Raw genomic sequence first — 57,671 nt, 5'->3', positions numbered from 1 at the left:
AAGTGCCTGGCGGCAGAATTCCTGGTTTGATTATACCGCGATGATTATAGCGCTTATTGGCGTGTCCATGCCGATCTTCTGGCTGGGGCTGATGGAGCAGATGTTATTCGCGCTGAAGCTGCACTGGCTGCCCTCTATAGGCAGGATGGATCAGCGGAATCCCGTGGAGAGTATTACCAATCTATATGTGATCGACACGATACTGGCAGGAGACTGGCGCCAGCTGTGGACGGTCATCAAGCATCTGATCCTGCCAAGCATAGCACTGGGCACCATTCCGATGGCGATTATTGCCCGGATGACCCGTTCGAGCATGCTGGAGGTCATGAACTCCGACTATATCCGTACGGCAAAGGCCAAAGGGTTGTCGCAATTCCTTGTCGTATATAAGCATGCACTTAAGAATGCGCTGATTCCCGTCCTGACCGTAGTAGGTCTGCAGACAGGTGCGCTTCTCGGCGGTGCGGTGCTGACAGAGACAATCTTTGCCTGGCCGGGCGTGGGAAGATATATATTTGAGGCGATCAGCTCACGCGACTATCCGGTAATCCAGACCGGTATCCTGATCATTGCTTTTATCTTCGTGTTCATTAATCTGCTGGTGGATCTGCTCTATGCCGTCATTGATCCGCGCATCAACTACAAGTGAGGGGTGAACCTATGGGACAGGCATCAATTCAAGTAACGCCCCCGGCTGTACCTGCTGACAAGGTTTCCGGGCCTTGGCGGGATGCGTGGAAGGCTTTCCGCAAGAATAAGACGGCGATGCTCGGCCTTGGCATCATTGTGTTTTTTGTGCTGATTGCCCTGCTGGCACCCTTCATCGCCCCTTACGGCTTCAAGGAGCAGGAGTTGGTCAACCGGCTCAAGGCGCCGTCCGCTGACCACTGGTTCGGTACAGATGATCTCGGCAGAGATATGTTCACCCGTATTCTATACGGTGCCCGGATCTCTCTCTGGGTGGGCTTCTTCTCGGTTATCGGCTCGATTGTTATCGGTACGTTTCTGGGGATTCTTGCGGGATTCTACGGCAAATGGATTGATATGCTGATCTCCCGCATGTTCGATATTCTGCTGGCCTTTCCGAGTATTCTGCTGGCCATTGCAATCGTAGCCATTCTCGGGCCTTCGCTGCAGAATGCGCTGTATGCCATCGCCATTGTTAATATCCCTACCTATGGCCGGCTGGTAAGGGCCAAGGTACTCTCTCTGAAATCGGAGGAGTACATTACGGCGGCCCGGGCGATCGGGATGACGAATAACCGCATTCTGCTGACCCATATTCTGCCGAACAGCTTAACGCCGATTATCGTGCAAGGGACACTTGGCATCGCCACCGCGATTATTGAGGCAGCTGCGCTTGGTTTCCTGGGACTCGGCGCACAGCCGCCCGATCCGGAATGGGGGAAGATGCTCTCGGATTCACGGCAGTTCATCCAGAAGGCACCCTGGACGGTTATTTTCCCGGGACTGTCCATCATGCTGACCGTACTTGGCTTCAACCTGGCAGGGGACGGCCTGCGCGACGTGCTTGACCCGCGGATGAAGAATTAACTTCTGTTCACTGATAGCCCTGCAGGCCTTTGGCTTGTAAGGGCTATTTTTTCTGAGTAGCTATACATAAAGCTGGCATTCTCACTTATTCATATCAATAATAACTAAATATAATCAAACATAATCAAAACGTATAGTAAAACCAAAAAAGATGTGCTAGAATAGCACCAAAATATATAAGATACATACACGGGAGGAATGGGAATGTTCAAGAAGTTGGGGTTAGTGTTAGTGGCGGGATTGGTAGCGGCGGGATTGTCTGCTGCACCTGGTGAACAGGCACAGGCAGCTAAGAAAACTGAAATTATTATATCTGCGGCAGCCAGCCTGCAGGACAGTCTCGACAAGATTGCCGTGACTTATGAGAAGCAGCATCCCGGTATTGATCTTATTTTCAACTACGGTGCTTCCGGTACGCTGCAAAAGCAGATTGAACAAGGCGCTCCGGCTGATCTGTTCTTCTCTGCAGGAGACAAACAGATGACTGCCCTGGTAGATGGCGGGCTCATTAGTGATAATACGGAACTGCTGAAGAATCAGCTGGTTCTCGTGGTGCCTTCTGATTCGAACACTTCCATTACTACAATCACCCAGCTTACCGATAAAGCCTTCAAGAAGGTGGCTGTCGGCCAGCCGGAATCCGTACCGGCCGGGCAATATGCGCAGCAGTCATTGAAGGCTAAGAAGGTATGGGATACGCTGCAGAGCAAGCTGGTCTTTGCCAAGGATGTCCGTCAGGTGCTGTCCTATGTGGAGACAGGAAATGCAGATGCCGGTTTCGTCTACAAGACCGATGCGCTTAGCTCGAAGAAAGTGAAGATTGCCCTGACAGTAGGTGCACATGTACACAAGGCGATTAATTATCCGGTCGGCATTGTTAAGGATTCCTCGCATCAGGCGGAAGCCAAGGCATTCTATGATTATGTGCAGACAACAGCGGCGGATACGGTATTTACAAGCTACGGCTTTCAATTAGCACAATAATAACTACTATATAAATGGGGTGAGAAGAGATGGAGATCAATTGGACCGATTTTTTCGCCCCGGTCTGGCTTTCGGTCAAGATTTCGGTGATTACCAGCATTATTGTGTTCCTGCTGGCTACGCTGGCCGCCAGAAAGATGGCAGGGCGGAGGTTCTTCGGACACAGCCTGGTTGAAACGGTCCTGCTGCTTCCGCTGGTTCTGCCGCCGACGGTTGTCGGCTTCGTCCTGCTGGTGATCCTCGGCCGGCGGAGCTGGATCGGCAGGCTGTATGAGCAGTTCACCGAGCATACCATTCTGTTTACCTGGGGCGCGGCAGTCATTGCCGCAGTAGTGGTTGCTTTCCCCTTGGTATACAGGACGGTCAAGGCGGGCTTCGAAGGGGTGGAGAAGGATCTTGAGGATGCCGCTCGGGCGCAGGGAGCCAGCGAGCTTCAGGTCCTGCGCTATGTAACCCTTCCGCTGGCCAGCCGTTCACTGGCCGCAGGTTATGTGCTCGGGTTTGCGCGGGGGCTGGGCGAATTCGGCGCTACGATTATGGTAGCGGGGAACATTCCCGGGCGCACCCAGACGGTGCCGACGGCGATCTATGTAGCGGTTGACGGAGGCAATATGACGCTGGCCTGGATGTGGGTATGCTCAATCATTGTCATCTCGGCCCTTATGCTGATGTTTGTTAACCGCCGTTCCTGACGGAGTGTCAGCTAAATTACCCCCGGTATCACCAGAAATTCTGGAGATACCGGGGGTTTATCATTGGGGCATTCCCATGCCCATTCTGCGGTAATCGGAAGGGGATACGCCTGCCTCTTTCTTGAAGATCCGGTTAAAGGACCGGTAATTCTCAAAACCGATAGATTCAGAAATTTCGAATGTCTTATGATCCGTGGTAAGCAGCAGCAGCTTTGCCTTTTCAATCCGCAGACGGGTCAGGTATTGAATGAAGCTTTCGCCTACTGCTTTTTTGAACATGGAGCTGAAATAAGGCACACTGTAATTAATCGAAGCTGCCAGCTCCTCCAGCTTATAGGGATAGCTGAGGTCTTCGCGCATATGCTGAATGATTCTTGTAATCGAAGCATCGATCTTGCGGCCACCCTCCTGAAGCTGCTGAAGCTTGCGGAAATAATCGCAGGTCGCCTCGTGTACGGAGTTGAAGGTTTGGCACAGCTCCATTTTTTTACGCAGGTCCGCTTCGAGATCCGCACCGCCCTCTGCTCCAATAACGTTATGGCTCATATCCAGGAAGACTCTCAAATATAAGGATTTGATCTGCTCCGGGTCCCAGGATTGCTCCATAGCCTGGCGGTATAAGGAGAGGCGCTCCTGCTCCAGTGCAGCCGTGTTCAAATGCGGCTCCAGCAGTGCTTTCTTGAGTACCTTGCTCCAGAACCGGCTGAGCGGCTCCGGAATCCGCTGGAAACGGGCGATTTGTTCCCAATCCTCAATAGCGATGCTCTCGCCAAAGCGGTAAAAGAAAGGATAGGGGGCAGAAGCCAGCCGTTTCAGTGCCTCAGGCCGGGCCTTCAGTCCCTGGCCGAAGCTGCACTGCAGGGCAATGCAGCTCATTTTGAGATTGGCGGCAAAGGAATCCAGCACCTGTTCCGGGAGATTGGGGCGCATAGCCTTTGACGTATCGGTGTATATGGCGAGAAAACGTCCCTTGTCGAGCGCGATGACTTTATGCGGGCCTATGCCGGCCAGCAGCTCCTTGAGTACGTTGACTCCGGCGAACTGCCACAGCTTCAGCTCTTCAAGCTGATCGATCGGGAAGCGAAGGGAATTCCTGTCCAGCTCCAGCAGCAATACCTTGAAGCTTTGCCCGTGAAGCGGGAGCTGGGAGTCCTCCAGACTGCGCAGCCATTTGGCTTCGGCCGCCGGATTCAGCAGCATATCCAGAAAGAGGCTCTGCTCAATCTCCACCTCACTGAGGCGGACCTGCTGTTCCAACTGGAGATGCTTTTCCCGGGTTTCATCAAGTGAGTTCACCTGGGAGGCCAGCTCCTCCATCGTCCGGGTCAACAGGCCGGGATCAGAAAGACAATCATCTTTAATGAGATAGGCTGCAGCCTTCAGATGAATGGCCTGCTGGGCATAATGGAAATCCTGGTGGCAGGTAAGGATGATGATCTGCGGCGGACGTTCTCCGCTTTTCTCAATTTCGCTTAGCATCTCAAGTCCATTCATGCCCGGCATGGTGATATCGGTTACGACAAGCTCCGGCTTGTGCTTCAGGAACAATTCCAGTCCGTCCCGGCCGTCTTCGGCTTCGCCGACCAGCGTGAACAAATCGGCACGCTCTTCAATGAAATGACGGAATACCGTTCTTGCCGGAATTTCGTCCTCCACGAGTACAACTCTATAGGGATTCATGAGGCTCCTCCTTTACAAGAACATTCTCAGACGGCAGCATAATACGGATCGTCAGCCCTTCACCCGGAGCACTGGAGAGCAGAATTTGCGCATCCCCTCCGAACAGCAGCTTCATCCGCAGCCATACATTCTGCAGCCCGATGTTCTCCGTGGACTCTTCATGGAGCAGATGGAGCTGCAGCTTCTTCAGTTCGGCTTCCGCAAGGCCAATCCCGTCGTCAGTAATCTCAAGGATGATATAGTTTTTACCGGTATCGGTGAAGACCCGTATACTGATATGCCCTTCCGGCGTTTTACGCGGAAGAATCCCATGGAACACAGAATTTTCGATCAGCGGCTGGAGGCTCAGCTTCGGAATCTGCATACTCTGCAGCGGCTCCTCGATGCTTGACTCCAGCCGGATTTGACATTTATACCGCATATTGAGCAGCCCCACATAATCCGCCAAATAATCAAGCTCCTGCCGAAGCTGCACGGACTGCTCGAAATTCTCCATAGAGTACCGCAGCAGCGCGACCAGCCGGCCCATCAGCGAATTGATCTTCTCATAATCCTTCATCATGGCGAACATCCGGATGGTATTTAAGGTATTGTACATGAAATGGGGATTGATCTGCGATTGCAGCGCTCGAATCTCCAGCTTGCGCTTCAGGTCCTCCGAATCATGCAAATCTGCCAGCAGATCCTGGATACGGACAGCCATCGTATTGAGCATCCTGCCCAGATCCCCGATTTCATTATTGGCAAAATGAGTGACCCGGGCCTCGAAATGCCCTTTCTTAAGCGCATCGACCTGCCGCTTCACGGCTTGCAGCGGCCGGTATAACTGATATCCGAACCCGACAACGCATAGTGCCCCCAGCACCGCAAGAATGACCAGAAAATAAGTTACGGTCCGCCGGATAATGTCTGCGCTGGCGGTAAGCTCCTTGGACGGAATTTCCGAGACCACGATCCAGTTGTCGTAGGTGGAGGTCTGTTTGACTGAGACAATGGAAGAGCCTGCCGCGAATTGATCGGGGCGGTTCAGCTCCTTCCAGTGCTTGAGAATACCCTGTACACGCCTAGTGTCCTCGGCTTTCTCAAGCTTGCTGGTTGTAGCGATCGTCAGCCCGTCTTCGGTCAACAGCGAAATGGAGCCTTCGCTCCCGAGCTGAATATTCTCGATCTGCCGCTGGTATTGGTTATTGCTCATGGAGATCAGCAGCACTCCCTTCAAGTCCTCATACAAATCGAAGGGAACCCGTGAGATATAATAGGTGGAAGAGTCCAGAATCGCAAGTTCCGGCAAAGAGTGCTTATCCAGAAAAATATTAGGTTTCCCCGAGGCCAAATACGTTTCAATCAGCGGCTGGTAAGGGGAATCCGCAAGGGCAGCCGGGGCCTCCGTAGAAGACAGCACTTCTCCTGTAATAGCTGAATAGACCTGCAGCCCCTCTACATTCCCGATAATTGCCGAGGCGCTGCTGAGCACGGAGATCAGATCCTTTTTGCGGACAACCTCTTCAAAATATTGGGCCGACGGTGAAACCAGCGCGCCTTGAATCGACGAAATACGTGAATATTGCTCGCTTAATTCCCTCAGCCGGGTCATGGTTAATTCAATCCGGTCTACGACCTGATTGACAAGCTGGGCATTCAGACGGTTCACCTGTTTCTCTACGGTTGTGGTGGATACGCTTACAGAGATAATAGACAATACAATCAGCGGAATTACGGAGATGGCGAACATGACGAGAATCATCTTGATATAGAAGCTCCGCCGCAAAAAGCTGAAAAATGGTGAACTCATAGGAACCCCTTCCGTTAACCGGTTTTAGACGCTGGATGCTGGATAGGCTATCCTATAAAGATTATAGTACATTGGAGAATAAGGAGAAACACAGATCCGGGGAAATCTTAAGAATGGTGACACTTTGGCTCGAATCCGGCATGTTCACTACCTGCGGTGTCTTCTATAATCCAAAGTGTAAGAACAATGTAAACGCACTCAATACAAGCGAATGGGGGATAACAATGAATTTTACAAGAAAGCTTGTACCGCTTATGGCATCAGCAGCATTGATGGTAACCACCCTGGCAGGCTGCTCCGGAGATAATAATCAGGCCGCAGGCAGCACAGCCTCACCGGATGGAAGCGCACAGACAGAGACTGGCGGCAAGCCGGCCAGCATCAAAGCGATGACGATCCTCTTCGGCAATCCGCCGGAGATGGGCAGCAATAAAGCGCTGGAGGATCTGGAGAAACGCGGCAACGTCGATCTGGATGTGACCTTCGTACCCTCCGAGGCATACACCGATAAGCTCTCCGTAGCCGTGTCGGCAGGCGATTCCTATGATCTGCTGCTCATGGATGGCGGAAAGGATGACAAGTTCAACAACCTGGTGAAGATGGGCGCGTTCCATGATCTGACGCCTTATCTGGAGAAGACACAGAATATCAGTCAGATCGATGATGTCGTCTGGGATGGAATCAGAATTGACGGCAAAGTATACGGAGTTCCCCGGCCGCGCGGCCTGTACGGCGGAGGGGAAGCCAATATCCTGATCCGTAAGGACTGGCTGGACAAATACAATCTGGCTGTGCCAAAAACGATGGATGAGCTGACGAATGCGCTTGCTGTATTCAAGGAGAATGATCCGGCGGGCGGAGGCAAAACCATTCCGTTTACGATCTATGGTTCAGACGGAGTCAATAGTCCCGGACCTTTCTCAGGTGTGCTTCCGATTCAGTTTGCCTTCGGCATTCCTAATGTGTGGAAGCTGGATGGCGGCAATGCCGTGCGGGATTTCCAGACTCCCGAATACAAGGCATTTCTGGAGTGGCTGAGAGATTCCTGGAGCAAAGGCCTGATTGACAAAGATGCGCCGGTGCTTAAGAACCAGGGCCAGGCACGGAGCAAGTTCCTGGCAGGCACAGCTGGTGCTTTTGTGGGGAATGTCAGCGATCTGGGAGAGGCCAATGTGGAGAAGCTGAAGCAGACAGATCCGAATGCTGAAATTGCCATTGTCGATGTGCTCGAAGGGGCAGACGGACACAAAGGTGCTGCTGTACTCGGCGGATACTACGGGCTGTGGGTCATTCCAAGCTCCGTACCGGAAGACAAGGTTCAGCAGATTGTTGATTTCCTTGATTTCACCGCCTCCGAGGAGAATATAGCGTTCTCCAAAGCGGGAGTTACCGGCATTCACTCCAGTGACTTCAAAGATGGTGTTGCTGTGCAGACTGAAGAGCAGAAGAAGCAATACGACCTGGATAAGCCGAGCCAATTCGTGCTGGAGAACCGGGTAGATCCATATGTATACGCCAGCTCCAAGGAGCCGGAGATTCTGGCGCAGCAAAAGGCGACGCTGGATGTTATCAGCAAGATCGGTGTTGAGAATCCATTCCTCAGCTACAACTCACAGTTCGCCAGCAAGAATCCGGACAGCTACAAAAAAATGAGCGCCGTGATGACGAAATATGTGCTGGGTGAAGGCACCTGGGAAGATGTGCAGAAGGAGATTGATACCTGGACTAATGGTGCAGGTATGCAGATAGCCAAGGAACTGCTGGATCAGTATAATGCAGCGCACTAAATAAGACACCCATAAATATAGACAGAGGCAAAGGAGGGGGCTTCCCCTTTCTTTTGCCCAAGGATAAGGAGGTTTAGCCTGTGCAGAGAACTTTGCGCCCTAAACGGTTTAATCAATTATGGCCTTTCTATTTACTGGCGGCACCGGGCATTCTCTATTTTCTGGTTTTTCATTATATCCCGATGTCGGGACTCATTCTGGCCTTCAAGGAGTACAGCCCGTTCAAAGGCATTACGGACAGCCCGTGGGTGGGGCTGGATAATTTCAGACAGTTCTTCGGAACCTCCGATTTCTATATTTTGCTGAAAAATACACTGCTGATCAGTCTGCTGAACCTGATCATTTATTTTCCCTTTACGATACTCCTGTCGTTACTCCTGAATGAAGTGCGGCTCAAAGTGTTCAAACGGGTATCGCAGACGATCGTCTATCTGCCTCATTTCCTGTCCTGGGTCGTCATTTACGGGATTACGATTTCGTTCTTCGGGCCTTCAGGCGTCATTAATCATTATCTCAGCCAGTGGTTTGACGGCAATGCCAATTTCCTGGTCAGCAATGAATGGTTCCGGCCGCTGGTCATCTTCCAGTCTATCTGGAAGGATGCAGGCTGGGGGACAATTATCTTCCTGGCGGCACTGGCAGGGATCAACCCGGAGCAGTACGAAGCGGCCAAAGTGGATGGAGCGAGCCGGCTGCAGAGCATCTGGCATATTACCCTCCCCGGCATCAAGAGTACGATTGTTATACTGCTGCTGCTCCGTCTGGGCTCCTCAATGGACTCCAACTTTATGCAGATCTTCCTGATGACCAACAGCCTCAACCTGGATGTCTCCAATGTGTTCGATCTGTTCGTCTACCATATCGGTCTGGAGCAATTCAATTACAGCTTCGCGATTACCGTAGGCATGTTCAAATCCGTTTCCAGTCTGATCCTTGTAGTCGGGGCCAATTATGCGGCAAAGCTGCTTGGCGAGGAAGGCATATTCTAGAACAAGAACAGGAGTGGAGACGTTATGAAGCTCAAGGCAACAGGGTTTGACACCATTATTGTAGTTATTATCTGCTTAATCAGTCTGCTGGTTATTCTGCCTTTTCTATACATTATCGCGGTATCCTTCAGTCCGCCCGGAGATTCAATGGCCGGGAATTTCTTCATCTGGCCCAAGCACTGGACGCTGGATGCTTACAGCTATCTGCTGAATGCGAATACGTTCCTGACCTCGGTCAAGAACTCCGTGATTATCACGGTAATGGGTACGCTGCTTAGCCTGTTTGTATCGATTACCCTGGCCTATGCCTTATCCAAGAAGTTTCTGCCCGGCCGCCGTATCATGCTGCTGATTATTTTCTTCACCATGATCTTTCACGGCGGTATGATTCCCAGTTATCTGGTGGTCAAAAATCTGGGTCTGATCGATTCCTACTGGGCAGTGGTGCTTCCGGCGGCTTCCAGCGCTTTTAATATCATGGTCATCCGCTCGTTCTTCCAGAGCCTGCCGGAAAGTCTGGATGAAGCGGCAAGAATTGACGGGGCGGGAGAGTTTAGAATTCTGTATTCGGTCGTGCTCCCGCTGTCCAAACCGATCATCGCCACGTTTACGCTGTTCTTCATGGTGCAGTTCTGGAATGAGTTCTTCTCTGCGGTCATCTATCTGAATGATACATCGCGCTGGCCGATTCAACCGCTCCTGCGGCAGATGGTGGCGATCAGCGCCTCCAATATTTCGGCAGAGGCTGCAGTTGACGCACAGCTTGCGGCCAACCTTGGACCCAATGTCCAGAATGCGGCGATATTGCTCGCCATGCTGCCTATTGTGATCGTGTATCCGTTCCTGCAGAAATATTTCGCCAAAGGAGCCATGCTCGGTTCGATTAAGGAATAGACGCGGATGAGATCCGTTAAACCAATAAAGGTGAGGGTTCAAATGACGATTGGATATAAAGACTTGCGCCATAATCCTATATATACGAAGCCGCAGCTATCGGATGAAAAATTCCTCGGCACCATGCTGGACTTGAGCAGACCTGAGCTTGCCGGTGTGGCCGCACAGCTGAAGACAGGTGATGTCCCGGCTGCACGGAATGCCTATCTGGAGGTCATTGCAGCTGGTAACAACGGGAGATATTACTTTGAAGTGAAGGATGTTCCCAAGCTTCAGGCGTCTGCCGCAAGCTACTACGGCCATGAGGAGGAAGCGCAGCAGACAATCGCTGAGGCAGACCGGATCGTGGAAGGGGATATCCCGCTATTTAAAGGGAAGAGAGTGGTCTTTCCGCGTGGAACCTATGACTGGAACAGCTGGCTGTATGACAGCTCTCAGTATCAGCTGCATCTGACCCGGTTCGTATATGTGAAGCATTTGTCCAGAGCTTATGCGCTGACCGGTGATGAGAAATACGCCAAATGCTTCAATGACATGATCAGCGACTTCATCGATGATAATAGGATGCCGGTCGATGATACATTCCGTTCTGAGCATTCGACCTGGGACCCGTTGTCTGTCGGGGTGCGGCTGTTCATGCTGCCGGAAGCCTTCATTATCTTCTTCAGCTCACCTGCGTTTGAACCTGCGGTTAAGCTGAAGCTGATCAAGTCCTTCCATGAGCACGGGCAGTATGTGCGCAAATATCATGCCGGCGGCGGCAACCATGTCTGCATGCAGCTGCGGGGGCTGATTCAGACGGCGCTGCTCCTGCCGGAGCTGAAGGATTCTGCGGAATGGCTGGAGTACGGGCTGCGTGAGCTGCCGGGATATATCCGCCAGAACGTATATGCGGATGGGGTACAGTTCGAAGGCAGTCCGAATTATCATCTGATCGTGATGCGCGATCTGTATGAACTGGTGGCACTGTTCCATAAGCTTGGAATCTCCGCCGGGGAGTATCGCGAAACCTTAGAGAAAATGTTCGCCGTGACGATGCATCTGCTGGCCCCCGACGGACAGCTGGTCAAATTCGGCGATACCGATGTGCAGGTGGTCAGCGAGCTGCGCAATGTCATGAGTCTGGGTGCTTATCTGTATCAGCGCGGCGATTTCAAAGCGCTGGGGCATGAGCGGCTGCCGTTCTCCCTGCTCTGGAGAGTAGGGCCGGAAGCTGTGCAGCAATATGAGCAGCTGAAGGCGAAGCAGCCTGCCGAAACGGCAGCCTGCTTCCCGATTGGAGGTTACATCACCTCCAGACAGGGCTGGAGCCGGGAAGACATGTACATGGCGATGCGTGCAGGTGTTGGAGTCGGCGGACATGCCCATTCGGATGCGCTGAGCCTGGTGCTCTACGCCGGAGGGCGCGAGCTGCTGGCGGATTCAGGCATGGGATTGTTCGAGTGGAACAAGGAACGTAAATATACGGTATCCACCCGGGCCCATAATACAGTAGTGGTGGATGGCCAGGACCAGCATGTCCGCAGCTTTCACTGGAATACGCCGACTACGGCAGCCTGCAGAATCTGGGATGTCCAGTCCAGTGCAGCCTATGACTACAGCTTCGCGAGCCATTACGGCTATACCCGTTACGATGATCCGGTCATCCATTCCCGCAAGGTGCTGTTCATCAAGAACAGCTACTGGCTGATTGTGGATTTGTTTGAAGCGAAGGAACAGCACCGTTATGAGCAGTACTTCCATCTGCCGACCGGCGGAGTGGGATATGACTGCCTCAGCGGGGAAGTATCCACTCAGCTGGAGGATGATGCTAATCTGCTGCTGATGCATCTGCCGGCCGGCTACGCTGAGGACCAGCTGGTGCTTGAACCGGGACTGATTTTCAAGCAGGGGGAGTATGCTGAGAGTCCGGTGGTGAAGCGTTCGCTAACTGTGACGGGGAAGATGGCAATCGTAACGCTTGCCGTTCCGTTCGGAACGGAGAAACCTAAGGTGACCATTGAGCCCCTGCCTGCACGCGTGAACGGGAAAGAGCTATCTGCGGCAGAAGCAACGGCCCTCCGTATTATAATGGGAGATCGAGTGGATGAAATCTGCTTATACCATAATAGTGTAGAGGTAGCGGGCTACCTCGATCACACCGGCAATATCATTGCCGAAGGGCTGCTGCCCCGCAAGAATGAACCGGAAGGCTTGGAGTTTGCCGGGGGTAGCTATAGCCGGGATGTTATTGTGATCACGGATTCCAAATCATAGTGCGCTGAAAGGAACAACGTCCTCCTGAACCGGGGTGGGCGTTGTTTTAGTTGTAAATATAAGAATTTACGGTTAAGTGCTCCCTCGAAAGGGAGAGCTTAAAGGAGTGGGAGGGATGAGAGAAGGAAGGGCACAATACCTTCACAGTAGCTCAATGTATTCGATATTTCGCATACATTGGGTCTGGTTACCATCAAAGTAGCACATTGTATTCTATATTTCGCATACATTGGGTCTGGTTACCTTCACAGTAGCACATTGTATTCGGTTTTTCGCATACAATTGGTCTGGATACCTTCCAGTAGCTCAATGTATTCGATATTTCGCATACAATTGGTCTCTATACCTTCACAGTAGCTCAATGTATTCGATATTTCGAATACAATTGGTCTGGACGAGCCAATCAAGAGCATAAATGCTCTTGATTCCGCCCGAAGTAGGCGAATTCCGCTCGAAGTGGGCTGGACAAGTACCTGGCCGCCTGCTGGAGAGAACGCAAGTGTGTATAAGATACGTTAGCCCGGCACAACGTTTCCCTTTCGATAAATAACGGCACTACGGTCCGCTAGGATCAAGTATTGAAAATGTTTGCGCCGAATCTCCTTGTTGCAACCGTTATCATGTTATAATTTTAGATATAATTTGAATGATAATGGAGGGACTCATGAGGAACTCTTTGGAACTGCTTGAGGATGTCGTGGATACACAGGCGCTGCAGATCATTCAGGACGATCTTGCTGCGGTGACGGATATGGCTGTGCTCACGGTCGATGCTGGGGGCAAGCCGGTGACCCGGCACAGCAAATGCACGGACTTTTGCAGAGCGATGAGATCGGCCACCCAGTCCTCCCGGTTATGTGAGAGCTGTGATTACCGCGGGGGATATGCCGCACAGAGTATGCAGCGTCCCTATGTCTATAAATGCCATATGGGTATAGTGGATATGGCGGTACCGCTGGTAGTCGGCAGCAAGTACCTTGGCTCCATTATGCTGGGGCAGATCTCTATTCCCGAACAGGATACCGGTAAGAAGCTTGATATGCTGAGCGCAACCAGCCGTCCAGATCAAAGGGAGCATGACAGCATGCTGGAGGAATATTATCGGAGCCTTCCGGAGATGTCTTATGAACGGATCGAATCCGTAGCCCGTCTGGTCACCCACATGAGCCATTATATAACCGGCAGGATAGGCGCCAGGAATCGGACCTATGTATTCGGCACTTCTGCAGCTGCTGCGGCTGTGAAGCTTACAGAAGAAGCAGCGCAGGAGCAGGAGGTTCGCCGGCAGCCAGAAGCAGCAGCACAGGTACATGAGGTTCCCCGGCAGCAGGTACAGGAGGCAGGCCAGCCGACTGACAGGAAGCAAGCTGCGGGCACAATAGGTGGCAGTCTCAGGCTGAAGCCGGCGCTGGAGCATATTCATGGGCATTTCCGGGAGCGGCTGAGACTGGCGGACATGGCCCAGTTATGCTGGATCAGCGCGGACTATTTCAGCAGACTGTTCAGGCAGGAGACGGGCAGCACCTTTTCTTCCTATATAAATAGCCTTAGGCTGGAGGAAGCGAAACGTAGTCTGGTGGAGGGTGAAGAATCTGTAGTGAGCATCGCGTATTCGCTGGGTTTTGAGGATAGCGGGTATTTCATCCGGACCTTCAAAAAAGCTACAGGAGAAACACCGGCGGTCTACCGCCTGAAGAGCCGTGCATAATCCGCGCTGCGCTGGGAGTTTATAGGATGAAATGACGGAATAGTTCTATACAGGATCGTGCAATGCCAAACAGCAGCAAAGCGTTTATACTGAATAGGAAGCGTTTACAAATCCTGCCTAAGGAGTGCTGTGAAATGAGAAAAATACTAACCTCTCCCTCTAAATATGTTCAGGGCAGGGATGAACTGTACAATATCGGGGACTATGTAACGATCTATGGACGGAAAGCGCTGCTGGTGGCGCATAAGGATGATCAGGCCCGGGTTCAGGAGTACCTGGACAAAGCGGTTGCCAAAGGCGGGTTCGAATTCGTAATCGGCGGGTTCGGCGGGGAATGTACCCTGAAGGAGATCGACCGGCTGGAGCAGTTCACGGCAGCAGAAGGCTGTGATGTCATTGTCGGCCTTGGCGGCGGCAAAGCGCTGGATACAGCCAAAGCCATCGCCAACCGGGCGAGAATTGCCATTATTGTCGTGCCGACGATTGCGGCGACCGACGCGCCGTGCAGCGGCTCTTCTGTCATTTATTCGGAGCATGGCGAGTTCGAATCCTATCTGTATGCGCGGCAGAATCCGAATGTGGTGCTGGTGGATACCGGAATCATTGCCAATGCACCGACGCGTTTTCTGGTGGCCGGGATGGGGGATGCACTGTCGACCTTTTTTGAGGCGAGATCCTGTGTCAGAGGGTTCACCTATAACAATTCCGGGGCGGTAAGCACGAAGGCGGCGATGGAGCTGGCCCGTCTCTGCTACGAAACACTGCTGGAGGACGGACTGAAGGCCAAAGCGGCCAATGACGGCAAGGTGGTTACACAGGCGCTGGAGAATATTATCGAGACGAATATCCTGCTCAGCGGGCTTGGATTCGAGAGCGGGGGACTGGCCGCAGCGCATGCTGTGCATAACGGGCTGACCATTCTGGAGGAGACCCATCATTATTATCACGGGGAAAAGGTGGCTTTCGGGACGCTGGTACACATGGTGCTGGAGAATGCGCCGCAGGAAGAACTGGATACGGTGCTTGGCTTTTGCAAGTCGCTCGGATTACCTACCTGCCTGAAGGACCTGGGTGTTACAGATATCAGTGAAGCCCGGCTGATGCCGGTGGCCGAAAGAGCCTGTGCCGAAGGGGAGTCCATTCATAATATGCCGTTCCCGGTGACGAAGTATGATGTATATGCGGCCATTCTGGCTGCAGACCGGCTGGGCGGAAGCGGAGGCGAAGCCAGATGAAGAAGATCATCAACGCTCCTGAAGATGTAGTCGTGCAGATGATCGAGGGCATGGTGCTTGCCCATCCGGAGCTGCTGGAGTGGAACCGGAAATACAAGATCATTACGCGTAAAGAGCTGAACCCGGACAAAGTCACTCTGATCAGCGGCGGAGGCAGCGGACATGAGCCGGCGCATGGCGGATACGTAGGCAAGGGAATGCTTGATGCGGCGGTATGCGGAGATGTGTTTGCCTCTCCGTCGACCATTCAGGTCTACAACGCGATTACGAAGACGGCTTCCTCCCAAGGAACGCTGCTGATTATCAAGAACTATTCCGGCGACTGTATGAATTTCGATGCGGCGGCGGAGATGGCGTTCGAGGACGATGATATACCCGTGGAGAAAGTGTATGTGAACGATGATGTGTCCGTGGCAGACGATGCATCGACGGCAGGCAGAAGAGGCGTGGCCGGAACGGTGTTTGTGCATAAAATCGCCGGAGCGGCTGCAGAACGCGGAGATACACTTCCGGAGGTCAAAGCCATCGCGGAGAAAACAGTTCGCAATGTCCGGTCGATCGGCTTCGCGCTGACTTCCTGTACCGTACCGGCCAAAGGCTCACCAACCTTCGCGCTTGGCGGGGATGAGATCGAGTTCGGTGTTGGGATTCACGGCGAGCCTGGTATTGCCCGGGAAAAGCTCGTTCCGGCCGATGAACTGGCCGCGAAGGCGCTGCAGGCGCTGCTCGCTGATATGCCGGTTAACCCGGAGGAAGAGGTCGCGCTGATGATTAACGGCTTCGGGGCAACGCCGCTGCAGGAATTGTACATTCTGAACCGTTCCGTCAGCCTGCTGCTGGAGGAAGCCAAGATCAGGGTATACCGGACCTTTGTCGGCAATTATATGAGTGCCATCGATATGGCGGGAGCATCGGTCACCCTGCTGAAGCTGGATGATGAGCTGAAGCAGGCACTTGACTATAGTGCGGAGACGGCAGCTTATAGATGTTAGGAGGCGGAAGCAATGGAGAAGCTGCTTACAGCTGATATAGTAGTGATGATAGATGAGATGGCGAAGCTTATCATTGAGAAGGAAGTCGAATTCTGTGAACTGGATTCCTTCGCCGGAGACGGGGACTTCGGCATGTCGCTGGCCAAAGGCTTCCGGCAGCTGAAGCTGGAATGGGAGGAGCTGCCGCAGGAGGAAATCGGTGAATTCCTCAAAGCCTGCGGAATGGTGATCATTGAGCACTGCGGAGGCGCTTCGGGTCCGATCTGGGGCTCGGCCTTCCGCAGCGCGGCCAAATACGCCAAGGGCCGGACAGAGCTAAGCGGACTTGAACTTGCCGAGCTGCTGGAGCATGCGGCGGAAGGGATTCAGAAGCGGGGCGGAGCGAAGCTTGGCGATAAGACGCTGCTCGATGCGCTGATACCTGCTGCTGAAACCCAGCGGAAGAGTGCGGAGAATGGCGACGCCCTGCTGATCAGCATGCGCAAGGGGGCAGAAGCGGCGGTGCAGGGAGCCGAGCACACCAAAGACATCATCGCTTCCAAAGGCAGGGCAAGCTATGTGGGCGAGCGGAGCCTCAGCCACCCGGATGCCGGAGCTACAGCGATAGGTATTCTGTTCACCGGGATTGTAGACCGGATGCAGCAGTAAGGATTGAATGCCCGATTGAAATACAGATGCAGTGAAAAGGGGTTCTGTTCACCGGGATTGTAGACCGGATGCAGCAGTAAGGATTGAATGCCCGATTGAAATACAGATGCAGTGAAAAGGGACGCCCGGTGGTATATCTCCGCCGGGCGTCCCTTTTCTGTTCTGCTAGTTCAAGTCTCATATATAATATTTCCTGTTTCGGTAAGGTCATAGCTGTGAATGGACTTCAGCTCGTTCTGGAAGGCGGATGAACGCAGAATATCAATAACCGTGCTGATCCATTGTTCATTCTCGGGCTTCTTGACCATGACCAGATCGTAGCGTTCCTTGGTGAGCGGAATGAAGTCAATGCCGTCAATAATCTTGGCGGCCTTCTCGGTGCCGATGCCCACATCGGCACTGCCCCGCGCCACCATGCCGGCTATAGCCAGATGGCTGTTCTCTTCGGTTCCGTAGCCCTCCAGCGATGCGGATGGAATTCCGAGCAGGCGGAGCTGCTCATCCAGCAGCACCCGGGCCCCGGAGCCGCGTTCGCGGTTGATCAGGGTCAGCCCGCTCTGCCGGAGATCACTCCAGCTGCGGATGCCTTTGGGGTTGCCCTTCTGCACATAGAACCCGGCACTGCGCGATAGCAGATGCACTACTTTATAAGAAAAGCCTACGAGCAGCTTGCGGATATAAGGCAGATTATATTCGCCGGTATCCCCATCCAGGAGATGGGTGCTGACAATATCTGATTCCCCGTGATACATGGCAATCAGGCTGTCCAGACTGCCGGCATACGAACGGAGCGGGCGGGTGGACGGCAGCGTACGCTCCAGATAGGTCGCCAGAATATCAAGCGACATATCCTGGCCGGTAATGACCACATTCATACTGGTGCTTTTGCCGGTATGGGGCGGCGGCGGGGCGAAGGCCTGATACGGAGCCGCGAAGGAAGCGGGCGTCTGCAGCGGCTGTATTTCCTGTAATCCGCTTCCGCCGGGGAGCGGATGCCCATAAGCCCCGCTGCTGCGGGAATTCTGCTTGTATGCCTCCAGATCAGAGAGGTCAACACGCATTTGTTTGCCGACACGGTAGGAGGGCAGCTCTCCTTTTTTGATCAGATCATAGACTTTAAGTTTGGATATTTTAAGTAACCGGGCGATTTCCTCGGTTGTATAGGAAGTATTCTCGGACATGAATTAAACCCTCCCAGGGGATGCACTGCGGCAGAAGTCACAGGTAGCCTTATAATGCTCAAGACTACCCTATTTTGTGGACCTGCGCAATCTAAGAAACCCCCGGACAGCAGGCGGAGAGCGGAGGACGGAGCTTCAATAAGTCCCGTACCGCTCTGTCTTCGCCTGCTGCGCATCGGATAACGTGATCAGCTCGGAGACAGTGACGAACCGGAACCCTTGCTTCTCAAGCTCGGGAAGGATAATCTTCAGCGCTTCCTTCGTTTGCGATTGCCCATGGACATGGTCATGAAATAGAACGATATCTCCATTCCGGGCATTGCGGATCACTCTGCTGGAGATGCTCCAGACTCCCGGGCGGTTCCAGTCGCGGGTATCCTGATGCCAGGACCAGAGCACCGGCTTCAGGCCCATGTTGTTGGACACATCAATCATCGTCTCGTCGTACATTCCGCCCGGCGGTCTGAACAGGCTGCTGTGTTTGCCGGATACTTTGACAATCTCCTTCTCCGTCAGCTCCAGCTCCTCCTGAATCTGCTGCCCGGAGACCGGTTTTTTGAAATAAACGTGATTATAGGTATGGTTCGCAAGCTCATGGCCTTCATTAATGACGCGTCTGGCGACCTCGGGATAAGCGGCGATCCGTTTGCCAATTGCAAAAAAAGTGCATTTCGCATTGTATTCATGCAGTACCTCCAGAATGCCATCCGTCTCGAAGGGGTCCGGGCCGTCGTCGAAGGTGAGTGCAATAACCTTTTGGCTGGTCTGCACCTCCCAGATCATGTCGCCCCGTTCCTCATAATAATAGCGGTTCTTGGCCCTGTTCGGGCTGCCGAGGGCAATGTCTGCAGAGCCGTGCATTAGCGCGAGCGCTGCAAGGGCCGCGGCAGTAATTCGGATTCCTCTTTTCATGCGTCTCAAGTTTCACTCCACACCCTGTGTTTTTATAAGCCGTTCCTGCACTGCTTGAGCCTTAGAATGCTCCATTTGCCCCGGGAAGTATGCATTTTATGTAGAGCGAACTGGAAGGTTAATGAGAAAGATGAAAGTAATCATCTGAACCGGATACTTATCTGGTCGCATTTTAGAGTGAAAGTTCTGCCGGAAATGACTTATAATGAGATACTAAATACAGATCAATGGAATAGGGGCAGCGGAGATGACACTAATTGAGAAAAGAGAGCATAGGCAATATCCGGAAATTACCCGGCTGGAAACATCCAGAGCCGCATATGAACGCGATTATTCGCGTCTGATCCATTCGCCGACCTTTCGACGGCTGCAAGGCAAATCACAGGTATTCGGTGCAGGCACCGGAGATTATTACCGCACACGGCTGACCCACTCGCTGGAGGTGGCGCAGATTGCCCGTGAAGCGGCGAAGAGTCTGCTGCGTTCTTACCCTGAGGTAGAGACGGGGGCAGCTGAGAATCCGGGATTGGTCATCGATCCGGAGGTCGTGGAATGTGCGGCCATTGCGCATGATTTCGGCCATCCGCCGTTTGGGCATAAGGGAGAAGAGGTGCTGGACAGCCTGCTGGAGGGGCTCATTGCCAAGAAGACAGCGGAGGCTGCCGCGAAGTCCGGGGCCGGTCCGGTACAGAAGCAGACAATCCATGAGAGCATGAAGCGTAAATATGAACATTTTGAAGGCAATGCCCATAACTTCCGCCTGATCATGTTTCTGGAGAAACGGGAGAATATCGATGGACTGAACCTCTCGGATGCGGTGCTGCTGGGCATTAACAAATATCCGTTTCCCGGTACTGTGCTGAAGAAGGGCATGTACCTGCATGAATGGGAGTACATCAACGAGATCCGCACCCAGTGGGGGGTTCCGGCAGGCAAAAAGACGCTGGAAGCACAGCTTATGGACTTATGCGATGACATTGCCTATTCGGCCCATGACCTCGAAGACGGCATCAAAGCCGGCAAGATAGAGGTACACGAGCATTTCATGCACGACGAATACATCCAGCGGCTGATTGTAGAGAAGATCACAACGCTGGAGGATGCTTTCTGGTCAGGCTGGCAGGCGGAGGCGATCAGCGCCAAGGTGGAGGAAGTGCTTAGCTCATTCCTTCGGGTATGGATGGAGAAAATGCCGACCTGTGAGAATGACTACTCCCGCACGCGCCGTGAAGTTAAAGCTTATTGGGTCAGTACTTTCGTTGCCAGTCTCGGCGTCATCGAGGACGGGGACTGGAAGAAGGTTACCTTCATCAAGGAAGGCCAGGAGGATGAGGATATGCTGCGGACGGTCAGTGTGCTCAAAAGCTTCGCCTGGGTAACGATGATCCGCGATTTGCGTGTGCAGCGCCTGCAGAAACGGAGTGAATGGATCCTCCGGCGGCTGTGGGAGGCCTTCCTTGATCCCGAGACCTCGCGGAGTATTATTCCGAGCGATTGGCTGCAGCGGTATGAGAAGGATCAGAGGTCGGCTAAGCCTATTTGGACCTGGGAGCATATGGTGATTGATTATATCGCCGGAATGACCGATGCGTTTGCCGAGAAAATCTACAATGAGCTGTACGGGCTGAAGGTAGGCTCGATTTACGATCTGGATTAGGACATACTGCTGCGTCTATAGTACCTGTCAGCCGGTTTGGCTGGCGGGTACTGTTTTTTATATGATCTGGATATACATATAAAATTTTTTAGGTATTTTGCCGAAATAGTACTAGCAACCTATTTTTTTTTGTTATTTTATGAAAATGGAATGTAATAGAATGGAATTCCGGTCATGTTTTCGGAAAACGTTTGAGGAGGCGCGCGTAGATGGGCAAGGGTCAACAACTGAAAAGTGCAGTTAAAAAATGGGTGAGTGGAACTAAAAAGGTGCGCCAGACCGCTATAGCTAAAGGAAGTAAAAGTATTGGATTCAAGATTGCCTCCGGTTATGCGGCTTTGGCAGTACTGGTTCTGGTTACCGGCGGGGTCTCGCTCTATCAAATGAACGGTATGCAGAAGAACACAGGCAATATTATTGATCAGAGCATTCCCGCACTGGATAAAATCCACAATGTAAATTACCTGACAGAGCATGTTATGGCGATCAGCATGCAGCATATTCTGAGCACGGATAGCGCGGAGAAAAGCACACTGGCGGAAGAGCGGGCTGAATTCATCCGCAAAGTGTCAGATACATTGAAGGAATACAAGCTCACCTTGCGCGGAGAGCAGGAGCTGGGGCAATTACAGTCGCTCGTCGGGAAATGGGGCGAGTTCCTGACCGTCAACAATCAGGCGATCCTGCTGAGTAGCTCGAATGACGAGGAATTAGCACTGGAGGTATCCCACAAGGGGATTGAGGCGTTTAATTCGATGCAGATTGATCTGGACGCGCTTGTTGCGCACACTCAGGATGAAGCAGCGAGTGAGGGTAAAGTTTCCGAGAAGATTTTCCACACTTCCCTGACGTTGAGTATTGCAACTGTGCTGATTGTCCTGGTAGTCATCGGAATGATTAACATGGTGATCCGTAAGACCATGATCAATCCGCTCAAAAAGGTAACCGTACACCTGCAGCGGATCTCCGGCGGTGATCTGACCGCTGAGGATACCCTGATCGGCAATATGGATGAAATCGGCCAGCTTGCCAAGACCGTAAACGAAACCAACCGTACCTTGCTGGAAATGGTGAACCGGATCAGAAATGTCTCCGAGGTGATTTCGGAACAGGGCGATGAGCTGATGCATACGATTTCTGATACCAAGGAGGGCAGCAGCCAGATTGCCTTGACGATGGAAGAGCTGGCCAAAGCCTCCGGAAGCCAGGCCGAGGCAGCGGTAGATGCTTCTAAGGCGGTGGAGGAGTTAAACGCTTTAATTGAGAATTTTGCCGGCATGGGAATTGACCTCTCGCTTCATTCGGAGCAGGTGCGGCAAAAGGGTGAAAAAGGCAAAGCGCTCATGGAGAGCTCGGTGGCGCAAATGAACCAGATTGCGGACGCTGTATCGCAGTCTATGGATACAGTGGAGGAGCTGAACCGTAAGAACGAGGGTATCTTCCGGCTTGTGGGCTCCATCCGCAGCATCTCTGAGCAGACGCATCTGCTGGCGATCAATGCGGCTATTGAAGCGGCGAGAGCCGGTGACAGCGGCCGGGGCTTCGCGGTAGTGGCACAGGAGGTACGCAAGCTGTCGGAGGATGTGCAGCGGACCGTAGCGGAGATTACCGGAATTACACAGGGAATCCAGCATGACTCCAGAGCTATGGTTGAACAGCTGCGCGGCGGCGTGGCGAAGACGGAAGAGGGCAGCCGGCAGATTGTCGAGACGGGCGAAGCCTTGGCCGATATCAACGGCTCGGTGGGGGTAATGGCGCTCACGGTGGAAGACATGGCCAAGGATCTGGAGCAGATGACCGGAGCCAGTGAAACCATGAACGAGTTCAGCCAGCATATCTCGGCACTCGCCCAGCAATCTGCGGCTGGTGTAGAAGAGACTTCAGCTTCGGCCCACCAGCAGCTCAGCGCGACTACGGAGGTGGCCAAAGGCATCGAGCATCTGAAGCTGCTGCTTACTGAGCTTAAGGAGTCTGTTACTCGGTTTCAAGTGTGAGGGGCAATATAGGCTGAAGCAGTGAAATTTAATTACTTAGGGATACGCCGTGACTGCAGAGAATGTTTGGACTTCCGGCCGCTGTTGTTCCCGGATTTCTTGATTTATACCGCTAGTAGCGGTGGAAATCCGTGAACAAAGGCGGACGCTAGTGCTCCTACAGTTCCAAACTTCTCTTCCGCCACTTCTCCCTAATTGTAAACTTCAAGTTCAAACTATATAGTGAGATGGGAATATAAAAACAGCCTCTGCTTAGTTTTGCAGAGGCTGTTTTTGTCTTGGTAATAAAGCAGAGGAGTATAGCTATACTGCTATTCAGCTTGAACAGGTGATTTTTCGGATGGCCCCGGCTCCTAGCTCGAACTGCAGGCTAATTGATGACGAGAACCGCGCCGCCTAAGTACTAACTAACTGTATTTTGTGCAACTAAAGTAATCAATTATTGCGCTGCGAGGACTTTAATTGCATTCTCTGCAGTTAAAATTCCCATATTCAGGAAAAAAGACTGCAGGAAATACAATTAACGTAACTGCAATTCACTCAGCACAGCTAGTTAGTCTAAATAGACTTGTAAGTGCAGGAGTTTTGCCGGCGCAGGGGATTAAGGACAGGTGATTTTCAAGTTCAACTCATTTCGTGGGAAATCCGGATAGTTGAAATCCTGCACAAAATACAACATTTTCCTCGAAAGATCGACGTTAACCGAAAATTGTTGTATAAAAGGCATCATTTCGCCTCTATTCGGCAGATAAACGAGACAATTATTGTATTTCGTACAACAATTCTCTAGAAAACCCTTTTATCTAACATCCAAAGTTGTAATATGTACAACATTTAGCCGCAGGAGTCACCTTTAAACCGCAAGTCCGCAAATCCTCAGCAATCACCAGCCCATCCGCCAGTCCCCAGCAACCCCGCAGCTCGCCAGCCCAGTCCGCAAGTTAGCAGCAACCCCGCAGCAACCACACCAGCCCGTCCACAAGTCCGCATATCCCCCACAGCAACCCCGCCAGCCCAGTCCGCAAGTTAGCAGCAACCCCGCAGCAAGCTCGCCAGCCCAGTCTGCAAGTTAGCAGCAACCCCGTAGCTCGCCAGCCCAGTCCGCCAGTCCCCAGCAACCCCGTAGCTCGCCAGCCCAGTCCGCAAGTTAGCAGCAACCCCACAGCAACCCCGCCTGCCCCGGCGGCGGAGGCTTAATATTGGCGGCTGTAGTCGACCAGATTGAGTGAAGGCGTTCCGGACTCCAGATAGGCCTTCATGTTCTCAACGAAAATATCCACTACCCGGTCTGCGTAACGGTCGGTTACCCCGGCACAGTGAGGGGTCATGATAACCTGCTCCATTCCCCACAGAGGGTGATCCTCCGGCAGCGGCTCTTTCTCGAAGACATCGAGTCCGGCACCGGCAAGCTGTCCGCTGTGCAGCGCAGAGATTAGATCGTCCGTATTGGTAGTCGCTCCGCGGCCAATATTAATGTAATAGGCCCCCTGCTTGGCAGCGGAGAAGATGTCTGCATCGAATATTCCTTGCGTCTCGTCGGTGATCGGCAAAGTGTTGATAATAAAATCGGCGTCGCTCACGGAATCCTTCAGCTGTCCGGTCGTGAAGACCTCATCGAAGCCGTCAACCGGCCGGCCGGAACGGCTCACACCGATCGTCTTCATACGGAAAGCCTTGGCAATTCTGGCGGTTTCGCTGCCGATGGAGCCGGTTCCGGCAATCACTGCCGTTTTGCCGGTCAATTCACTCTCTTGTCCATCCGAATGCCAGCGGCGGTTCTGCTGGTTGCGGATAGCGGTATGCATGTTCCGGGTGAACATCAGCATGAAGCTGAAGATAACGGCAGTAATCGGTTCGGCATGAACACCACTGGCATTTGTCAGCAGAATCCCGCGTTCATGCATGGCTTCGAGCGGAAGTTTCTCCACACCGGCAGACCAGGCCTGGACCCAGCGCAGCGGTGAACCCTGGCGCAGAAGGGTATCACTGACGCCTTTTCCCCAGCCTATGATAATTTCCGCACCGGAGAGCAGCTCAAGGTCCGGATTCCTGGAATCTCCGAGGGTAAGGGTATAACCTGGTGCAGCGGCGCGGATCAGGTCCTGCTGCCCGGCTGATAAATGCTGCATACAAACGATGGATTTAGTCATGTTGGTTCCCTCCTATTCTACATTTCAGTAGAGAAATGGACGATAAGTATAGAATAAGAATAACAAATCTGCCTGGAAAGGTGAAATTAGTATGGAACATAAGGAGCCGGAGCAAGAATTTGAGCGTCTGTTTATCGCGATACCTTTGCCGGAAGCACTGCGCTATTATCTTAAAAATGAGTCTGCCCGCGTGTCTTCCGGACTTAAATTTGCCAGATGGACACATTTTGAAGATTTCCATATTACGCTGCAATTTCTTGGCGACACTCCGAAGGAGGATATCCCGGGCCTGTTCGAGGCGCTCCGGAAAGTTTCCTCGTCAAGCAAAGGCTTTCAGCTGAAGCTCGGAGAATGGGGCACATTCGGCCTCCCGGACTCGCCAAGAGTGCTCTGGACGGGGGTTTCCGGGGAGCTCGAGCCGCTCAGGGAGCTGCAGAAAAAGGTGGTTTCCGCGACACTTCCGTTAGGGTTCACGGCGGAAACGCGAACGTATAATCCCCATTTGACAGTGGCCCGCAAATACCGTGAGGAGCAGCCGTTTACGCTGGAGCGGCTGGAAAATTTACGGGTAAAGGGACGTCCCTCAGGCAATTTACTTCCAGACTTAGGCTGGACGGTGGATGCTTTTGTGGTGTATGCTACCAGGATGCATGCCATTCCTATGTATGAAATGACCGAAAAATTTACATTTTTCTCAACATAAATCGACAAGAAAGTTTTCAAAGCTTCCATTTTCGGTTACATACAATAGGAGTGTGCCGTAAAATAGGAGGTAAATAATGTTAATATTTAAACAGAGCCGCTGTATTGCGCTGCTGGTTAGTGTAATTCTAGTGTCTTTCTCAGCGATAAGTTTGATGAACCCCGAAGGATCTGCTGCTACCGGGGAGAATGCAATAGAAATGGGTAATTTGAAGTCTGCCGGCCATGAGTCTCTGGAGCCCAGTGTTCCGAAAGCTGCATCAGCTGTATATAGGACAAGCCCTTCATCCAGCACAATTACTCCCATGCTTTACACCACAGCTGCCGAACCGGTCCATACCTGGGCCCGCATGGTAAGCACCGGATGGTTAAGCCCCGAGAAGCTGCAGCGTCAAGATGCTGCGAAGACGGGCGCCGTTCAGCCTAAGCCTAAGGCTAAGGTAACTGTGGTGAAAGCAACGCCGTCAGCGGCGCAAGCGCTGAAGAAAGCGGCCAAGGGGACAACGAGCGTAAATAAAGTCAAAGCGGCAACTCAGCAACATCCCCCCGCAACATTGTTCTTCTCTCGGACCAAGCTACTAAGCCAGGAGCAGCAAGCTGAAGCCACCTGGAGCTACGCAGTATCCGAAGAAGACCTGCTACTGCTGCAAAAAATAGTCATGGCAGAAGCAGAAGGCGAACCGTACCAGGGCAAGGTGGCAGTTGCCAACGTTGTTCTGAACCGGCTGCGGTCAGCCAATTTTCCCGATACCATTCATGATGTAATCTATCAGAAAAGCCAATTCAGTCCTGTCGCCAACGGCCGTCTAAAGCGTGTGAAGCCCAACGCGGACAGTATCAAGGCTGTTAATGCTGCACTTATGGGAGTTAAGGAAGTTACGGATGACACGTACTTCTTCTTATCGCTGACGCTCGCGCAGGATCTTACTGTGCATCATTCACGGACACTCCTTAAGACCATCGGCAATCATACCTTCTACAAATAATCACTGTTACTGTCTTGCCATCTGAATTCACGCTGGCTGCGCGGAGAAGGTTTCCGCTGCATTCTCATCTTATGTAATGCAAAAGAACCTCCAAATCCACGCTTACCAGTGGCTGGAGGTTCTTTATGTTGTTGTTCACCGGGGTCCGTTTACGGGGTGACATAGACGGCCTCTTCATTGCGCACCTGTGAGGGGGAGCTCCACGACTCGGATTCGGCAACAGCTTCGCTGGCGGGCTTACCCAGCAGCTGGAGCACAGTAGCTGCACAATGCTGAGGCTGCTGGCGTTCCGGGGAAGTCCGGCGTTTCCGCTGTAATTCAAGTCCGGCATATTCATGCAGCAGCATGGAGAACCATTTGTTCACCACTTCCGAATCGAGCACTTCGGCCAGCCCCAGCTCTACAAAATACTGGCTGTTCTTCTCTTCCTGCCCCGGGATGGCGCTGTAGAACAGCATCGGAATGCCTTTGGCCTGACCTTCAGTACAGGTCATTCCGCCCGGCTTCGTAATCAGCAGATCGGAAGCATCCATTAATTTGTTGATCTCGCTGCTGTAGCCGAGAATCTTTACATTGGGATGATCCAGCAGCGGGTTGGCTTTCATTTTGGCTACCAGCTTGTCATTGCTGCCCATACAGAATATAAGCTGGATCTCATCCATCCGGGCCGTGAGCGAATTCATGATGTCCTTCCCGAACATCAGCCCCCAGCCGCCGCCCATAATGAGCACGGTAGGAATGTCGGCGAGCCCCAGCTCCTTGCGGAGCTGAGTCTTGCTATGGCGCTCCCAGAACTTCGGATGCACCGGGATGCCGGTAACCGTCACCAGCTCAGGAGATACGCCCCGTCCGGTAAGAATCGATTTGACGCGTGAAGTAGAGACGAGATAGCGGTTGGCTTCAGCGTTCACCCAGCTGCCGTGCGCATCATAATCTGTAATCAGCGTGTAGAGCGGGACATCCAGCCCCTGCTGCTTCAATCTGGAGATGACTGCGGCCGGAATAGGATGAGTGCAGATAATCAAATCGGGTTTAAGCTGCTCTATGACCTGTGAGGCATGTGTATAAAAAATCCGGTGAAGAGCCAGCTTAGTCAACCGGTTCAGTGATTTATGATATTGGGTCTTATACATCATGCCGACCAGCTTAGGCTGGCTGCTGACTGTTTTGCGGTAAGCGGAAAGAATCCATGGTGCGACCGTAGGATTGAGGAATTTTCCAAGCTCAATGACCCGGCACTGCACATCCGGACTCAGCAGTCTTATTCCTTCGGCCAGAGCATAGGCTGCCCCTGTATGGCCCGTGCCGAAGCCTTCCGAAAACAGCAGTACTCTTTTCTTTCGCATAAGTTCACCTGCTACTTTCCATCATGGGTAGAATTACGAGTTCTCTTCATCGGTTCATTCGAGATCCCATGTTCATGTTCTATTATATTATACTAGGGTTTTTGCTTCTTTTCTCACATTATACAAATAAGACGTAAATAGAAAGTTAAAACACTGCAATAAAATAAAAAAAGTTGGGCATAAGTATTGCATTGGCGTGAGCATCGTGATAAAGTTGGTCTTGACCGAGTGACCGGATTAGTAAATTGGTCAGAACGCGGACGCAATGATATTTCCTGACGAAAGGGAGTGCACGGGTGGCTGTGGTAGATCGAAGGCAGCAGGTGCTTCAGGCGGCGACGAAATCTTTTTCATTATTCGGCTATAAGGCAACTACAATGGATCAGGTCGCCAAGATTGCCAATGTCGGCAAAGGGACGATTTATACCTTTTTTACGAACAAGGAACAATTATTTGACGAGATTCTGCGAGATGTCATTATTGAGATGAAAAGAATCGCCGAGCGGGAGATTAAACGCGACAAGCCGTTTTTTGATAATCTGCACCGTGTGCTGGACGCCCTGCTGGAATTTCGGAGCGAACATGAGCTATTCATCAAGCTGTCCCAGGAAAGTCGTGATTTCGGAACGCCGCAGGCCGGTGATGGGCTCGACAAGATCGAGAGTGTCGTACTTGAATATTTGGAACGGGAGGTGGAACAGGCAATCCGTCAAGGGGAGATCAAACCCTGCGATCCCCAGATTGTCTCGGTAGTAATGTTCAGGCTTTATATCGTACTTACTGCTGAACTGAGCAAGGTGCATGTGCCTTTGACCAAAGAGCAGATTAAATGCTACTTTCACTTATTTTTGGCAGAAGGCCTGTCACAGTAAAATTTAAGTCCGGTATAGGGACGGCGCCCTGCGAACCTGCGCTTTCCCTGATGTGAACAGGCAAAATTTTTTTTGCTCTTGACTGACTGAATGGGGAAAATGGTCAACCAGTGTTACTGTAACATTCACGAAAATATCATTTCAGAGGAATTTATAGCATTTTAAAGAGAGCATATGATTAGAAGGAGAGAACCAGAATGAAATCTTTATCCGTGTTTATCAAGGACCTTGGCGCGGTTTTTAAGAATCCCAAGATGCGTATTTCCATGTTTGCCATTCTGTTCATTCCTGTACTGTACAGCGGATTATTCCTCAAGGCATTCTGGGATCCTTACGGTAAAATGAACGAGCTTCCGGTCGCTGTCGTAAATGAAGATAAAGGTGCTGATTATGAGGGCTCCAAGCTGAGCGCCGGAACAGACCTGGTCGCAGAGCTGAAGAAGACGGACGGGTTCAAGTGGAATTTCGTCAGCCGTGAAGCGGCGGAAGCCGGACTTGCGGACAATACCTATTATATGGCGATTATTGTTCCGGAAGACTTCTCGGCCAAAGCTACTACCCTGCTGGATGCGGATCCGCAGCCGGCCAAAATCATCTACGAGCCTAATGAAGGCTACAACTTCCTGGCTGGCCAGATCGGCGGCACGGCAGTGAAGGATATTAAGACTAAAGTGTCTGCCAAGATCACAGAAGCGTATACCGAATCTGTATTTGATAAAATCACGGATATCGCCAGCGGGCTTGGCGAAGCCGGGGACGGCGCCACCAAGATTGCTGACGGTGCCACCAAGCTGGATGACGGAGCGCTTAAGCTGAAGGACAATCTGCTTGTCCTGACTGAAGGCACCGGCAAGCTGCTCGATGGCGTAGCGCCGCTTACCCAGGGTGTGACGGATCTGAATACCGGAGCAGCGGCTCTGGAAGCCGGCAGCAGCACGCTGGCCGGAGGGCTTCAGCAATTGTCCGCAGCCCATAAGCAGCTGCAGGATGGTGTGACCCAGTCGGCAGCAGGCAGCAAGCAGCTTGACGCAGGGCTGCAGAAGACTGCAGCCGGAGCGGCTTCGCTTAAGGACGGCACACAGTCGGCCGTAGACGGAACCGCCAAGCTGCAGGCTGGCACGAAGTCGGTGGTTGACGGCAGCGCGAAGCTGGAAGCGGGCCTGACCTCTTCCGCAGAAGGCAGCGCGAAGCTCGAAGCCGGTCTTACGGCTTCGAAGGAAGGCAGCGCGAAAGCGGCAGCCGGAGCCAAGGCGGTAGCAGACGGTCTGCAGGCACTGGCGAAATCGAATCCGCAGCTTGCGGCAAGCCCGGATGTGCAGAAGCTGCTGGCGGCAAGTACAGCAGTGGCCACCGGCACTGCACAGCTGGACCAGAGCCAGGAGCAGCTGCTGGCAGGAGCAACGGCACTGCACAGCGGCCAGGAGCAGCTGGTGCAGGGAGCGAATCAGCTGCACAGCGGTTCCCAGCAGCTTGATGCAGGTGTAACGCAGCTGCATGCCGGAGCGCAGCAGCTGAACGCCGGCAGCGCACAGCTGCTGGAAGGCCAGCAGCAGCTGGCGGCTGGCGCGGGCACACTTGCAGCAGGCGGTGCGAAGCTGTCGGCAGGCATGCAGCAGTTCGGCGCGAAGCTGGACGAAGCGGCCGCAGGCGGTGCGAAGCTGGCAGACGGCGGCAAAGCGCTTGAAGCCGGAACAGCGAAGCTGCTGAGCGGCGCAGGACAGCTTGGCAGCGGCCTCAGCTCTGTAGCTGACGGCTCGAAGCAGCTGAGTGACGGGGCAGGCCAGCTCAAGGACGGTCTGGATGAGCTGAAAGCAGGCTCCGGTGAGCTGGCAAGCAAGCTGGGCGATGCCGCAACGCAGACTAATGCTGTGAACAAGAGCGATGCGCTGGTATCCATGTTTGCCCAGCCGGTACAGATTGAAGAAGTGAAAGTCAGCAAGGTACCGAACTATGGAACAGGATTCGCCCCTTACTTCCTGTCGCTCGGTTTGTTCGTAGGCGCACTGATCTGTACGATTGTTATTCCGATGCGTGAATCTGAAGTGATCGGAGCAAGCCGGTTCAACCGGTTCATGAGCCGTACCCTTACGTTCTCCATGATGAGCTTGCTCCAGGCGCTTCTCGCCATCCTGATTGTTCTGTACGGCCTGGGCCTTGAAGTGCAGAGTGTAGGCTTGTTCTACGCCTTCTCCTTCATTACCAGCCTTGCCTTCATGTGGATGATCCAGGCGATCGTAACCTGGCTCGACCAGCCGGGCCGTTTCGTAGTCATCCTTATTCTAATCTTCCAATTGACTACGAGTGCGGGTACGTTCCCGCTGGAGCTGATTCCGAACTGGATGAAGATATTCAATCCGCTGCTGCCGATGACTTACAGTGTCAAAGGCTTCAAGGCAGTCATCTCCACTGGCGACTTCAGCTCGATGTGGAATGATGCCGGACTGCTGGCCGCTTACGGCATAGTATTCCTGGCGCTTACCTTCACCTACTTCATGACCCGTGACCGCGGTAATGAAGCTCTGCTGAATAGTGAACAAGTTTTGACTGTATAATGGAACACATTTCCTTGTAGATATGAGGACACAAAAACGCCCCTGAGGGGGCGTTTTTGGCTTCTACAGAAAACTAAATGGGTTAAAAAAGTGCCATTCCCATGGCAGGAAAATAAATGAAACGCTTTCAATGAATAAGAACTTATTCGTCTTAAATGCATAATTATGCACCGAGAAGATTTTTTACGCTTTTATCCGCTAAAGCTGTGTCGCAAAAGCATTTGTTAATCAAGCTCATAAAAAAGTTTAAATTGCACTCATGTCAGGTCGATGATAAAATAATATAACCAATCTGGCTTGAATAATTATTAAGATTTTCCTCTGAAAAATTTTCCTGGAATTCCGTCTACTTTATAATAGAAAGGTTGCGTATGATGAGACACACTGAACTGCCCGGCAAACAGGGCCTTTATGATCCTCAGTTCGAAAAAGACGCTTGCGGCATGGGATTTGTTGCCCATATTAAAGGCAAACCGTCCCATGATATTGTTAGCAATGCTCTGACTATGCTCTTTAATATGGAGCATCGGGGAGGCCAGGGAAGCGAGCCGAACTCTGGTGACGGAGCCGGCATTATGCTGCAGATTCCGCACCGTTTCTTTGCCGGCGAAGCAGCGAAGCTTGGCTTTGAGCTGCCGGAACAGGGCCATTACGGCGTGGGCATGATCTTTCTGTCTCATAACGAGGAGATCCGGGCCCGCCACGAGGCGCTCCTGAGCGAGATTATCGCTGAAGAGGGTCAGCAGGTGCTCGGCTACCGCGATGTGCCTACCTTTGACGAAATGCTCGGCAAGACGGCCAAGGCTGCCAAGCCTTATGTGCGGCAGGTATTTATCGGCCGCTCTGAAGGAATTAAGGATGATCTTTCTTTTGAACGCAAGCTGTACGTGATCCGCAAACGTGCGGAGCTGTCGATCCGCTACGGCGGAGCAGAAGAGGGGGAATCCTTCTACGTACCGAGTTTATCCTGCAAGAAGATCGTATACAAGGGCATGCTGACTACTGTACAGGTTGGACAGTTCTACCTGGATCTGCAGGATGAGAAGCTGGAGTCGGCGATTGCGCTTGTCCACTCCCGGTTCAGTACCAATACCTTCCCAAGCTGGGAACGTGCCCACCCTTACCGCTTCATGATACACAATGGCGAAATCAACACCCTTCGCGGCAATGTGAACTGGATGCATGCCCGCCAGTCACTGTTCAAGAGCGAAGTGTTCGGAGAGGATCTTGGCAAAATCAAGCCGGTGGTTAACCCGGACGGCTCCGATACTGCGATGTTCGATAATACGTTCGAGTTCCTGTACCTGAGCGGACGCTCCCTGCCGCATGTTGCGATGATGATGGTTCCTGAGCCTTGGAGCAATCATGACAGCATGGACGAGAAGAAGAAAGCCTTCTATGAATTCCACAGCACCCTGATGGAGCCATGGGACGGGCCTGCCGCTATGGGCTTCACTGACGGCGTGCAAATCGGGGCGATCCTCGACCGTAACGGTCTTCGTCCTGCGCGTTATTATGTCACCAAAGATGATCTGATCATTCTGTCCTCCGAAGCGGGAGTCCTAGATATCCCGGCAGAGGATGTACTATACAAAGACCGACTGAGACCGGGCCGTATGCTGCTCGTGGATACGAAGCAGGGCCGGATTATCTCTGATGAAGAGGTCAAGGCTGAAATTGCTTCGCAGCAGCCGTATCAGGATTGGCTGGATGAGCACCTGATCAGCCTCGATGAGCTTCCGGAAGCACCGGAGCTGCCGAATCCGAAGCATGATAACGTGCAGCAGCTTCAGCAGTCGTTCGGTTATACCTTTGAAGATCTGCGCAAGGTGCTGGAGCCTATGGCTTCCACAGGTGCCGAGGCTGTCGGGTCCATGGGTTATGATTCACCGCTGGCGGTATTGTCTGACCGTCCTCAGCGGCTCTACAACTACTTCAAACAAATGTTTGCCCAGGTAACCAACCCGCCGATTGACGCGATCCGTGAAGAACTGGTAACGTCCACGGCGACAACGATCGGGCCTGAACGCAATCTGCTCAAAGCAGAGCCGGAGAGCTGTCGTCAGATCTCGCTGGATTCTCCGATTCTCTCGAACGAGGATTTCGCCAAGCTGCGTCATGTACGCCGTGCCGGCTTCAAATCGATGTCCATTCCGATTCTCTTCCCGGCAGAGCTGGGGGCAGAAGGGCTGCGTATCGCTCTGGAGCGGATGAATGAGGCGGCAGACCGTGTTATGGCTAAAGGACATAATATTCTTATTCTGTCCGACCGCGGGGTAGACCGCGACAATGCGGCAATTCCGGCGCTGCTGGCTGTCTCCAGCCTGCATCACCATCTGATCCGCTCGGGAACACGGACCAAGGTCAGTATCCTGCTGGAATCCGGTGAACCGCGTGAAGTTCATCATTATGCGCTTCTGCTTGGTTATGGTGTCAGTGCGGTCAACCCTTATCTGGCCTTCGAGAGTCTGGATGATATGATCGGCCAGGGCCTGCTCCGCGGAATCTCGCATGAGAAGGCTGTGAAGAACTATATTAAGGCAGCTACGAAGAGTGTTGTCAAAATCCTGTCCAAAATGGGGATCTCCACAATTCAATCTTACCGCGGCGCACAGATTTTTGAAGCTGTAGGGCTGAATTCGGAGTTCGTAGACCGTTACTTCACCTGGACACCATCCCGTATCGGGGGAATTGGCCTGGAGGAAGTGGCTCTAGAAGCACTTGCCAGCCATAACCGTGCCTTCACCGACAAAGACGGCAACGACAAGGTGCTGGATTCCGGCGGTGAATACCAGTGGCGGAGTGACGGGGAAGAGCATCTGTTCAACCCGCAGACGATTCATCTGCTGCAGCATTCCGTCCGTAGCGGAGATTACGAGATGTACAAGAAATATGCGGCACTTGTTCAGGGCGAAAGCGAGAAACACCAGACGCTGCGCTCGATGCTGCAGTTCAAATCCACTAATGCACCCGTTTCGCTTGATGAGGTAGAACCGGCGGAATCGATCATGAAACGCTTCAAGACCGGCGCCATGTCCTTCGGCTCGATCAGCAAGGAAGCCCATGAGACACTGGCCATTGCCATGAACCGTATCGGCGGCAAGAGCAATACCGGCGAAGGCGGGGAAGATCCGGCGCGCTTCATTCCGGACGCTAACGGCGATTCCCGCCGCAGTGCGATCAAGCAGGTGGCATCGGGACGGTTCGGCGTAACCTCGAACTATCTGGTGAATGCCGACGAGATCCAGATCAAGATGGCACAAGGCGCTAAGCCGGGTGAAGGCGGACAGCTTCCGGGCCGCAAGGTATATCCTTGGGTTGCCGAAGTCCGCGGCTCTACAGCAGGTGTAGGTCTGATCTCACCGCCGCCGCATCATGATATTTACTCGATCGAGGATTTGGCAGAGCTGATCTATGATCTGAAGAATGCCAATCCTCGTGCCAATATTAACGTTAAGCTTGTATCCGAAGTCGGCGTAGGCACCATTGCCGCCGGTGTGGCCAAAGGCCGTGCCGATATTATCCTGATCAGCGGCTATGACGGCGGCACCGGTGCTTCACCGATGAACTCCATCCGTCATGCCGGACTGCCTTGGGAGCTGGGTCTGGCTGAGACGCACCAGACACTGATGCTGAACAATCTGCGCGACCGTGTTGTGCTGGAAACAGACGGCAAGATGCTTAGCGGGCGTGATCTGGCAGTAGCTGTTCTGCTTGGTGCCGAAGAATACGGCTTCGCTACTGCACCGCTGGTAGCTGTAGGCTGTATCATGATGCGTGTGTGTCAGATGGATACCTGCCCGGTCGGCGTTGCTACGCAGAATCCGGAGCTGCGGAAGAACTTCATGGGAGATCCGCAGCATGTCGTTAACTTCATGACCTTTGTAGCACAGGATCTGCGTGAGATTATGGCAGAGCTTGGCTTCCGCACCATTGAGGAAATGGTCGGCCGCACGGATTGCCTGGATGCGGTTCAGGCTTCGACCCACTGGAAGAAGAAGGGCGTCGATCTGAGCAGCCTGCTGCACACACCGGCTATGCCGGAAGGAAGCACACGCTTCCGCAGCAAATACCAGAATCATGGCCTGGAAGAAACACTGGATATGACTCACCTGCTCGATATTGCCGCTCCTGCACTGGAAGCCGGCACAGCAGTTGAAGCATCCCTGCCGATCACGAACGTCAACCGTGCAGTGGGTACGATTCTGGGCAGCGAGCTGACGCGCAAATATGGCGCAGCAGGTCTGCCGGATGACACCATCAAGCTGTATTTCACAGGCTCGGCCGGACAAAGTCTGGGCGCATTCGTACCGAAGGGCATCACGATTACGGTCGAAGGTGACTCCAATGACTATGTCGGCAAAGGGCTGTCCGGGGGCAAGCTGATTATCAGACCTTCCCGCAAGGCAACCTTTGCAGCTGAAGATAATATCATCATCGGGAATACGGCGCTGTATGGAGCGACTGGCGGCGAAGCTTATGTCAGCGGTATCGCCGGTGAACGTTTCGCAGTCCGCAACTCCGGGGCGAATGTAGTCGTTGAAGGCGTGGGTGACCACGGCTGCGAATACATGACTGGCGGCCGTGTGGTTGTTCTGGGTGAAACCGGCCGTAACTTTGCGGCAGGGATGTCAGGCGGTATCGCCTACGTATATGATCCGGACAGCACGTTCATCAAACGCTGTAACCTGGAAATGGTATTACTGGAGCGTGTGGAGGAGGCGGATGAAATCGCTGAGCTGCATAGCCTGATTACCCGTCATACCGAGCTTACAGACAGCAATGCGGGCAGAACGATTCTCGATTCATGGGATCAGGCCCTGTCGAAGTTTGCCCGTGTCATTCCGAAGGATTACAAACGGATGATGGAACAGATCCGCAAGGTGGAGCAGAATGGCCTGACCGGCGAAGCTGCCCTGATGGCTGCTTTTGAGGCGAATATGCGTGAGCTTGCCCGTGTCGGCGGCTAAAATTCAGATTTGATTAATGAGTTGGGACAGTATTCTTACCCGTATCAGACGGGGAAGATACTGTCCCTTTTACTATTACTGCATTTCTTTCCTAATTTCAGGAAAAAGGAAAGCTGTGGTAGAATATAAAAATGTATGAAACGGGTTGCTGATACAGCGATAAGGTTAATATAGCTTGAACTGAAAGAGACAATATTAAGATGAGGGAGCGGAGGGGAAGTTTGGAACTGGAAGAGCGGCAGCGTCCGCCTTTAGGTTTGAATTTCTACCGCAATCAGCGGGATCAATCAGGAAATTCAAACCTAACAGCGGTTGGAAGTCCAAACATTTCCCGCAGTGAGGGTTACATCGAAGTAGTATATCTTTGTTCATCTATGGTTCACCTTATCCGAAAGCGCAAGCCCGTTTCATCCAAACCGACGAAAGGAAGTGAAGTTATGCCGAATACGGCAGAAGTTGTGAAACCTGTGGCCAGCCTGATGGGGGTTACCAAAAAGATCGGCTCCAAAACGCTGATCAACGACTTGACCCTCGATATTCCACCCGGGCAAATCTTCGGATTCCTGGGCCCGAACGGTGCCGGTAAAACAACTACCATCCGCATGATGGTAGGGCTTATATCCATTAGCCGCGGGGATATTCATATCTGCGGACGCAGTATTAAAGACCATTTTGAAGAGGCAATAGCGAATGTAGGGGCTATTGTGGAGAATCCGGAAATGTACAAGTTCCTTACCGGATACCAGAACCTGCGCCAGTATGCGCGCATGGTCCCTGGTGTGACCAAGGAGCGGATTAATGAAGTAGTAGAGCTGGTAGGTCTCGGCCAGAGAATCAACGACAAGGTTAAGACCTATTCTCTGGGGATGCGCCAGCGGCTGGGTGTGGCCCAGGCACTGCTGCACCGGCCGAAGCTGCTGATTCTCGATGAGCCGACCAACGGGCTGGACCCGCAGGGCATCCGCGAGCTGCGCGATTATCTGCGCCTGCTGTGCCAGAAGGAAGGTACTACTGTTTTTGTCTCCAGCCATTTGCTCGCTGAAATGGAACTCATGTGTGATAGTGTGGCGATTATCCAGAACGGCCGCCTGATCGAAGTGAAACAGCTTAAGGCTGTAGGCAATGTGATGGTGCCGGTGGGTGAGACCCTGTTCGAAGTGGATCAGCCTGAAGCTGCGCTGGAACTGATGGGCCGTGGCGTGGTGAAGGACGGGGGTATTGCTGTAGAGGCGGTACGGGAGGAAATTGCCGAGCTCAACGCGAAGCTGGTGGCCGGCGGAATTAAAGTGTACAGCATCAAGCCGCTGTTCCGGTCACTGGAAGATCAATTCTTGGAGATTACAGGAGGTGAAGGCATTGGGTGAATTCGCTGCTCTCATACATAATGAGAATATCAAAATTTACAGACGTCTGCGGACATGGATTATGCTGTTCATTCTGGCGGTGATGAGTGCGCTGTTTCCGGCGCTAATCCATTTCACCAGTGGAGGCAGTGAGGTAACGATCGGGTTATGGGACAGCTTCCAGACTACCGTAGCTATTGCTTTTTTCCTGAACACCATCTTCACAGCCCTGGTGGCTGCTGACTCCGTTGCGGGCGAATTCACCTGGGGAACGATTAAGCTGCTGCTGATCCGCCCTTGGAGCCGCTCCAAAATCCTGCTCTCGAAATATATATCGATGGTGCTCTTCAGCTTGTTCAGCACTCTGCTGCTGATCGTGTTTGGTTATGGCTCAGCCCTGATTTTCTCGTCCTCGGCCGTGGATTCGATAGGGGGGCCGACGATGGCCTGGAGCCAGGGGGAATACGTTTTTCTGACGATTATGTGCGCCTACATTGAGCTGTTTCTCACAGCAGCCATTGCCTTTATGATCTCCAGCGTATTCCGTTCCAGCGGCCTTGCGATTGTACTGTCGCTGTCCATCATGTTCACCAAAGATATCTTTATCGCCATCTTCAGCCCGGAACGGTATGAGTGGGCCAACTATCTGATTTTTGCCCATATGAATCTAGGCGGCTATCTGCTGTCGGACACCGGCCCCGGAGGCGCTACGTTAGGGTTCGCGATTGCTGTCCTCGCGGTGTATTACGTTATTTTCATGCTCGTCTCATGGGTTGTATTCCGTAAAAGAGATGTCGCAGCTTAAATGGGGTACAAGGCTACACAAGGACTGGAAGCAAGCCTATGCGGGGTTATGCCCGCTCAGCCTGCTTCCAGTTTGTTCTGTTTATGGGAACCCCGCTTACCTGCCTTGTCCGCTGAACCCCCTGCCTGAAGCCCGCCCGCTGTCTCTGTGGCGGGCTGTTCGGACATGGCCACGGACCCGTTCAGCACACTGCCTTCCATAATACTCAGTGTGCCGGCTGCAATATTACCGTGCAGCTGTCCGGTTTCGGTCATGATCAGCTTCTGGTCGGCGGTCACGTCGCCGTAGACCTTGCCGGCGATAATAACCTCCTGCGCCTTAATGCTGGAGTGGACCGTACCCTGTTCGCCGACCGTAACTGTCCCCTGACACAGGATTTCCCCGCTGAAATTCCCTTCAATCCGCAGATTGGTATCGCAATGGACTTTACCTTCAAGTGTGCCCCCATGTCCGATAAGTGAATCGGTCGATTTATATGGAGCACTTTGTTTGCGTTTGTTCCACATTCCTGCATTCCTCCTTGTATTCTTAAGGTTTAACATAATTCAGCGGATTCACCGGCTTATTCTGCTTCACGACCTGGAAGTGGAGATGAGGACCCGTGCTGCGTCCGGTGTTGCCGAGCATACCAATTTGCTCCCCTTTGCTGACCTTGTCACCGGGCGAGACCACCATACCGTTCAAGTGCATATACCAGGTTTCCAGCCCGTTTGCATGCTTGAGAATGATATATTTGCCTCTGGCGCCCAGCTGGTCGGCAGAAGTGACCACACCCTCCATCGCTGCGTATACAGGGTCACCGATGCGGCCGGCAATATCGATTCCGGAGTGGTAGGCGGAGACACCCTTGAAGGGATCGGAACGATAACCGAAGCTGGAGGTGATCACCTTCGAGCCTGTGGGCCAGAGGACAGCCGGGGCCAGTCTCGCTTTTTCTTCACGAGCCTTCTTGGCCTGCAGGTTAGCTTCCAGGGTGTTGGCTTTTTCGGCCTCAGTAATCGTAGTGGAGATACGGCTGACCATTTCCTCCAGCATCGTTTTTATTTCTTCGTAGTCGTCTCTTGTGTCCTGAACCAGCTCCAGCGGGTCATTGGCATACACAGCGATGTACTCCCCGCCAACCTGGGGGGGCACTGTACTTCCTAATGCAGCGGTAACTACCCCGAAACGGAAATCAACTGCAGACAACGTGCCGGAAGAGGAGTCTGATGAACGCTCTGCAAGGAACGCAGCCGTACTTGAGCGGCTTATGGTACCCTTGACGTCTCCCTTAGTCCCGCTTGCAGCGACTTTGGCTGAGGCGGCAATGAACGGCCGGCTGCTTACAGCAGAAGCTGCAGAGGCAGTGGGGTCCTTGTCGTCTGTACCGGAAGAGGAAGTCGTCTCTTTCTCAATCAGCGACTGCAGCTGCTGCTCCAGTTCAGAGACACTCTTCAGCTTGTCTTTAATGCTCTGGGCTTCCTCCGAGAGCTCGGTCACCTGGCTGCGGAGCTGCAGCAGCGCCTGGTCCTTGTCGGCGACCTTGAGCTCCATCCGGATATTCGTCAGCGATAGTGCCGCAGCTTCGGCCTCAAGCTCGGAAATGGACCGGGAGGCATGAATATGCATGGAGGTGACCAGACTGGAGAGGGACAGGGCAGCCGCAGCAGGCAGGGCGAAGGCAAGCGGCTTGGACAGCTGCAGCTGTCTGACCGGCCGTCCGGCCTCACGGACGACGAGCAGCGTAATCTTTTTATGATCGGGCTGACTCTTCATAACGTCTCCTTCCTGCGGCCTTAGCAGCCGCGTGGTATGAACTGAGTGAATCCAACATTGCTATAGAGCGGGGCTCATCCGATTCGTCCTACTACTCTATGTATTCCAATCCTCTGGCGAACATGACAACGGTTTGCTTGAATAAAGAAGGAGAGTTACGGCAAGACCTGTAGTAGATCATCTTCAATAACATAACTTTTAGGAGGCCGGGGATGCGGATATTCGCAGTTATCTTAAGTCTTTTTATCATACAGATTGCCATTATCGTTATATCGGAGTTCCGCCGTCCGCAGAGGGCACTGGCCTGGATATGCATTACCTTCTGCTGTCCGCCGCTGGGGCTGCTGTTCTATTATTTCCTCGGGCGGGATTATTGGCAGAGCCGGAAGCTTGGCAAACGGTGTGTGTCCCTGCTGCGGGAGATCCGCGCCCATGTTGCCGGCAAAATCCATATCGTCAAAAGCACGGCAGATACCGGGAATCCGGGGTTTGAGAACCGTAAAGAACTGCTGCATTTGCTCTCAGGCCTGTCAGAAAGCCACATTACAAGCCATAATCAATGTCAGGTGCTCAATAATGCCGGGGATGCCTATAAGGCGATGCTGGATGTTATGGAGAATGCGCAAGAGCATATCCACATGGAATTTTATATTTTCCGGGATGATGATATTGGCAGGCAGTTTCAGGAGATTATGATCCGCAAGGCGCGTCAGGGGGTTAGGGTGCGTCTGCTTTGTGATGGGCTGGGGAGTCATCAGCTGAGCTGGAGATTCGTGAATACGCTCAAGAACGCAGGGGTGCAGGTTCACTTTTTTCTGCCGCCGCTTACTTCGCTGCTGGACCGCCGCTTCAATTTCCGCAATCACCGCAAGATACTCGTGGTCGACGGGCTGACCGGCTTTACCGGGGGAATGAATGTAGGTGATGATTATCTGGGTAAAGACCCCAAAATGGGCTACTGGAGAGATACGCATCTTCGTCTTGAAGGGGATGCTGTGTATCATCTGCAATATGTGTTTCTCAAAGACTGGAGACTGGCAGCCGGTGACAGTATGAGCCATCCGCGTTTTTTTCCTGCTCATGCCTGCAGCGGGCCGGATGCTGTGCAGATTGTTGCCAGCGGGCCCGATGGGGCGATTGATGCTACACAGGAGATGTTTTTCGCTTCACTCTGTGCGGCGAAGGAGCGCATCTGGCTGACCTCCCCGTATTTCATTCCGGACCCTGCCATTTGCCGGGCGCTCAAGAATGCGGTGCTCAGCGGAGTGGATGTGAGGATCATTATCCCGGCGAAGCCGGACAACAAGCTGGTGTATAAGGCAACCCTGTCTTACCTTGAGAATCTGCAGGATGCCGGAGTGAAGTTCTACTGCTATACAAGAGGCTTCATGCACGCGAAAGTGATGATTATTGATGACGTACTGGCAACGGTAGGCAGTGCGAATCTGGATATGCGCAGCTTCTATTCCAACTTTGAACTGACGGCTGTTCTGCTCCGTCCGGCGATTATTGCGGAACTGGCAGAGGACTTCAGCCAAGACCTGAAGCACAGCGAATTCATCGATCCCAAAAGGTTTAGGGAGAGAGCGCATAATGTCAAACTGATTGAGGGGCTCTGTCAGCTCTTATCGCCGCTTTTATGACATAAAAGGTGAAGTAAGCATCGTTTATCGAAGGTTATATCATGTTCCATGCGTTATTTGAGCTTCCTTTATGATATAATAGGAATATAAGAAGCAAAGGGGAGAAAGCGCAGCTGTGAAGTCTGCTTTCGTATACTTCTTAGATACACTATTTATAGGGGGAGTTCTATGACTGTAAGCCAACAAATCTTTACGAGTGAGGAACAGAAGAAGCCTCAGAAATCAGGAGCCTTCAAGACAGCGAAGCTGGCCCAGCGGATTGTGATGATTGTCATCGGAGCGGCCATGATGTCTGTTGCGCTTGAGATTTTTCTTGTTCCCAATGAGTTGATTGACGGCGGAATAACCGGTATTTCCATTATGTTGTCCCATATTTTCAATATACCTCTGGGTATTTTATTGACACTGCTTAACCTGCCGTTTCTGGTGATCGGTTATAAGCAGATTGGTAAGACCTTTGCTTTATCTACTCTATTTGCTGTAGTTGTAATGTCCATTGGTACCCAATTGCTCCATCCTGTGAATCCGATTACGGTTGAACCGCTGCTTGCCGCAGTATTCGGAGGGGTAATCCTCGGAGTCGGGGTCGGACTTGTGGTACGTTATGGAGGATCGCTTGATGGTACTGAGATTGTGGCCATCCTTGTGTCCAAGAGACTTCCGTTCTCCGTAGGGGAAGTTGTAATGTTCTTCAACCTGTTTATTCTTTCCGGCGCGGGTTTTGTCTTCGGCTGGAATAATGCGATGTTCTCGCTGATTGCCTATTACATTGCTTTTAAATTAATAGATATTACACTTGAAGGTCTGGATCAATCGAAATCGGTATGGATTATCAGTGATAAATTCCGTGATATCGGTGAAGCATTGACGGAGCGTCTGGGACGCGGAGTGACGTATCTGGATGGTGAAGGCGGATTCTCCGGCGATAACAAGAAAGTTATCTTTGTAGTCATTACCCGTTTGGAAGAAGCCAAGCTTAAGTCCATTGTAGAAGATTGGGATTCCGACGCATTCATCGCGATCGGCAATATCCATGATGTCAAAGGCGGCCGCTTTAAGAAAAAAGCAATCCATTAGCGAGTACGGTATAACCGGAGCGCTTCCGAAGGAAGGTATATTTACGAACGTCAGAGTAATCAATGCGGCGGTCCTGGCTTGCTGCGCCGTATTCTCATATATAATACCTTCCGTCCATATGCTGGACGCCAAATAAGCCCGCAGCCTAGAGTATAGGTTACTGCGGGCTTATTGCTGTATTCAGGGCCATTCTCAGGGCAGCTTGGCAATAATATCACCGACCGGCTGCGGAGGGACCTGGGCGATAAGATCGCCCATCCGGGCCAGACGCTCCTCAATGTTCAGCAGATGGTAATCGGTAGGCTTGACGTTACGCTGCACTTCCTCCCACAGGAGGGGCGTTGAGACTGTTGCCAGCGGACGGGCCCGCGGGGTGTATGGGGCAGCAAGAGTTTTGCCGCCGTAATGCTGGAGGTAATCGAAATAGATTTTGTCCCCGCGGTTTTTCTTCAGGCGCTCCAAAGTGAACAGGTCGGGACGCTTCTCCGTGACATAGCGGCCGACGAAATGGCCTACCCGGCGCAGGCCGTCGAAGGTGACTCCCGGCTCCACCGGAACAATGATCTGCACACCGGTGGCACCGGAGGTCTTGGGCACAGAGGCCAGTCCCAGGGACCTCAGTACTTCGCCCACCGTAGCGGCTGCTTCCATAATGCGCGGCTCGACCTCAAGCGAGGGGTCCAGATCAATCATCCATTCGCAGGGGAGCTCACTGCCCGCATAATGCAGCGAGGGATGGAATTCGAGCGCGGCTAGATTGCCCAGCCAGAGCAGCTCCGGGAGGCCCTGCAGTACAATATAGGTAATATTCTCATGAGTTGCTGTATGCACGAATTCCGGCAGCGGCTCCGGGGCATTCTTCTGATAAAAGGACATTCCCGGAACACCATGAGGGTAGCGGATTACCGTGAGCAGCCGTCCCTGGCAGTAGCGCAGCAGATAAGGAGAGAGCGCGGCCAGCTTAAGCAGATAGATCTGCTTGGTGATGCCGCGTTCAGGCCATAGCAGCTTATCCGGGTTCGTAATGCTGATCTCATGTCCCCCTGCGGTAATGGAGCCTCTGATCGTCTTCGGCATGCGGCATCCTCCTTGTATAGTTATACGAGCTGAAGATAAGGTGAGGCTTAGTCAGGCAAGGCTCGGGCAAGGCTCAGGCAAGACTTAGGTAAGACTTAGGCAAGGCTCAGGCAAAATTCAGGACAAACTCAGGCAAGGCTCAGGCAAGGCTTAGGCAAGACTCAGGCAAAATTCAGGCCAAACTCAGGCAAGGCTCAGGCAAGGCTCAAGCCAGATGATCCCGTTACTACGTCAGCGTTCTCTGGTCCATGCGGCAGGATAGCGGAGGGAGCTCTACCTGGGATTGTATAACCGGCTGGCGGAAGGTTCCGGAAGTATTCCATTCCAGATAGTGCAGCTTGAACACCAGCTCAGGCTTAATCCAGACCGAGCCTTTACTGCGCTGGGGCAGCTCTGCAAAAGGCATCTGCTCTGTGATCATACCGCTGATCTGTGCGGTCAAATTCCGCCAGTCCTGTACGGTCATTTTGCCCGCTCCTGCATGGCCGATATAGTGCAGCTTGCCCGCATCATCATACAGTCCGAAGAGCAGGGCGTTGACCAGACCGTCACGGAAGGTGACGCCGCCGGCTACAGCAGTGACATCGGAGATGATTTTGCATTTCTGCCAGCGCTTGTCCTTGCCACCCGGGGTGTAGGTGCTGGTGAGCTCTTTGCATACAATCCCCTCCAGCCCGCCCTTCTGAGCGGCGGCGTACAGCTGTGCGGGCTGATGGTAGCTTGGCACATTCTGCACATGGGGATGGGGCAGCAGCATTTCACTTAACGTCTGCTGCCGCCGGGACAGCGGCTGGTCCAGCAGCCAAATGCCGTTGCAGTACAGGATATCAAAGACCATGTAGAGCACCGGCACCTGAGGACTTACCGCCCGGATCGCTGCTTCATTCTTCAGGCTGTCCCGCCGCATCACCTCATGGAAGGAGGGCTTGCCGCCGCTGAGCGCAATAATCTCGCCATCGAGAATGACGGAATCGGCCCGGCAATACGCCTCCGGTCTGGCAAGCTCAGGATACTGCAGCGTGCGCCGGTTGCCCCGCCGGTTGATCAGCTCGGCATGGCTTCCATCGTAATAGGAGAGCATCCGCACGCCATCCCATTTGATCTGGGCGATCCACTCCTCGCCCTCCGGGAGCCTGGAGGCCAGCACGGGCTCGAATGGAATAACCGGCTGCAGCGTAAGCGGACCGCCAATAACGGGAGGTGCGGATGACCTGCTCCTAGGCACCGGTTACCTTGCTCTTGGCCGTCCGGCGTTTCGGCTTCGGAGCGATGACCGGAATCGGCCCTGTTGCCTCGTTAACTGCCGGCACTGCCGGTTCAGGGGCAGGGGTTCCGGAGGCTGTTGCCTGTGCCGGTTTTTTCTTGCCGGCCGCAGCCGTCCGCGGCTTCTTGCCTGTGCCTGTTCCTGTGCCGGACAGTGAAGGTCCGGGGTCGGACGGAATGTGCTGTACAGCTTCGATACTGGCCTGCAGGGCAGCCATCAGATCGATGACATTGTTCTCCTGGCGTGCCGGAGCAATATGGAATTCCTCTCCGGCGATCTTGTGCGTGATCAGGTCAAGCATCCGCTGGCGGTAATCGTCCGTGTATTTAGCGGGTTCAAACGGTGTGGACAGCTGGGAGATCAGCAGCTTGGCCATATCCAGCTCTTTGTCGTTCACGATCCCCGGCTCGGGCAGACCGGGTACCTGCGATACCGGACGGACTTCGTCCGGGTAATAAATGGTTTCAATCGCCAGACAGTCGGCGAGGACGCGGATCGCAGCCAGACTGCTTTTGGAGCGGATGGAGATTTTGGCGATCCCGATTTTGCCGGTCTGGCGCATCGCCTCCATGAGCAGACGGTAGGCGTTGGCGCCGGCCTGATCGGGAGACAGGTAATAGGTTTTTTGGAAATAAATCGGGTCGATCTCCGTCAAATCCACAAAATCCAGAATCGTAATGCTCTTGCTGCTCTCCTCTGTTAACTGATCCAGCTCTTCCTTATCGAACAAGACAAACTTGCCCTTCTCATATTCGTAACCCTTGCCGATCTCTTCCCAGGCCACTTCCTTCTCGCACACGGGGCATTTACGCACGTAGGATAGCGGACTTCCGCATTCTTTATGGATGTATCGCAGCGAGATATCCTTGTCTTCCGTAGCGGAGAACATTTTGACCGGAACATGCACAAGCCCGAAACTGATGGCTCCTTTCCAAACGGTATGCATGAGAATCGCCTCCTCAGTATAAGTGCTGTTTATAAGTGGTGTATCAAGATGAGTTCACGATCAATATGGCTTAGTATGACGCGATGGGGCTTTTTCTAGCCGGATGCATTATTTGCGATTCATGGGAAAAAATAAAGCCGTTCAGCATACGCATTGCACAGTGAATGAGACATTCATTGCTGGTCATTGCTGGATAGTCATGCAAAGGGAGGCCGTTATGGAAAAAGGGCGGAACAACTGGAGCGACGTCCTGTCCGAGCAGGATATCCCGGCGGAGGCTGTCGATTGGGAGAGCATTATTGCCGAGCCCGGGGAAGAGGCGCTGTACGGCGAAGCCGGACTGCTGGATGCTGATGCGACCATCGGCGAACTTTCTGCAGAAGATGAGGATGAATAGGGAGGCGACAAAATGGATGTGAAACGTGCGGGGGATATTTACGCCTCCAAGGATAGGATTGCTGTCCATCTCGATGGTGAACCGGTATGGATTGAGCATGTGGATGCCGATAACGGCATGGCCACTGTACAAGTAGGCTCCCGGCCGGATAATACACGGACCGTTGGCGTAGACCGGCTGGAGGAGCAGGGAAGCTAGATAGGTTGATGCCTACCTAGGCAGAGGCCGGATGAGGTAGAGTAAAGGACGGATAGGAACGGCTCAGGTAAATATAGAAAACCGGTTGAGGAGGTATCCGATCAGCCGGTTTTTTGTGTAGTTTAGGAAATTATGTGATGTATTGATGAGCCTCCCGAAGTGAGGAATGAAATGCGAGGGTAAAAGAGCCAAATGTATGCGAAAAACCGAATACATTGTGCGACTACGAAGGCAACCGACCCAAATGTATGCGAAAAACCGAATACAATGTGACACTGCGATGGTAAACGAGCCAGATGTATGCGAAAAACCGAATACAATGTGCGACTGCGAAGCTAAACGAGCCAAACGTATGCGAAAAACAGAATACAATGTGTGATTGCGAGGGAGTGAGGAGTAAAAGTGCCCTTGAATCCGCTGGAAGTGGGTGGGATGCTGAACATAAAGAGATATGTCTCTTACAATCCGCCAGAAGTTGACCAGAGCTTCACCACGCACAAGATTACTTTAGAGCTGACACAAAGGTTGACGGCGGACGCCATAACACCCTATATTTGGGGGAAGAATTTTGACGAAAAGAGATGATAGGCGTGCGTCCCATTTTGCTTGGAATCTGTTCGGCGCTGTTTTTTGCGGTAACATTTGTGCTTAACCGTAGGATGGAGCTTGCGGGAGGAAGCTGGGCCTGGAGCGCCTCGCTGCGTTATTTCTTTACCCTGCCGTTTCTGCTGGCCCTTGTGGCCGGAAGAGGGCGGCTGAGGCCGCTGCTGTCTGCGATGAGAGAACGTCCGGGGGCCTGGCTGTTATGGGGGACGGTCGGCTTCGGCCTGTTCTATGCGCCTATTTGCTTCGCGGCTGCGTATGCACCCGGCTGGCTGACGGCGGGGACCTGGCAGATCACGATTATCTCAGGCTCGCTGCTCGCCCCATTCTTCGGACAATGGGTAAGCGGCCCATCCGGTTCTGTATACATAAGAGGTAAAATCCCGCTCCGCGGGCTGCTCCTGTCCCTAATCATTCTGGCCGGAGTAGCGCTGCTGCAAGTGGAACATGCGCGCCAGCTGACTCCATCCCAGCTGCTGCTGGGCATTATTCCGGTACTTATTGCTTCATTCGCCTATCCGCTGGGCAACCGCAAGACGATGGAGCTCTGCGGAGACCGGCTGGATGTGTTCCAGCGGATTCTCGGCATGACGCTGGCCAGCCTCCCCTTCTGGCTGGCAGTCGCATTATATGGCCTGGCAGACGCGGGCCTGCCGTCGTCCTCGCAAGCGGGCCAGTCCGTGATCGTTGCTCTTTCTTCGGGAATAGTGGCTACCGTACTCTTCTTCCGGGCTACGGATATGGTCCGGGGCAGCATGAGCGGCCTGGCAGCAGTTGAGGCGACCCAGTCCCTGGAGGTGCTGTTTGCCCTGCTCGGTGAGATGCTGATTCTGGCTTCCCCGCTGCCATCCCTCCTATCATGGGTTGGGATTGCGGTAATTATTGCCGGTATGGCGCTGCACAGTCTGTTCTCCCGGCATCCGGGAGAAGCGGCTTCCGGGACAGTGAAGCGGCGCGGAGGAGCTGAAGTTCCTGCAGCCGGAGGGAAGGCTACATAATAAGAATCCGTGCAGCTGGCTTTGTACACTGGCTCCTTATACAGATAACAGCGGCCTGTTGCGGTGCAAGTATCATACCGATATAATTAAAAGTATTGTTAACCGTTAAGGGATATCAAGTAGAAACGGCTAAGCCGTCCTTGAAGGACGGTACCCGTTTCAGCGAGAAATAGAAGGATAAAGTATAGCGTAAAACATATCCTTTCTTATATTTTCTAAAAGGTGGTAGTTGCAGTTTTGGACAATAATATTGAAACGGTGTTTACTTACCGTTCCTCCAGCCTTCAGGACACTGAGGCGCTTGCAGCCGCCATCGCAGCCGTGTCGGAGCCGGGGATGGTGATCGGCCTAGACGGGGATCTGGGCGCGGGCAAAACTGCGTTCTCACAGTGCTACGCCTGCCACTTAGGTGTGGAGGGGATTGTGAACAGCCCTACTTTTACAATTATCAAAGAGTATGAGGGCCGTCTGCCGCTGTATCATATGGATGTATACCGGATTTCCCTCCAGGAAGCGGATGAGCTGGGGCTGGAAGAGTATTTCTACGGCCAGGGAGTAAGTCTGGTGGAGTGGAGCAGTATCATTACAGACCTGATGCCGCCGCGGCATTTGCATATAGAGCTGAAGTCAGCCGGCCCGGAGAAGCGGGAGATTACGGTAACCGGAATCGGAGAGCCTTACGGCGGAGTGTGCCGGGCGCTGATCCAGAAGTGGGGTAAAGAAACATGACGAATCTGAATAATGAGCCGCGCAAGCGGTTTTTGGCGCTGGATACATCAACGGCTGTGCTGGGGGTGGCAGTTACCGGGAACGGGGAGCTGCTGCATGAGATTAATGCTTCCGGGGAACGGAATCACTCGGTACATCTGCTGCCGATCATTGAGCAGGCGCTGCAGGCCTCAGCTACGGCGGCTGACATGATCGGCGGAATTGCAGTCGGTGTCGGTCCGGGATCGTATACCGGGACAAGGATTGCTGTAACTGCAGCCAAAACGCTGGCCTGGGCCTGGAACGTTCCGGTCACCGGGGTGTCCAGCCTGCATGCGCTGGCGTGGGGCGGGTATCATGCCGCGGCTCTTCAGCAGGAATCCGGACAGGCTGATGTGACGTCCGCGAACGGGACAACGGGTCCGGACTGGATCATCCCGCTGATCGACGCGCGCCGTGGACAAGCCTACACTGCGCTTTTTGCAGCGGACGGGGACAACCCTCCGCAGCGGCTGGCGCCTGATGCCATCCGCCTGATGGCAGACTGGGTGCGGGAGCTAGGAGAACGGCTGAAGGACGCTGCAGCGGAAGGCATGATGCCGGGCACACTATGGTTCACCGGGGACACGGCACTGCATGGAAGTGCAGAATCGCTGGCCCCGCTAGCCGGAATATTGGGCAGTGTTCAGGCACTGCCTTACGAGCTTGAAGGCCGCTGGACCGGATTCTTAGCCGAAGCGGGCATCTATGAGGAATGCGCAGATATTCACGTATTGATTCCCAACTATACGCAGCTTACCGAAGCAGAGGCTAATCTCCGCCGGAGCAGTGAAGGGAGCCTGAACCAAGGATGACGGAACCGGTACCAGGAAGAGATCAGGGGACTGAGCTTGTTTTTCGCCTGATGCGGCTTGAGGATATCCCTGAGATTCTTGTGATTGAACGCGAAGCCTTCACGATGCCATGGACGGAGGAAGCGTTCCGCAACGAGCTGAGCCATAATCATTTTGCTAAGTATATGGTAATGGAGCTGGCCGGGCATATCATCGGCTACGCCGGGATGTGGGCGATTGTCGATGAGGCGCATGTGACGAATATTGCGCTGCTGGAGGCCTACCGGGGACGTAAATGGGGAGACCGGCTGCTGGACGAGCTGATGAAGACGGCGGCGTATCTCGGGATGAAATCCATAACACTTGAAGTGCGGGTCTCGAACGAGGTGGCCCAGAATTTATATCGCAAAAAAGGCTTCCGTCCTGCCGGCACCCGCAAGGGTTATTATTCGGACAACCGCGAGGATGCGCTCATCATGTGGGCGGATCTGCCGGAGTACGGGGAGCAAGGTTTGACGGAAGGAAGCGTGGACTTGAAATGAAGACCGAAACGGGCGCACCACTTAAGCCTGTATATATACTTGCAATTGAAACGAGCTGTGACGAAACTTCAGTAGCTGTAGTCAAAGACGGCTGTGAGGTGTTATCAAACATTATCTCCAGCCAGATTGAGACCCACCGGGCATTCGGCGGCGTGGTGCCTGAAGTGGCCTCCCGCAAGCATGTAGAGGTGATCACGCTGGTTATTGAGGAAGCCTTGAACGTGGCGGCGATCTCGCCGCAGGACCTGACGGCAGTCGCGGTCACCCAGGGCCCGGGGCTTGTCGGGGCGCTGCTGGTCGGTGTCGTGGCGGCCAAAAGCCTGGCGCTGGCCTGGGGCAAGCCGCTTATCGGCACCCACCATATTGCCGGCCATATCTATGCCAACCGGCTGGTCAAGGAACTGCAGTATCCCAATATGACGCTGGTGGTATCCGGCGGTCATACGGAGCTGGTCCTGATGGAACGGGAAGGCGAGTTCAAGATCATCGGGCGCACCCGGGACGATGCTGTCGGCGAAGCTTACGACAAAGTGGCCCGGGCGCTGGGCTTTCCTTATCCGGGCGGTCCCCATGTGGACCGGCTGGCGCGGGAAGCAGAAGAAGCCTTCCCGCTGCCGCGTGTATGGCTCGAGCCAGGTTCATATGACTTCAGCTTAAGCGGCCTGAAATCTGCGGTGCTCAACGCGGTGAATCAGAGTAAGATGAAGGGGCTGGAGCCGGATGTGGCCGGAATTGCCCGCGGCTTCCAGGAATCGGTTGTTGAGGTACTGGTTGAGAAGGCTGTGCGTGCCGTACGTGAGTTCAGCGCTGGGCAGCTTTTGCTCTGCGGAGGAGTGGCTGCGAACAAGGGTCTCCGTGAAGCTTTGACCTTGAGATGCGCCGCAGAAGGGATCGAGCTGATCATCCCGCCGCCGGTGTATTGCACGGATAACGCAGCGATGATCGGGGCTGCAGCATATGTGAAATGGAAGCATGAAGGCGGAATTCCGCTGGATATGGTCGCCGATCCCGGCTTCTCGCTGGAGAAATGGTCTGTATCTGCCTATTGACTTTTTTGGAACCAGACGGTTATAATCAGTTCAATTCATGAATCTTATATTTGAACAAACGCGATGATTGGAAGCAGTAAGGTAACTCCGGGATAAGAGAGCTGCGGCTATGGTGCGACGCAGTCGAAGGAGACCTGAACTCGTCCGGGAGCGGAGCGGTGGAAGCAGGGTACTTCTGAATAGGAGTGCTGGCCGGTGCAGAATGTAGACCGGGCCCTTTCGTACACCGTTACGGTTGACCTCCGTAAGAGGGTTGTTGAGTGGATACCGCAGGCGCAGCAGCACAACCGCTGATCCGGGTATCAACAAGAGTGGTACCGCGAGGGTGAACAACCTGTCGTCTCTTGAATGAGACGGCAGGTTTTTTTGTGCGCTGGTATAGGCACTCATAGAAATACACGCAATGAACGGGAGCAGTAGACGGCTAAGGTGAACAGAGAGCTGCGGGTGGTGCGACGCAGTCACCGGAGGCCGGCGAATCTCGCCCGTGAGCGGAACGGCGGAAAGAGCTTCAAGTACGCCGTTACGGAGGTCCCCGTTACCGGACTGTTCGTATCCCCCGGGCTACCCTTACGGGAGCAGGGAGATATGAAGCGGAGCTGGACGCAGCTTGGGCTGCCTGAATGGAATGAGGTTCAGGAGCCTATGCGTCAAAAAGAGTGGTACCGCGGAGGGGTGACCCGCCGTCTCTTTAATTAGAGACGGCGGTTTTTTGTGTTTTTTGAAGTTGAGCTGGAAGGCTGGCTGTATGAACCCAATTTGAGGAGGATGAACAATGATTATTCCGGTAAAGAAACGAATTCAGGGGGGGTTTTTTGTGTTTTTTGAAGTTGAGCTGGAAGGCTGGCTGTATGAACCCAATTTGAGGAGGATGAACAATGATTATTCCGGTAAAGAAACGAATTCAGATTTTTGACACGACGCTGCGTGACGGAGAGCAGGCCCCGGGGGCTAGCCTTACCCCGGAGCAGAAGATCATTCTGGCCGGCAAGCTGGCCGAGCTGGGCGTGGATGTCATGGAGCCGGGCTTCCCCGTATCCAGTCCGGGTGACTTTGCAGCGGTGGAGACTATCTCCCGCAAGATTCAGGGCGTAGAGATCTGCGGCTTCGCCCGCGCGGTCAAAGGGGATATCGATGCTGCTGTGCGGGCAACCCGGGATGCGGAGCGGCGGCGGATTCATCTGTTCATCTCCTCCTCCGACATTCATCTGCGCCATCAGCTGCGCAAGAGCAGACCTGAGGTAGTTGCCGCCGCGCGCGAAATGACAGCCTATGCCCGCCAGTTCAGCGATGTGGTGGAATTCACCGCCATGGACGCTGCGCGGACGGGAATCGATGATCTGATCGAGATGGTCGAGGCGGTGATTGAAGAAGGTGCAACCATTATTAATCTGCCCGACACGGTAGGATATGCGCTGCCGCAGGAATACGGGGAAATGTTCCGGCGTGTGCGGCTCGGTGCGAGGGGCGGCGACAAGGTCATCTATAGCGCCCATTGTCATAACGATCTGGGGCTGGCCGTGGCGAACAGCCTGGCGGCGATTGCCGGCGGTGCCACACAAATTGAGGTCACCGTCAACGGAGTGGGCGAGCGGACCGGCAATTGTGCGCTGGAGGAACTGGTTATGGCGCTGGAAACACGGGGGGATTCTATCGGTGCTGAGACGGGCATCCGGCTTGAGAAGCTGTACGATACCTCGCGTATGATCAGCGGGGCGATGCATTTCCCGATCGCCTTCAACAAGCCGGTCGTCGGCCGGAATGCCTTCCAGCATGAATCCGGCATCCACCAGGACGGCTTGCTCAAGGACCGCAGCACGTATGAGATCATGGACCCGGAACGGCTGGGCATCCCGCGCAGCATGATCATCCTCGGCAAGCATTCCGGCAGGCATGCCCTGAAGGACCGCGCAGCGAAGTACGGGATTGCCCTGGATTCAGCGGAGCTGGACGCGCTCTATGAATCCTTCAAGGAAACCGCTGACCGCCAGAAGGCCGTCAGCGATGATGAGCTGCTGCGGATGGTCAGCAGCACTACCGGGCAGCAGGCGCAGGTCTATGCGCTCGGCGAGGTGCAGGTACTGGCAGGCAGCGCGCCGCGCCGCGTAGCCGCCGTATCGGTGCGCCATCTGCAGAGCGGCGCAGAAACCACGCACACCAGCACCGGAGACGGTCCGCTGGAAGCGATCATTGCCGCCATCGGGCAAGGGATCGCTGAGGATATCCGCTTCGACGGTCTGGAGCTGCACTCTCTGGGCAGCGGCGGGGATGCCCAGGCTGAGGCTGCCGTTATGGTGGAATGGAAGGACACCAAATTCCGCGGCACGGCCATCCATCACGATATCGTGATGGCAGCGGGAATTGCTTACATTGCCGCCTGTAATGCAGCGCTGCTGTCAGAATCGGCTACGGATTCTCCGGAAACGGAAACTGCGGTGAACGGCTAAGCATTACCCGGAATGCTGCTCCGCTAACATCCACAAGCGCGTCTTGCCATGGTCATTCAGACATGGCGGGGCGCGTTTTTTTAGCGGATAACTCCGGAGATGCGGTGCGGCGCAAGAATCTGGCACGGGGGTTGGCTGGAGCCGGCGTCCGGAAACAGGTGGATTTTCTCCACTTGCGCATGAACAGAGGAGCCCTTGCCAGGAAACAGTTGAATAATCAGCACTTAATAGGCTGCAAATATCCAGACTTGAGGGAATGCATGAATTTAAATGACGTTTATCCATTTAATGATCTCAATCGCTCCAAAACAGCCGAATTAGGATACGTTTATCCAATTAATTATGCATCGTGTAGGCCCATCAAAAAGGAAGGGGAAGTGTACAAGAGGCAACGTCCGCCTGAAATTTTTCCGTAGGATGTGCACTTCGGAAGCACCAGCAGTTTCCGGTTTTCACCGCTAAGGGGGATGAACAAATCTGGAGAGCACAGCGATGGGAACAACGGTCCTACTTTTACCCCAAATCAACAAATTTTGGTCCATTGCGGCTTTTGTCAAGCTGTGGACAACGTTATCCACATATTCCGCACGAGTTGTGTAAAAACCGTGTAAAATCAGCAATAACGCCTTTTTTTCGAAGCACCTAAACAGAGGGTTATGCCTTGAATCATTTTTGAGAAAACTGTGGATAATGTGGATAATTCGGTGGATAAAAAGTCCTTGACAAGGAAAATAGCGATTTTACGCATAAAAAAAGCCCCGGAGGGCTATTTTTCAACAGGAGTTATGCACGAAAACTGTGGATGGCGCTGTGGATAACTATTTATGAACAAATCGGAAACAGTTGAATTTTATTTTTTTACTGGCTTTACATTATTCGTCAGCCAGTTGCTCCCATTCGTTAAATAAATCTGCCAGCTGCTGTTTCTTGTCCTTCAGATCACTTTCATGCGCCTGAAGCGCCATGTAATCCTGATATACCTCAGGTTTGGTCATTTCATGCTCAATCCCGGAGATGGTTTCCTCCAGTCTGGCGATATTCTCCTCAAGGTCAGAGATCCTCCGCTGGCGGTTACGCTCCTCACGCTTGGCCTGTTTGTCTGCTTCATAAGAGAGGGAGGTCCCTTTCTCGGCAACAGCAGCCTCGCTGTCCGCATTCCGGGAGGACTTGGCGGCGGCAAGCTCAGCTTCCTCCTCGGCAATGGCCTCTAGTTCACTTTTTTTCTCGACATAGTCGTCATAATTACCGAGATACTGATCAATACCGCCAGGATGCAGCTCGAGCACCCGCTCAGCCATTTTGTTCAGGAAATAACGGTCATGGGAAATGAACAGCAATGTGCCTTCAAAATCAATCAGTGCCGCTTCCAGCACCTCACGGCTGACCAGATCCAGATGGTTGGTAGGCTCATCGAGAATCAGCATGTTGGCTCCGCGCAGCATCAGCTTGGACAGCGCTACCCGTGCTTTCTCGCCGCCGCTGAGTGCCGCAACCTTCTTCAGGACATCCTCGCCGCTGAACAGGAAATTGCCGAGAATGGTACGAATCCGTGCTTCCTCCAGCATCGGGTACTCACTCCATAGCTCCTCCAGAACGGTGTTGCGCGGATTCAGCCTCGTCTGCTCCTGATCGTAGTAAGCGATCTTCACCTTGGTTCCCCAGTTGACCGTTCCGGCGGATGGTTCACGGGTGCCGGTCATGCACTGCAGGAGCGTGGACTTGCCGATACCGTTCGGACCGATCAGCGCCGCTGTCTCGCCGCGTCTAAGCTCAAAGGAAGCATTGCGGAACAGTGGGGCAGCCCCTTCGTTAAAAGCTACTGCAACCTCGCGGACCTGCAGCACTTCCTTGCCGGACATGAAGTCAGGCTCGAAGGAGAAGCTGGCCTTCTTCAGATCGCCCAGCGGCCGGTCGATGCGCTCCATTTTGTCGAGGGCCTTGCGCCGGCTCTGTGCCCGTTTGGTGGTGGAAGCCCGCACAATATTGCGTTGTACGAAATCCTCCATCCGCGAAATCTCGTCCTGCTGCTTCTCATATTGCTTCATGCGGATCTCATATTCCGCTGCCTTCAGCTCCATATAGCGGCTGTAATTGCCTGTGTATCTGCGGGACTGGTGCCGCTCAATTTCTACTATGGTCGTGACCAGACGGTCGAGGAAATACCGGTCATGGGAGACCACCAGGATGCCGCCGGGATATCCGCGCAGATAATCCTCCAGCCAGGTGAGCGTCTCGATGTCCAGATGGTTGGTCGGCTCATCAAGCATAAGCAGATCAGGGGCCTGCAGCAGAATACGCGCCAGTGCCAGGCGTGTCTTCTGACCGCCGCTGAGCGTAGCGATCGGCGTCTCGGGTGCAAATTCCCCGAAGCCCATACCATGCAGGACGCTGCGAATCCGCGTGTTCATCTCGTAGCCGCCATGATCCTTGAACCAGTCTGAACGTCTGGCGTAGCGCTCCAGCAGATCCTCATAACGCTTAGGATCTTCCGCGAGCGCCGGATCAGCGATATCCGTTTCCAGCTGCCGCAGCTCCGCCTCCGCCTCAAGCAGCGGCGCAAAAACAGCAAGCATCTCTTCCTGAATGGTTTTATCGGATTGCAGGCCGCTGTTCTGGGCCAGATATCCTATTGTGGTTTCTTTGGATTTATGAATTTGCCCGCTGTCATACGACATCTCACCTGCGAGAATCTGCAGGAAGGTGGACTTGCCGGCCCCGTTGACGCCCACCAGACCGACTCTTTCCTTCTCATTGACCATCAGGCTGATGCCGTCCAGCACGCTTTGTATTCCATATGATTTCGAAATTCCTGTCGCTTGAAGAAGCATTCTGATGAAACCTCCGCCCTTGCATATTCGCCTTGGCTCATTACGCCCGGCTTGTAATAATCTTATTCTATAGTTTACATGAAAAAGGTTTGCCGCGCGAGGGGGCTGCATCATTCCTGAGGGTCCTGACGGCAGTAGATCAGCTGTCCGGGCTCCTGGCATTTCACGGCGGGGCGGTCAAAGACAGTGCGCAGAACATTCTTCTAACAATGTAAATGCTGCAACCTTGGCGAACCGGGGAGAAGAGTGGTAAACTGAGCTTACAAACTATGATAAGCTAGGAACATGTTGAAGAGGAGGCGGCTGCCTATGCAGGACAGCAGCATGCGGCTTGCTCTCCGGAAGCGTGAGCTGCGGGCCGGGAAGGCCGCTCTCCGGGATGGATTATCCGTGGAACAGAGAGGCCGGTTGTCTGCTCTGGTATGCAGTCATGCCTTGACCTGGTTCTCTCAGGAGCAAGCGGATTCACTGCTGGCCTATGCCCCGTTCCGCTCCGAGCTGGATTGCCGTCCACTGCTGGCTGAGGCTTGGGCCAGAGGACATGAAGTGCTGCTTCCGAGGGTCGTCCGGGAGAGCGGAGTCCTGAGCATCCATCCGGTCCGGTCCTGGGAAGAGCTTGCTCCGG

44 protein-coding genes, 1 pseudogene and 2 other annotated features (2 of these 47 cut by a window edge) are annotated in these 57,671 nt (G+C 53.4%); of the genes and pseudogenes, 33 read left to right on the top strand and 12 right to left on the bottom strand.

Annotation, left to right across the window (positions count from 1 at the left end; translation table 11 throughout):
• From QW71_RS19485 to modB, 4 genes are all read left to right on the top strand, one after another.
• Positions 1-649 carry the 3' portion of an ABC transporter permease gene (locus QW71_RS19485; protein ID WP_039302238.1) on the top strand. The gene continues 356 nt to the left of window position 1, outside the view, so only the last 649 of its 1,005 coding nucleotides appear in the window; its start codon lies off the left edge, out of view; the stop codon is at positions 647-649.
• A gap of 11 nt (positions 650-660) precedes the next feature.
• Positions 661-1,554, top strand: coding sequence for a nickel transporter permease (nikC, locus tag QW71_RS19480; protein WP_039302236.1), 894 nt, complete (start codon positions 661-663; stop codon positions 1,552-1,554).
• Between the two features lie 204 nt (positions 1,555-1,758).
• A complete protein-coding gene (modA, locus tag QW71_RS19475; protein ID WP_039302233.1) occupies positions 1,759-2,538 on the top strand; it encodes a molybdate ABC transporter substrate-binding protein in 780 nt (259 codons plus the stop codon).
• A gap of 29 nt (positions 2,539-2,567) precedes the next feature.
• Positions 2,568-3,230 (top strand): molybdate ABC transporter permease subunit, encoded by a 663-nt coding sequence (modB, locus tag QW71_RS19470; RefSeq protein ID WP_039302231.1) that lies wholly within the window; start codon positions 2,568-2,570, stop codon positions 3,228-3,230.
• Between the two features lie 60 nt (positions 3,231-3,290).
• Here the strand turns inward: modB and QW71_RS19465 are convergent, their stop codons facing one another.
• Together QW71_RS19465 and QW71_RS19460 are read right to left on the bottom strand one after the other, a co-directional pair.
• Positions 3,291-4,910, bottom strand: a complete 1,620-nt coding sequence (locus tag QW71_RS19465; RefSeq protein ID WP_039302226.1) for a helix-turn-helix domain-containing protein — start codon at positions 4,908-4,910, stop codon at positions 3,291-3,293.
• A complete protein-coding gene (locus tag QW71_RS19460) occupies positions 4,897-6,702 on the bottom strand; it encodes a sensor histidine kinase (protein ID WP_039302222.1) in 1,806 nt (601 codons plus the stop codon). Before QW71_RS19460 ends, QW71_RS19465 begins: the two co-directional genes overlap by 14 nt.
• A gap of 224 nt (positions 6,703-6,926) precedes the next feature.
• On the opposite strand from QW71_RS19460, the gene QW71_RS19455 reads away from it, so the two are divergent.
• The 7 genes and pseudogenes from QW71_RS19455 (at position 6,927) to dhaK (ending at position 17,211) form a co-directional block, all read left to right on the top strand.
• Positions 6,927-8,489, top strand: a complete 1,563-nt coding sequence (locus QW71_RS19455) for an extracellular solute-binding protein (RefSeq protein WP_039302219.1) — start codon at positions 6,927-6,929, stop codon at positions 8,487-8,489.
• Between the two features lie 80 nt (positions 8,490-8,569).
• A complete protein-coding gene (locus QW71_RS19450) occupies positions 8,570-9,478 on the top strand; it encodes a sugar ABC transporter permease (RefSeq protein ID WP_039302216.1) in 909 nt (302 codons plus the stop codon).
• A gap of 24 nt (positions 9,479-9,502) precedes the next feature.
• Positions 9,503-10,372, top strand: a complete 870-nt coding sequence (locus QW71_RS19445) for a carbohydrate ABC transporter permease (protein ID WP_039302214.1) — start codon at positions 9,503-9,505, stop codon at positions 10,370-10,372.
• 42 nt (positions 10,373-10,414) lie between these two features.
• Complete coding sequence (locus tag QW71_RS19440; RefSeq protein ID WP_039302210.1) at positions 10,415-12,628, top strand: alginate lyase family protein; 2,214 nt, start codon at positions 10,415-10,417, stop codon at positions 12,626-12,628.
• Positions 12,629-13,292: 664 nt separating this feature from the next.
• The gene (locus QW71_RS19435; protein WP_039302207.1) at positions 13,293-14,336 is read left to right on the top strand and encodes a PocR ligand-binding domain-containing protein; all 1,044 of its coding nucleotides are present in this window, start codon (positions 13,293-13,295) and stop codon (positions 14,334-14,336) included.
• Between the two features lie 134 nt (positions 14,337-14,470).
• Complete coding sequence (locus QW71_RS19430; RefSeq protein WP_039302204.1) at positions 14,471-15,571, top strand: glycerol dehydrogenase; 1,101 nt, start codon at positions 14,471-14,473, stop codon at positions 15,569-15,571.
• Positions 15,568-17,211: pseudogene (gene dhaK / locus QW71_RS39075) on the top strand (dihydroxyacetone kinase subunit DhaK). Before QW71_RS19430 ends, dhaK begins: the two are co-directional and overlap by 4 nt.
• 170 nt (positions 17,212-17,381) lie before the next feature.
• On the opposite strand, the gene QW71_RS19415 reads toward dhaK, so the two are convergent.
• Entirely contained in the window at positions 17,382-18,392 is a 1,011-nt protein-coding gene (locus QW71_RS19415) for a helix-turn-helix transcriptional regulator (protein WP_039302194.1), read from the bottom strand.
• A 135-nt stretch (positions 18,393-18,527) separates the two neighbouring features.
• Positions 18,528-19,304 (bottom strand): polysaccharide deacetylase family protein, encoded by a 777-nt coding sequence (locus QW71_RS19410; protein WP_039302191.1) that lies wholly within the window; start codon positions 19,302-19,304, stop codon positions 18,528-18,530.
• 247 nt (positions 19,305-19,551) lie between these two features.
• On the opposite strand from QW71_RS19410, the gene QW71_RS19405 reads away from it, so the two are divergent.
• Positions 19,552-20,961: a deoxyguanosinetriphosphate triphosphohydrolase family protein gene (locus QW71_RS19405; RefSeq protein ID WP_039302188.1), complete on the top strand. Its 1,410-nt coding sequence runs from the start codon at positions 19,552-19,554 to the stop codon at positions 20,959-20,961.
• A 209-nt stretch (positions 20,962-21,170) separates the two neighbouring features.
• Complete coding sequence (locus QW71_RS19400) at positions 21,171-22,955, top strand: methyl-accepting chemotaxis protein (protein ID WP_039302185.1); 1,785 nt, start codon at positions 21,171-21,173, stop codon at positions 22,953-22,955.
• A gap of 1,193 nt (positions 22,956-24,148) precedes the next feature.
• On the opposite strand, the gene QW71_RS19395 is transcribed toward QW71_RS19400, so the two are convergent.
• Positions 24,149-25,105 carry a D-2-hydroxyacid dehydrogenase gene (locus QW71_RS19395; protein ID WP_039302182.1) on the bottom strand — a complete coding sequence of 319 codons (957 nt, stop codon included), beginning with the start codon at positions 25,103-25,105 and terminating at the stop codon, positions 24,149-24,151.
• Between the two features lie 91 nt (positions 25,106-25,196).
• On the opposite strand from QW71_RS19395, the gene thpR reads away from it, so the two are divergent.
• Together thpR and QW71_RS19385 are read left to right on the top strand one after the other, a co-directional pair.
• Positions 25,197-25,808, top strand: coding sequence for an RNA 2',3'-cyclic phosphodiesterase (thpR, locus tag QW71_RS19390; protein WP_039302181.1), 612 nt, complete (start codon positions 25,197-25,199; stop codon positions 25,806-25,808).
• 76 nt (positions 25,809-25,884) lie between these two features.
• Positions 25,885-26,793 carry a cell wall hydrolase gene (locus tag QW71_RS19385; protein ID WP_039302178.1) on the top strand — a complete coding sequence of 303 codons (909 nt, stop codon included), beginning with the start codon at positions 25,885-25,887 and terminating at the stop codon, positions 26,791-26,793.
• Positions 26,794-26,942: 149 nt separating this feature from the next.
• On the opposite strand, the gene QW71_RS19380 is transcribed toward QW71_RS19385, so the two are convergent.
• On the bottom strand, positions 26,943-28,139 hold the full coding sequence (locus tag QW71_RS19380) for a UDP-N-acetylglucosamine--LPS N-acetylglucosamine transferase (protein WP_039302176.1): 1,197 nt from the start codon (positions 28,137-28,139) through the stop codon (positions 26,943-26,945).
• Between the two features lie 296 nt (positions 28,140-28,435).
• On the opposite strand from QW71_RS19380, the gene QW71_RS19375 reads away from it, so the two are divergent.
• The 5 genes from QW71_RS19375 to QW71_RS19355 all read left to right on the top strand — a co-directional run bounded on the left by QW71_RS19375 (position 28,436) and on the right by QW71_RS19355 (position 38,681).
• On the top strand, positions 28,436-29,011 hold the full coding sequence (locus QW71_RS19375; protein WP_039302173.1) for a TetR/AcrR family transcriptional regulator: 576 nt from the start codon (positions 28,436-28,438) through the stop codon (positions 29,009-29,011).
• 197 nt (positions 29,012-29,208) lie between these two features.
• Positions 29,209-31,563: a YhgE/Pip domain-containing protein gene (locus QW71_RS19370; protein WP_039302170.1), complete on the top strand. Its 2,355-nt coding sequence runs from the start codon at positions 29,209-29,211 to the stop codon at positions 31,561-31,563.
• Positions 31,564-31,937: 374 nt separating this feature from the next.
• On the top strand, positions 31,938-36,533 hold the full coding sequence (gene gltB / locus QW71_RS19365) for a glutamate synthase large subunit (protein ID WP_039302310.1): 4,596 nt from the start codon (positions 31,938-31,940) through the stop codon (positions 36,531-36,533).
• Between the two features lie 437 nt (positions 36,534-36,970).
• Positions 36,971-37,897 (top strand): ABC transporter ATP-binding protein, encoded by a 927-nt coding sequence (locus tag QW71_RS19360; protein WP_039302166.1) that lies wholly within the window; start codon positions 36,971-36,973, stop codon positions 37,895-37,897.
• Positions 37,890-38,681, top strand: a complete 792-nt coding sequence (locus QW71_RS19355; RefSeq protein WP_039302163.1) for an ABC transporter permease — start codon at positions 37,890-37,892, stop codon at positions 38,679-38,681. Before QW71_RS19360 ends, QW71_RS19355 begins: the two co-directional genes overlap by 8 nt.
• Before the next feature lie 56 nt (positions 38,682-38,737).
• On the opposite strand, the gene QW71_RS19350 is transcribed toward QW71_RS19355, so the two are convergent.
• Together QW71_RS19350 and QW71_RS42015 are read right to left on the bottom strand one after the other, a co-directional pair.
• Positions 38,738-39,187, bottom strand: a complete 450-nt coding sequence (locus tag QW71_RS19350; RefSeq protein ID WP_039302160.1) for a polymer-forming cytoskeletal protein — start codon at positions 39,185-39,187, stop codon at positions 38,738-38,740.
• Between the two features lie 22 nt (positions 39,188-39,209).
• A complete protein-coding gene (locus QW71_RS42015; protein WP_039302157.1) occupies positions 39,210-40,436 on the bottom strand; it encodes a M23 family metallopeptidase in 1,227 nt (408 codons plus the stop codon).
• A gap of 212 nt (positions 40,437-40,648) precedes the next feature.
• Here QW71_RS42015 and cls point away from each other — a divergent pair, with 212 nt between their 5' ends.
• Together cls and QW71_RS19335 are read left to right on the top strand one after the other, a co-directional pair.
• Entirely contained in the window at positions 40,649-42,079 is a 1,431-nt protein-coding gene (cls, locus tag QW71_RS19340) for a cardiolipin synthase (protein ID WP_039302154.1), read from the top strand.
• A gap of 168 nt (positions 42,080-42,247) precedes the next feature.
• On the top strand, positions 42,248-43,156 hold the full coding sequence (locus QW71_RS19335; RefSeq protein WP_039302151.1) for a YitT family protein: 909 nt from the start codon (positions 42,248-42,250) through the stop codon (positions 43,154-43,156).
• A gap of 192 nt (positions 43,157-43,348) precedes the next feature.
• Here the strand turns inward: QW71_RS19335 and ligD are convergent, their stop codons facing one another.
• From ligD to QW71_RS19320, 3 genes are all read right to left on the bottom strand, one after another.
• On the bottom strand, positions 43,349-44,233 hold the full coding sequence (gene ligD / locus QW71_RS19330; RefSeq protein ID WP_039302148.1) for a non-homologous end-joining DNA ligase: 885 nt from the start codon (positions 44,231-44,233) through the stop codon (positions 43,349-43,351).
• A 226-nt stretch (positions 44,234-44,459) separates the two neighbouring features.
• Positions 44,460-45,458 carry an RNA ligase family protein gene (locus QW71_RS19325; protein WP_235441501.1) on the bottom strand — a complete coding sequence of 333 codons (999 nt, stop codon included), beginning with the start codon at positions 45,456-45,458 and terminating at the stop codon, positions 44,460-44,462.
• Entirely contained in the window at positions 45,451-46,443 is a 993-nt protein-coding gene (locus QW71_RS19320) for a Ku protein (RefSeq protein ID WP_039302146.1), read from the bottom strand. Before QW71_RS19320 ends, QW71_RS19325 begins: the two co-directional genes overlap by 8 nt.
• 217 nt (positions 46,444-46,660) lie before the next feature.
• Between QW71_RS19320 and QW71_RS19315 the strand changes: the two genes are divergently transcribed.
• The 10 genes from QW71_RS19315 to QW71_RS19275 all read left to right on the top strand — a co-directional run bounded on the left by QW71_RS19315 (position 46,661) and on the right by QW71_RS19275 (position 54,218).
• Positions 46,661-46,840: a hypothetical protein gene (locus tag QW71_RS19315; protein WP_039302143.1), complete on the top strand. Its 180-nt coding sequence runs from the start codon at positions 46,661-46,663 to the stop codon at positions 46,838-46,840.
• A gap of 12 nt (positions 46,841-46,852) precedes the next feature.
• Positions 46,853-47,038 carry an H-type small acid-soluble spore protein gene (locus QW71_RS19310; protein ID WP_039302140.1) on the top strand — a complete coding sequence of 62 codons (186 nt, stop codon included), beginning with the start codon at positions 46,853-46,855 and terminating at the stop codon, positions 47,036-47,038.
• A 408-nt stretch (positions 47,039-47,446) separates the two neighbouring features.
• Positions 47,447-47,623 (top strand): hypothetical protein, encoded by a 177-nt coding sequence (locus tag QW71_RS40550; protein ID WP_160311827.1) that lies wholly within the window; start codon positions 47,447-47,449, stop codon positions 47,621-47,623.
• Positions 47,620-48,639: a multidrug resistance efflux transporter family protein gene (locus QW71_RS19305; protein ID WP_200905940.1), complete on the top strand. Its 1,020-nt coding sequence runs from the start codon at positions 47,620-47,622 to the stop codon at positions 48,637-48,639. The genes QW71_RS40550 and QW71_RS19305 overlap by 4 nt, the downstream gene beginning before the upstream one ends.
• A gap of 237 nt (positions 48,640-48,876) precedes the next feature.
• A complete protein-coding gene (gene tsaE / locus QW71_RS19300; RefSeq protein ID WP_083442625.1) occupies positions 48,877-49,368 on the top strand; it encodes a tRNA (adenosine(37)-N6)-threonylcarbamoyltransferase complex ATPase subunit type 1 TsaE in 492 nt (163 codons plus the stop codon).
• A complete protein-coding gene (tsaB, locus tag QW71_RS19295) occupies positions 49,365-50,201 on the top strand; it encodes a tRNA (adenosine(37)-N6)-threonylcarbamoyltransferase complex dimerization subunit type 1 TsaB (RefSeq protein WP_039302137.1) in 837 nt (278 codons plus the stop codon). The genes tsaE and tsaB overlap by 4 nt, the downstream gene beginning before the upstream one ends.
• Positions 50,198-50,722 carry a ribosomal protein S18-alanine N-acetyltransferase gene (gene rimI / locus QW71_RS19290; RefSeq protein ID WP_039302134.1) on the top strand — a complete coding sequence of 175 codons (525 nt, stop codon included), beginning with the start codon at positions 50,198-50,200 and terminating at the stop codon, positions 50,720-50,722. The genes tsaB and rimI overlap by 4 nt, the downstream gene beginning before the upstream one ends.
• Entirely contained in the window at positions 50,719-51,771 is a 1,053-nt protein-coding gene (gene tsaD, locus QW71_RS19285; protein WP_039302131.1) for a tRNA (adenosine(37)-N6)-threonylcarbamoyltransferase complex transferase subunit TsaD, read from the top strand. Before rimI ends, tsaD begins: the two co-directional genes overlap by 4 nt.
• A gap of 54 nt (positions 51,772-51,825) precedes the next feature.
• Positions 51,826-52,119, top strand: a binding site (T-box leader).
• A 46-nt stretch (positions 52,120-52,165) separates the two neighbouring features.
• Positions 52,166-52,465, top strand: a binding site (T-box leader).
• An 81-nt stretch (positions 52,466-52,546) separates the two neighbouring features.
• Positions 52,547-52,687, top strand: coding sequence for a hypothetical protein (locus QW71_RS40545; protein WP_160311826.1), 141 nt, complete (start codon positions 52,547-52,549; stop codon positions 52,685-52,687).
• The gene (locus QW71_RS19275; RefSeq protein WP_039302124.1) at positions 52,650-54,218 is read left to right on the top strand and encodes a 2-isopropylmalate synthase; all 1,569 of its coding nucleotides are present in this window, start codon (positions 52,650-52,652) and stop codon (positions 54,216-54,218) included. Before QW71_RS40545 ends, QW71_RS19275 begins: the two co-directional genes overlap by 38 nt.
• Positions 54,219-55,090: 872 nt before the next feature.
• Here QW71_RS19275 and QW71_RS19270 read toward each other — a convergent pair.
• The gene (locus QW71_RS19270) at positions 55,091-57,046 is read right to left on the bottom strand and encodes an ABC-F family ATP-binding cassette domain-containing protein (protein ID WP_039302121.1); all 1,956 of its coding nucleotides are present in this window, start codon (positions 57,044-57,046) and stop codon (positions 55,091-55,093) included.
• Positions 57,047-57,355: 309 nt separating this feature from the next.
• On the opposite strand from QW71_RS19270, the gene QW71_RS19265 reads away from it, so the two are divergent.
• A protein-coding gene (locus QW71_RS19265; protein ID WP_039302118.1) for a 5-formyltetrahydrofolate cyclo-ligase crosses the window boundary here: on the top strand, positions 57,356-57,671 show its 5' portion. 344 nt of this gene lie beyond the right edge of the window; 316 of the gene's 660 nt are visible here — the first part of the coding sequence; its start codon is at positions 57,356-57,358; the stop codon falls past the right edge of the window.

The organism is Paenibacillus sp. IHB B 3415, assembly GCF_000802655.2.
GTDB lineage: Bacteria > Bacillota > Bacilli > Paenibacillales > Paenibacillaceae > Paenibacillus_AQ > Paenibacillus_AQ phytohabitans.
This window is presented reverse-complemented; position numbering and strand designations above follow the sequence as displayed.

Coding starts and splice junctions, on each gene's coding strand:
- QW71_RS19405 (WP_039302188.1), top strand. CDS start 19,552: ATGACACTAATTGAGAAAAGAGAGCATAGGCAATATCCGGAAATTACC.
- QW71_RS19430 (WP_039302204.1), top strand. CDS start 14,471: ATGAGAAAAATACTAACCTCTCCCTCTAAATATGTTCAGGGCAGGGAT.
- QW71_RS19440 (WP_039302210.1), top strand. CDS start 10,415: ATGACGATTGGATATAAAGACTTGCGCCATAATCCTATATATACGAAG.
- QW71_RS19315 (WP_039302143.1), top strand. CDS start 46,661: ATGGAAAAAGGGCGGAACAACTGGAGCGACGTCCTGTCCGAGCAGGAT.
- QW71_RS19380 (WP_039302176.1), bottom strand. CDS start 28,139: ATGCGAAAGAAAAGAGTACTGCTGTTTTCGGAAGGCTTCGGCACGGGC.
- QW71_RS40545 (WP_160311826.1), top strand. CDS start 52,547: ATGATTATTCCGGTAAAGAAACGAATTCAGGGGGGGTTTTTTGTGTTT.
- QW71_RS19460 (WP_039302222.1), bottom strand. CDS start 6,702: ATGAGTTCACCATTTTTCAGCTTTTTGCGGCGGAGCTTCTATATCAAG.
- modA (WP_039302233.1), top strand. CDS start 1,759: ATGTTCAAGAAGTTGGGGTTAGTGTTAGTGGCGGGATTGGTAGCGGCG.
- ligD (WP_039302148.1), bottom strand. CDS start 44,233: ATGCCGAAGACGATCAGAGGCTCCATTACCGCAGGGGGACATGAGATC.
- tsaD (WP_039302131.1), top strand. CDS start 50,719: ATGAAGACCGAAACGGGCGCACCACTTAAGCCTGTATATATACTTGCA.
- thpR (WP_039302181.1), top strand. CDS start 25,197: ATGGAACATAAGGAGCCGGAGCAAGAATTTGAGCGTCTGTTTATCGCG.
- QW71_RS19465 (WP_039302226.1), bottom strand. CDS start 4,910: ATGAATCCCTATAGAGTTGTACTCGTGGAGGACGAAATTCCGGCAAGA.
- QW71_RS19415 (WP_039302194.1), bottom strand. CDS start 18,392: ATGTCCGAGAATACTTCCTATACAACCGAGGAAATCGCCCGGTTACTT.
- QW71_RS19455 (WP_039302219.1), top strand. CDS start 6,927: ATGAATTTTACAAGAAAGCTTGTACCGCTTATGGCATCAGCAGCATTG.
- tsaB (WP_039302137.1), top strand. CDS start 49,365: ATGACGAATCTGAATAATGAGCCGCGCAAGCGGTTTTTGGCGCTGGAT.
- nikC (WP_039302236.1), top strand. CDS start 661: ATGGGACAGGCATCAATTCAAGTAACGCCCCCGGCTGTACCTGCTGAC.
- QW71_RS19335 (WP_039302151.1), top strand. CDS start 42,248: ATGACTGTAAGCCAACAAATCTTTACGAGTGAGGAACAGAAGAAGCCT.
- QW71_RS19270 (WP_039302121.1), bottom strand. CDS start 57,046: ATGCTTCTTCAAGCGACAGGAATTTCGAAATCATATGGAATACAAAGC.
- QW71_RS19310 (WP_039302140.1), top strand. CDS start 46,853: ATGGATGTGAAACGTGCGGGGGATATTTACGCCTCCAAGGATAGGATT.
- QW71_RS19370 (WP_039302170.1), top strand. CDS start 29,209: ATGAAATCTTTATCCGTGTTTATCAAGGACCTTGGCGCGGTTTTTAAG.
- QW71_RS19305 (WP_200905940.1), top strand. CDS start 47,620: ATGATAGGCGTGCGTCCCATTTTGCTTGGAATCTGTTCGGCGCTGTTT.
- QW71_RS19385 (WP_039302178.1), top strand. CDS start 25,885: ATGTTAATATTTAAACAGAGCCGCTGTATTGCGCTGCTGGTTAGTGTA.
- QW71_RS42015 (WP_039302157.1), bottom strand. CDS start 40,436: ATGAAGAGTCAGCCCGATCATAAAAAGATTACGCTGCTCGTCGTCCGT.
- QW71_RS19360 (WP_039302166.1), top strand. CDS start 36,971: ATGCCGAATACGGCAGAAGTTGTGAAACCTGTGGCCAGCCTGATGGGG.
- QW71_RS19350 (WP_039302160.1), bottom strand. CDS start 39,187: ATGTGGAACAAACGCAAACAAAGTGCTCCATATAAATCGACCGATTCA.
- QW71_RS19445 (WP_039302214.1), top strand. CDS start 9,503: ATGAAGCTCAAGGCAACAGGGTTTGACACCATTATTGTAGTTATTATC.
- QW71_RS19400 (WP_039302185.1), top strand. CDS start 21,171: ATGGGCAAGGGTCAACAACTGAAAAGTGCAGTTAAAAAATGGGTGAGT.
- rimI (WP_039302134.1), top strand. CDS start 50,198: ATGACGGAACCGGTACCAGGAAGAGATCAGGGGACTGAGCTTGTTTTT.
- QW71_RS19395 (WP_039302182.1), bottom strand. CDS start 25,105: ATGACTAAATCCATCGTTTGTATGCAGCATTTATCAGCCGGGCAGCAG.
- QW71_RS19275 (WP_039302124.1), top strand. CDS start 52,650: ATGATTATTCCGGTAAAGAAACGAATTCAGATTTTTGACACGACGCTG.
- modB (WP_039302231.1), top strand. CDS start 2,568: ATGGAGATCAATTGGACCGATTTTTTCGCCCCGGTCTGGCTTTCGGTC.
- QW71_RS19435 (WP_039302207.1), top strand. CDS start 13,293: ATGAGGAACTCTTTGGAACTGCTTGAGGATGTCGTGGATACACAGGCG.
- cls (WP_039302154.1), top strand. CDS start 40,649: ATGCGGATATTCGCAGTTATCTTAAGTCTTTTTATCATACAGATTGCC.
- gltB (WP_039302310.1), top strand. CDS start 31,938: ATGAGACACACTGAACTGCCCGGCAAACAGGGCCTTTATGATCCTCAG.
- QW71_RS19410 (WP_039302191.1), bottom strand. CDS start 19,304: ATGAAAAGAGGAATCCGAATTACTGCCGCGGCCCTTGCAGCGCTCGCG.
- QW71_RS19320 (WP_039302146.1), bottom strand. CDS start 46,443: ATGCATACCGTTTGGAAAGGAGCCATCAGTTTCGGGCTTGTGCATGTT.